Annotated in this window: 55 protein-coding genes and 3 tRNA genes (2 of these 58 cut by a window edge); 33 read left to right on the top strand and 25 right to left on the bottom strand. The window is 62.6% G+C overall.

Going from position 1 to position 55188, the window contains the following annotated elements:
* Positions 1 to 188, top strand: the 3' end of a protein-coding gene (gatB, locus tag ACYG9V_RS21285) for an Asp-tRNA(Asn)/Glu-tRNA(Gln) amidotransferase subunit GatB (RefSeq protein WP_352765805.1). Its footprint begins 1312 nt before the window's first position; 188 of the gene's 1500 nt are visible here — the last part of the coding sequence; the start codon falls outside the window, past its left edge; the stop codon is at positions 186 to 188.
* Between the two features lie 4 nt (positions 189 to 192).
* Positions 193 to 681: a GNAT family N-acetyltransferase gene (locus ACYG9V_RS21280; RefSeq protein WP_352462531.1), complete on the top strand. Its 489-nt coding sequence runs from the start codon at positions 193 to 195 to the stop codon at positions 679 to 681.
* Positions 682 to 697: 16 nt separating this feature from the next.
* Here ACYG9V_RS21280 and ACYG9V_RS21275 read toward each other — a convergent pair whose 3' ends face one another.
* The 4 genes from ACYG9V_RS21275 to panB all read right to left on the bottom strand — a co-directional run bounded on the left by ACYG9V_RS21275 (position 698) and on the right by panB (position 5368).
* The gene (locus ACYG9V_RS21275) at positions 698 to 2098 is read right to left on the bottom strand and encodes an ArnT family glycosyltransferase (protein ID WP_352765806.1); all 1401 of its coding nucleotides are present in this window, start codon (positions 2096 to 2098) and stop codon (positions 698 to 700) included.
* A 182-nt stretch (positions 2099 to 2280) separates the two neighbouring features.
* Positions 2281 to 3441 (bottom strand): helix-turn-helix transcriptional regulator, encoded by a 1161-nt coding sequence (locus ACYG9V_RS21270; protein ID WP_352765807.1) that lies wholly within the window; start codon positions 3439 to 3441, stop codon positions 2281 to 2283.
* Positions 3442 to 3668: 227 nt separating this feature from the next.
* Positions 3669 to 4526: a pantoate--beta-alanine ligase gene (panC, locus tag ACYG9V_RS21265; protein WP_352765817.1), complete on the bottom strand. Its 858-nt coding sequence runs from the start codon at positions 4524 to 4526 to the stop codon at positions 3669 to 3671.
* A gap of 11 nt (positions 4527 to 4537) precedes the next feature.
* Positions 4538 to 5368, bottom strand: coding sequence for a 3-methyl-2-oxobutanoate hydroxymethyltransferase (gene panB, locus ACYG9V_RS21260; protein ID WP_023681501.1), 831 nt, complete (start codon positions 5366 to 5368; stop codon positions 4538 to 4540).
* 324 nt (positions 5369 to 5692) lie between these two features.
* On the opposite strand from panB, the gene ACYG9V_RS21255 reads away from it, so the two are divergent.
* The 3 genes from ACYG9V_RS21255 (at position 5693) to ACYG9V_RS21245 (ending at position 7217) form a co-directional block, all read left to right on the top strand.
* On the top strand, positions 5693 to 6091 hold the full coding sequence (locus tag ACYG9V_RS21255; protein ID WP_023667491.1) for an NADH:ubiquinone oxidoreductase subunit NDUFA12: 399 nt from the start codon (positions 5693 to 5695) through the stop codon (positions 6089 to 6091).
* 115 nt (positions 6092 to 6206) lie between these two features.
* Positions 6207 to 6758: a DUF2155 domain-containing protein gene (locus tag ACYG9V_RS21250; RefSeq protein WP_352518626.1), complete on the top strand. Its 552-nt coding sequence runs from the start codon at positions 6207 to 6209 to the stop codon at positions 6756 to 6758.
* Positions 6759 to 6833: 75 nt separating this feature from the next.
* On the top strand, positions 6834 to 7217 hold the full coding sequence (locus ACYG9V_RS21245) for a hypothetical protein (protein WP_023667489.1): 384 nt from the start codon (positions 6834 to 6836) through the stop codon (positions 7215 to 7217).
* Positions 7218 to 7259: 42 nt separating this feature from the next.
* Here ACYG9V_RS21245 and aat read toward each other — a convergent pair whose 3' ends face one another.
* The 6 genes from aat to ACYG9V_RS21215 form a co-directional block, all read right to left on the bottom strand.
* The gene (gene aat, locus ACYG9V_RS21240; RefSeq protein WP_023681498.1) at positions 7260 to 7877 is read right to left on the bottom strand and encodes a leucyl/phenylalanyl-tRNA--protein transferase; all 618 of its coding nucleotides are present in this window, start codon (positions 7875 to 7877) and stop codon (positions 7260 to 7262) included.
* A gap of 27 nt (positions 7878 to 7904) precedes the next feature.
* Positions 7905 to 9248 carry an acetyl-CoA carboxylase biotin carboxylase subunit gene (accC, locus tag ACYG9V_RS21235; RefSeq protein WP_023681497.1) on the bottom strand — a complete coding sequence of 448 codons (1344 nt, stop codon included), beginning with the start codon at positions 9246 to 9248 and terminating at the stop codon, positions 7905 to 7907.
* A 10-nt stretch (positions 9249 to 9258) separates the two neighbouring features.
* Positions 9259 to 9723 (bottom strand): acetyl-CoA carboxylase biotin carboxyl carrier protein, encoded by a 465-nt coding sequence (accB, locus tag ACYG9V_RS21230; RefSeq protein ID WP_023681496.1) that lies wholly within the window; start codon positions 9721 to 9723, stop codon positions 9259 to 9261.
* 26 nt (positions 9724 to 9749) lie between these two features.
* Positions 9750 to 10184 (bottom strand): type II 3-dehydroquinate dehydratase, encoded by a 435-nt coding sequence (gene aroQ / locus ACYG9V_RS21225; protein ID WP_023667485.1) that lies wholly within the window; start codon positions 10182 to 10184, stop codon positions 9750 to 9752.
* Positions 10185 to 10334: 150 nt separating this feature from the next.
* A complete protein-coding gene (locus ACYG9V_RS21220) occupies positions 10335 to 11138 on the bottom strand; it encodes a DsbA family protein (RefSeq protein WP_023688382.1) in 804 nt (267 codons plus the stop codon).
* 57 nt (positions 11139 to 11195) lie between these two features.
* Complete coding sequence (locus ACYG9V_RS21215; protein WP_023688383.1) at positions 11196 to 12623, bottom strand: M48 family metalloprotease; 1428 nt, start codon at positions 12621 to 12623, stop codon at positions 11196 to 11198.
* A 144-nt stretch (positions 12624 to 12767) separates the two neighbouring features.
* Here ACYG9V_RS21215 and ACYG9V_RS21210 point away from each other — a divergent pair, with 144 nt between their 5' ends.
* Together ACYG9V_RS21210 and ACYG9V_RS21205 are read left to right on the top strand one after the other, a co-directional pair.
* Positions 12768 to 13916 carry a pyridoxal phosphate-dependent aminotransferase gene (locus ACYG9V_RS21210; protein ID WP_023688384.1) on the top strand — a complete coding sequence of 383 codons (1149 nt, stop codon included), beginning with the start codon at positions 12768 to 12770 and terminating at the stop codon, positions 13914 to 13916.
* 11 nt (positions 13917 to 13927) lie between these two features.
* Positions 13928 to 14857 (top strand): glutaminase, encoded by a 930-nt coding sequence (locus ACYG9V_RS21205; protein ID WP_023695367.1) that lies wholly within the window; start codon positions 13928 to 13930, stop codon positions 14855 to 14857.
* A 93-nt stretch (positions 14858 to 14950) separates the two neighbouring features.
* Here the strand turns inward: ACYG9V_RS21205 and ACYG9V_RS21200 are convergent, their stop codons facing one another.
* A complete protein-coding gene (locus tag ACYG9V_RS21200) occupies positions 14951 to 17869 on the bottom strand; it encodes a ribonuclease E/G (protein WP_023815346.1) in 2919 nt (972 codons plus the stop codon).
* A 649-nt stretch (positions 17870 to 18518) separates the two neighbouring features.
* Here ACYG9V_RS21200 and ACYG9V_RS21195 point away from each other — a divergent pair.
* The 5 genes from ACYG9V_RS21195 (at position 18519) to ACYG9V_RS21175 (ending at position 24925) form a co-directional block, all read left to right on the top strand.
* Positions 18519 to 19778, top strand: a complete 1260-nt coding sequence (locus ACYG9V_RS21195) for an N-acetylmuramoyl-L-alanine amidase (protein ID WP_023708476.1) — start codon at positions 18519 to 18521, stop codon at positions 19776 to 19778.
* 213 nt (positions 19779 to 19991) lie between these two features.
* Positions 19992 to 22448, top strand: coding sequence for a penicillin-binding protein 1A (locus ACYG9V_RS21190; RefSeq protein ID WP_023695364.1), 2457 nt, complete (start codon positions 19992 to 19994; stop codon positions 22446 to 22448).
* Between the two features lie 130 nt (positions 22449 to 22578).
* Positions 22579 to 23710, top strand: a protein-coding gene (prfB, locus tag ACYG9V_RS21185) for a peptide chain release factor 2 (RefSeq protein WP_155922402.1) whose coding sequence is annotated in 2 segments (ribosomal slippage) — positions 22579 to 22644 and positions 22646 to 23710 — 1131 coding nt in all. Because the reading frame shifts where the segments join, the coding sequence is not laid out codon by codon here.
* Between the two features lie 118 nt (positions 23711 to 23828).
* A complete protein-coding gene (locus ACYG9V_RS21180) occupies positions 23829 to 24248 on the top strand; it encodes a GFA family protein (RefSeq protein WP_023691227.1) in 420 nt (139 codons plus the stop codon).
* Positions 24249 to 24535: 287 nt separating this feature from the next.
* The gene (locus tag ACYG9V_RS21175; RefSeq protein ID WP_023691228.1) at positions 24536 to 24925 is read left to right on the top strand and encodes a hypothetical protein; all 390 of its coding nucleotides are present in this window, start codon (positions 24536 to 24538) and stop codon (positions 24923 to 24925) included.
* Between the two features lie 54 nt (positions 24926 to 24979).
* Here ACYG9V_RS21175 and ACYG9V_RS21170 read toward each other — a convergent pair whose 3' ends face one another.
* Complete coding sequence (locus ACYG9V_RS21170) at positions 24980 to 25849, bottom strand: NmrA/HSCARG family protein (RefSeq protein WP_023715785.1); 870 nt, start codon at positions 25847 to 25849, stop codon at positions 24980 to 24982.
* A 103-nt stretch (positions 25850 to 25952) separates the two neighbouring features.
* On the opposite strand from ACYG9V_RS21170, the gene ACYG9V_RS21165 reads away from it, so the two are divergent.
* The 4 genes from ACYG9V_RS21165 to ACYG9V_RS21150 all read left to right on the top strand — a co-directional run bounded on the left by ACYG9V_RS21165 (position 25953) and on the right by ACYG9V_RS21150 (position 29007).
* Entirely contained in the window at positions 25953 to 26843 is an 891-nt protein-coding gene (locus ACYG9V_RS21165) for a LysR family transcriptional regulator (protein WP_352535557.1), read from the top strand.
* Positions 26844 to 26990: 147 nt separating this feature from the next.
* Positions 26991 to 27359, top strand: a complete 369-nt coding sequence (locus ACYG9V_RS21160) for a GFA family protein (protein ID WP_023667471.1) — start codon at positions 26991 to 26993, stop codon at positions 27357 to 27359.
* Between the two features lie 151 nt (positions 27360 to 27510).
* Positions 27511 to 28161, top strand: coding sequence for an OmpA family lipoprotein (locus ACYG9V_RS21155; RefSeq protein WP_023667470.1), 651 nt, complete (start codon positions 27511 to 27513; stop codon positions 28159 to 28161).
* A 237-nt stretch (positions 28162 to 28398) separates the two neighbouring features.
* Positions 28399 to 29007: a hypothetical protein gene (locus tag ACYG9V_RS21150; protein WP_023691231.1), complete on the top strand. Its 609-nt coding sequence runs from the start codon at positions 28399 to 28401 to the stop codon at positions 29005 to 29007.
* 238 nt (positions 29008 to 29245) lie between these two features.
* Here the strand turns inward: ACYG9V_RS21150 and ACYG9V_RS21145 are convergent, their stop codons facing one another.
* Both ACYG9V_RS21145 and ACYG9V_RS21140 read right to left on the bottom strand, forming a co-directional pair.
* On the bottom strand, positions 29246 to 29515 hold the full coding sequence (locus tag ACYG9V_RS21145; protein ID WP_023667468.1) for a DUF2798 domain-containing protein: 270 nt from the start codon (positions 29513 to 29515) through the stop codon (positions 29246 to 29248).
* Between the two features lie 47 nt (positions 29516 to 29562).
* Positions 29563 to 30447 carry an NmrA/HSCARG family protein gene (locus tag ACYG9V_RS21140; RefSeq protein WP_023691232.1) on the bottom strand — a complete coding sequence of 295 codons (885 nt, stop codon included), beginning with the start codon at positions 30445 to 30447 and terminating at the stop codon, positions 29563 to 29565.
* 119 nt (positions 30448 to 30566) lie between these two features.
* Here ACYG9V_RS21140 and ACYG9V_RS21135 point away from each other — a divergent pair, with 119 nt between their 5' ends.
* Positions 30567 to 31460: a LysR family transcriptional regulator gene (locus ACYG9V_RS21135; protein WP_023691233.1), complete on the top strand. Its 894-nt coding sequence runs from the start codon at positions 30567 to 30569 to the stop codon at positions 31458 to 31460.
* A gap of 166 nt (positions 31461 to 31626) precedes the next feature.
* Here ACYG9V_RS21135 and ACYG9V_RS21130 read toward each other — a convergent pair whose 3' ends face one another.
* The 3 genes from ACYG9V_RS21130 to ACYG9V_RS21120 form a co-directional block, all read right to left on the bottom strand.
* Positions 31627 to 33240, bottom strand: coding sequence for a DEAD/DEAH box helicase (locus ACYG9V_RS21130; protein WP_352535559.1), 1614 nt, complete (start codon positions 33238 to 33240; stop codon positions 31627 to 31629).
* A gap of 192 nt (positions 33241 to 33432) precedes the next feature.
* Complete coding sequence (locus ACYG9V_RS21125; RefSeq protein ID WP_023715779.1) at positions 33433 to 34200, bottom strand: NAD kinase; 768 nt, start codon at positions 34198 to 34200, stop codon at positions 33433 to 33435.
* Between the two features lie 444 nt (positions 34201 to 34644).
* On the bottom strand, positions 34645 to 37620 hold the full coding sequence (locus ACYG9V_RS21120; RefSeq protein ID WP_352765809.1) for a caspase family protein: 2976 nt from the start codon (positions 37618 to 37620) through the stop codon (positions 34645 to 34647).
* A gap of 285 nt (positions 37621 to 37905) precedes the next feature.
* On the opposite strand from ACYG9V_RS21120, the gene ACYG9V_RS21115 reads away from it, so the two are divergent.
* The 4 genes from ACYG9V_RS21115 (at position 37906) to ACYG9V_RS21100 (ending at position 41918) form a co-directional block, all read left to right on the top strand.
* A complete protein-coding gene (locus tag ACYG9V_RS21115) occupies positions 37906 to 38940 on the top strand; it encodes an extracellular solute-binding protein (RefSeq protein ID WP_023667462.1) in 1035 nt (344 codons plus the stop codon).
* Positions 38941 to 39037: 97 nt separating this feature from the next.
* Entirely contained in the window at positions 39038 to 40465 is a 1428-nt protein-coding gene (locus ACYG9V_RS21110) for an amidase (protein WP_023667461.1), read from the top strand.
* A gap of 69 nt (positions 40466 to 40534) precedes the next feature.
* The gene (locus tag ACYG9V_RS21105; RefSeq protein WP_352765810.1) at positions 40535 to 41224 is read left to right on the top strand and encodes a TetR/AcrR family transcriptional regulator; all 690 of its coding nucleotides are present in this window, start codon (positions 40535 to 40537) and stop codon (positions 41222 to 41224) included.
* Between the two features lie 166 nt (positions 41225 to 41390).
* Positions 41391 to 41918, top strand: coding sequence for a DUF2569 family protein (locus ACYG9V_RS21100; RefSeq protein ID WP_352765811.1), 528 nt, complete (start codon positions 41391 to 41393; stop codon positions 41916 to 41918).
* 126 nt (positions 41919 to 42044) lie between these two features.
* Here the strand turns inward: ACYG9V_RS21100 and ACYG9V_RS21095 are convergent.
* Positions 42045 to 42120 (bottom strand) — tRNA-Thr (locus tag ACYG9V_RS21095).
* A gap of 158 nt (positions 42121 to 42278) precedes the next feature.
* On the opposite strand from ACYG9V_RS21095, the gene ACYG9V_RS21090 reads away from it, so the two are divergent.
* The gene (locus ACYG9V_RS21090; protein ID WP_023729792.1) at positions 42279 to 42446 is read left to right on the top strand and encodes a hypothetical protein; all 168 of its coding nucleotides are present in this window, start codon (positions 42279 to 42281) and stop codon (positions 42444 to 42446) included.
* A gap of 128 nt (positions 42447 to 42574) precedes the next feature.
* Positions 42575 to 42784, top strand: a complete 210-nt coding sequence (locus ACYG9V_RS21085; protein WP_023729791.1) for a hypothetical protein — start codon at positions 42575 to 42577, stop codon at positions 42782 to 42784.
* A gap of 67 nt (positions 42785 to 42851) precedes the next feature.
* On the opposite strand, the gene ACYG9V_RS21080 is transcribed toward ACYG9V_RS21085, so the two are convergent.
* Entirely contained in the window at positions 42852 to 42995 is a 144-nt protein-coding gene (locus ACYG9V_RS21080; protein WP_156941363.1) for a hypothetical protein, read from the bottom strand.
* Here ACYG9V_RS21080 and ACYG9V_RS21075 point away from each other — a divergent pair.
* Entirely contained in the window at positions 42988 to 43296 is a 309-nt protein-coding gene (locus ACYG9V_RS21075) for a BA14K family protein (protein ID WP_023667455.1), read from the top strand. The two genes, ACYG9V_RS21080 and ACYG9V_RS21075, sit on opposite strands and share 8 nt — an antisense overlap.
* A gap of 76 nt (positions 43297 to 43372) precedes the next feature.
* On the opposite strand, the gene ACYG9V_RS21070 is transcribed toward ACYG9V_RS21075, so the two are convergent.
* Both ACYG9V_RS21070 and bhcR read right to left on the bottom strand, forming a co-directional pair.
* Positions 43373 to 43735 (bottom strand): hypothetical protein, encoded by a 363-nt coding sequence (locus tag ACYG9V_RS21070; RefSeq protein ID WP_245259986.1) that lies wholly within the window; start codon positions 43733 to 43735, stop codon positions 43373 to 43375.
* A gap of 47 nt (positions 43736 to 43782) precedes the next feature.
* The gene (gene bhcR, locus ACYG9V_RS21065) at positions 43783 to 44601 is read right to left on the bottom strand and encodes an HTH-type transcriptional regulator BhcR (RefSeq protein WP_023681470.1); all 819 of its coding nucleotides are present in this window, start codon (positions 44599 to 44601) and stop codon (positions 43783 to 43785) included.
* A 204-nt stretch (positions 44602 to 44805) separates the two neighbouring features.
* Between bhcR and gcl the strand changes: the two genes are divergently transcribed.
* The 3 genes from gcl to ACYG9V_RS21050 all read left to right on the top strand — a co-directional run bounded on the left by gcl (position 44806) and on the right by ACYG9V_RS21050 (position 48652).
* Positions 44806 to 46587, top strand: coding sequence for a glyoxylate carboligase (gene gcl / locus ACYG9V_RS21060; protein ID WP_352765812.1), 1782 nt, complete (start codon positions 44806 to 44808; stop codon positions 46585 to 46587).
* 168 nt (positions 46588 to 46755) lie between these two features.
* Complete coding sequence (gene hyi / locus ACYG9V_RS21055) at positions 46756 to 47553, top strand: hydroxypyruvate isomerase (protein ID WP_023702459.1); 798 nt, start codon at positions 46756 to 46758, stop codon at positions 47551 to 47553.
* Positions 47554 to 47767: 214 nt separating this feature from the next.
* On the top strand, positions 47768 to 48652 hold the full coding sequence (locus tag ACYG9V_RS21050; protein ID WP_023725775.1) for a 2-hydroxy-3-oxopropionate reductase: 885 nt from the start codon (positions 47768 to 47770) through the stop codon (positions 48650 to 48652).
* A 55-nt stretch (positions 48653 to 48707) separates the two neighbouring features.
* Here the strand turns inward: ACYG9V_RS21050 and ACYG9V_RS21045 are convergent, their stop codons facing one another.
* Positions 48708 to 49559 carry a TrmH family RNA methyltransferase gene (locus ACYG9V_RS21045; protein ID WP_023725776.1) on the bottom strand — a complete coding sequence of 284 codons (852 nt, stop codon included), beginning with the start codon at positions 49557 to 49559 and terminating at the stop codon, positions 48708 to 48710.
* Positions 49560 to 49769: 210 nt separating this feature from the next.
* Here ACYG9V_RS21045 and ACYG9V_RS21040 point away from each other — a divergent pair.
* Positions 49770 to 49854 (top strand) — tRNA-Tyr (locus ACYG9V_RS21040).
* A gap of 28 nt (positions 49855 to 49882) precedes the next feature.
* Positions 49883 to 49956: transfer RNA gene (locus ACYG9V_RS21035), tRNA-Gly, on the top strand.
* 8 nt (positions 49957 to 49964) lie between these two features.
* Here ACYG9V_RS21035 and ACYG9V_RS21030 read toward each other — a convergent pair.
* The gene (locus tag ACYG9V_RS21030) at positions 49965 to 50354 is read right to left on the bottom strand and encodes a VOC family protein (RefSeq protein ID WP_023829540.1); all 390 of its coding nucleotides are present in this window, start codon (positions 50352 to 50354) and stop codon (positions 49965 to 49967) included.
* 194 nt (positions 50355 to 50548) lie between these two features.
* Between ACYG9V_RS21030 and ACYG9V_RS21025 the strand changes: the two genes are divergently transcribed.
* Positions 50549 to 51436 carry a helix-turn-helix transcriptional regulator gene (locus tag ACYG9V_RS21025; protein ID WP_352765813.1) on the top strand — a complete coding sequence of 296 codons (888 nt, stop codon included), beginning with the start codon at positions 50549 to 50551 and terminating at the stop codon, positions 51434 to 51436.
* Here ACYG9V_RS21025 and ACYG9V_RS21020 read toward each other — a convergent pair.
* Positions 51433 to 51909, bottom strand: a complete 477-nt coding sequence (locus ACYG9V_RS21020; protein ID WP_352765815.1) for a YidB family protein — start codon at positions 51907 to 51909, stop codon at positions 51433 to 51435. The two genes, ACYG9V_RS21025 and ACYG9V_RS21020, sit on opposite strands and share 4 nt — an antisense overlap.
* Before the next feature lie 130 nt (positions 51910 to 52039).
* Between ACYG9V_RS21020 and ACYG9V_RS21015 the strand changes: the two genes are divergently transcribed.
* A complete protein-coding gene (locus ACYG9V_RS21015; RefSeq protein ID WP_023667446.1) occupies positions 52040 to 52297 on the top strand; it encodes a GlsB/YeaQ/YmgE family stress response membrane protein in 258 nt (85 codons plus the stop codon).
* A gap of 65 nt (positions 52298 to 52362) precedes the next feature.
* On the opposite strand, the gene ACYG9V_RS21010 is transcribed toward ACYG9V_RS21015, so the two are convergent.
* Positions 52363 to 53250, bottom strand: coding sequence for a DMT family transporter (locus ACYG9V_RS21010; RefSeq protein WP_023681464.1), 888 nt, complete (start codon positions 53248 to 53250; stop codon positions 52363 to 52365).
* 312 nt (positions 53251 to 53562) lie between these two features.
* On the opposite strand from ACYG9V_RS21010, the gene tuf reads away from it, so the two are divergent.
* Positions 53563 to 54738, top strand: coding sequence for an elongation factor Tu (gene tuf / locus ACYG9V_RS21005; protein WP_023723394.1), 1176 nt, complete (start codon positions 53563 to 53565; stop codon positions 54736 to 54738).
* 282 nt (positions 54739 to 55020) lie between these two features.
* Positions 55021 to 55188, top strand: the 5' end (the start) of a protein-coding gene (locus ACYG9V_RS21000) for a COG3904 family protein (protein ID WP_245272012.1). 1332 nt of this gene lie beyond the right edge of the window; 168 of the gene's 1500 nt are visible here — the first part of the coding sequence; its start codon is at positions 55021 to 55023; its stop codon lies beyond the right edge, outside the window.

The raw sequence follows: 55188 nt of genomic DNA, 5'->3' as shown, positions 1-55188 counted from the left end.
CCGACACCGGCGCCATCGAGAAAGCGGTCGACGAGGTGATCGCCGCCAACCCCAACAAGGTCGAGCAGGCTCGCGCCAAGCCGACCATGGCCGGCTGGTTCGTCGGCCAGGTGATGAAAGCCACCGGCGGCAAGGCCAACCCGCAGGCGGTCAACGATCTGGTCAAGGCCAAGCTCGGTATCGAATAGAACAATGTTCGTCCGCACCGCCAGCGAACGTGACCTTGCCGCCGTCCGCGCGCTGCTGGTCGAAACCTGGCACGCAACCTACGACGCGATCTATGGCGCCCAGCGGGTGACCGAAATTACCGACGACTGGCATTCGATCGCCTCGCTCAAGGCGCGGCTGACAAGGCCGAACTCGGAATTCCTGGTCGCCGATGACGGCAAGCGTGTCGGCGGCATGGCTTTTGCCGCCGCAACGACGGATGCGAAGATCGTGCTGCTGAACCAGCTCTATGTACTGCCGGCCTGCCAGCGGCAAGGCATCGGCCAGGCCTTGCTGGACGAGGTCGAAGCCAGCTTTCCCGAGGCGAACAGGTTGCGCGTCGAGGTGGAAGAGGCCAACGTGCCGGCCATCGCCTTCTACCGTTCGAAGGGATTTTTGCCGGTCGGCAGCACAGCCGATTGCGGCGGCGGTTCGGGGTTGCCGGCGCTGATCTTCGAGAAGCCGCTGGGATAGGCGTCCGACGAAACGTTCAGTGCTGTCCCTTCAGGACGACCAGATAGCCGCGTTCCACCGGCTGCCGGAAGGCGATCTGTTCGGATGTGCCCGGATCTTTCGATTGCTTTTCGATGACGTAGCCGCCGGGATGAGACTTGAGCCATTCCTCAGGCTTGTCGGCGTTCTCGAATGGCTTCTCTATTCGCCCAAGGAAACCGACCTCGCCCTGATAGTCGTAAGCGACGGCCCAGTCCGCGTCCTTTCGTTCGTCGATGAAGCTCGCCAGCGGCGTGAGATCGTAGCGTTTGAACACGGTTGCCGAGGCGGCGGCGTGGCCGATGGCGAAAAGGGCAAGCATGACAAAGGCCGTAGCCCTCAGCCTGGCGACTGAAATCTCGGCCATGAAGTAGCCCAGCAGAATGGTCGCGAATGGTAGTGCCGGCACGACATAGTGCGGCTGCTTGCCGGATATGGCGCTGAAGAGCAGCAGCACCGCAATGAACGAGAACGACAGCAGGCGCAGGGCACGCAGATCCGGGGATTTCGTGCCGATCAGGCTGCGTATCCGGGCAGCCGGCTTCAGCCGCCACACCGGGGGGATAAAGGCCCAGGGCACGAACATGAGCGGCAATAGCATCAGGTAAAAGTAAAACGGCCGGCCATGCGAATTGTGCAGGCTTCCGGTAACCCGACCTGCCGACTGGTTCCAGACGAGGTCGTAGACGAAACTGCCCTTGGTCAGGATGGTCGCGGGCGCCAGCCATATGGCGACCGGGACAATGGCGGCGAGAATTGCCAGGCTGACTCCCGCAAAGAACTGTAAAGGGGCAAGGCCGGCTCGCCGGTCACGCCAGAGGGGATAGAGCAGGACGGGCGCGCCGATGTGAATGAGCACGACCGGGCCTTTGGCCAGCACGCCGAGCCCGATGAACAGACCCGCCAGCACCGCCTGCCAGCGGTTGCCGGTCCTGGCGAAGCCCAGCAACGACAGCAGTGCTGCGACCACACAGGCCGTCAAAAGCATGTCGAACAGGATCAGGGTCGAATAGATGACAAAGACGGTGCTGCCGGCCACCAGCCAGGGGATGCGGCTGGCAATGTCCTGGCGCTCGGGAAACAGGGTTTTGGCCAGAAGCGTCGTCAGCCAGATGACCAGCGACGAGGCGGCGAAGATGACGAGCATCGCCGCCGCGCGGCTCACACCGAAGATGTTCCAAGAGAGATCGATGAGCCAGAACAACAGCGGCGGCTTCTGCAGATAGGGCGCAAAGTTCATCGTCGGTACGAAGACATGTCCACCGAGATACATCTCCCAGGCGACGCTGAGATAGCGCGTCTCATCGACCGGCAGTAGCGGACGGAAAGCGAGCGCGATGCAAAGCAGGGCCAGCAGGAAGAGGTAAGGCAGCAGCCGTTCAATTCGTGTCGGTATCAAGTTCGGGGACCGCCCAGGAAATGGTTTCCACGTCCGGTCGTGCACGATGCACCGTCTCCGGACCGGAGCAGAACCGCACCATGATTTTGGCCGAATTGCAACGATGCCGGCTTGGTATTGTGGATTACGCCTGCGTACCGGCAAATAGTTGAAAAATTTGACGATTGGCTCCGAGTATGGCTTCAGGCCGAGCGCAGCGGCGGCGTCAATTCGCGCATCAGGAGTTCCAGCTCTCGCTGGTCGCCGGTGGCGGTCTTGTCGAAGATGGTTGCCAGCTGTGATTTGACGGTTCCGTCCGAGACGCCGCTGGCAGCCGCGATTTCACGCCGTGTCAGCCCGGCGGCGACATGGCCGGCGACACGCTTTTCCGCTGCGGTCAGTCCGAACAGCGCAGCGATCGCTTCCAGCGCCGGCACTGATGCGGCGCCGGCGGCCGCAATGAAGATGGCCGCGGCGGCGCGCGGCGACATGCGGGCCGAAATGTCGCGTCGCGCCAGAGGCATGACATGCGCCACCGCCGGAGACATGGCCTTCACCAGCGGAATGTTGATGCCGGACGGTCCGAGCGCGAATTCGTCGCGCGTGCCGAGCTGGACGGCGCGACCGATGGCGGTGTTGGCGTTGGCATAAGCGAAGGACAGCTGGCCGCGCACCGAGGACACTGAGGCGGTTTCGGTGAGCAGGGCTTCGGCTGCCCGATTGGCGAAAATGATCTGCATATCGTCGGCGACGATCAGCACTGGATGGTCGAGGCTCTCAAGGATCGAGCGAAAGACGTCGGCCTTGCGCCGCTCGGCCTCGAACAGGTCGCCGATGGTCACCGCACGCCGGACATGGGGGGCGAGCCTGGACATCAGGTCGATATCCCTGGCTGAAATCTGGGGCCTGTCCTTGTCGGTAACCACCATCAGCGTGCCGGTGCGCGCCGGCTGCTTCATCAGCGCCACCCAGAAGAAATCGTCGAGACGGTTGGGTTCCACCCACTCGCGCACGATGCGGCTTTCGAGCCAGTTCTGGCGGGCGTCAGGGCCTTGCAGGGCGTAGACGCTGTCGACGGTCAACGGTATGTCGACTTCCATCTTCGGCACCGCCTTGAAAAAGGGCACCTCGCAGGCGTAATCGCGCTGCAGCGGCTCAAGCAGAACCGGATCGCCGCAGGAAGTCGAAAACCGGGCCGAGTTTCTCGCCGTATCGACGACCGCCAGCATGGCAAGCCGGCCGAGCGCCAATTTGCAGATTGATTCAAGCGTCGATGGCCAACGGCCGACATCGACAATCGAATCGTAAATCGCTTCGACGATCTGCGGCAGGGCGCGACCGAATATGTTGGCCTGGACAGACACGTAGAGCCTCGTAAGGATTGCAGCGCAGTGGCAGGTCACACACTCTCTCCGCCTGAGGTCGCACACAACATAGCCGGCTTGGTTACGTCTGTGAAACGTCTCACAGCGGCGTTCGGTGTATTGTGAGCGCCTACGGGCTGGTCAGAACGTCGTGCCTGATGAGCCGTTGTCTAAGAGCACTCGGGCCGCTCTGCGATACAAATCAAAGTGAACGGAATTGGAATTTTTCAGGTAATAAATGAGGAAACTTCCACATTGTCGATCAACCTGGTTCTGCCAAGCCACGCCGCGGCAAGCAGGCGGCCATCGCCGTCACGCCGCCACGAGGTGAGCGTCAGGCTCTCGCGCGCGGCGACATAGTCGACGCTGTCGAAGCCTGCCTCGAGAAGCGCGGCAGTGGCTTTACCGGTCACACCGTTTTCATCGGCACCGGCCGCGAGCGCTGCCGCCGTCTGGCGCAAGATGACATTGAGCTGTCGCGCGACGTCGAGTTCGGCGGCGTCGAGATAGGCGTTGCGCGACGACATTGCCAGGCCATGCGCATCGCGCACGGTTGGCGCGCCGACGATTTCCACCGGAAGGTCAAGATCGCGGCAGAGCTTTCGGACGACGCAAAGCTGCTGGTAGTCTTTTTCGCCGAAGATGGCGTAGTCGGGCAGGGCTTGCAGAAAGAGCTTGGCCACGACCGTGGCGACGCCCTCGAAGAAGGTCGGCCTGAAATCCGATTCCAGGCCAGAAGACGGGCCGCCGACCGAAATCTTCGTCGCAAAGCCTGCCGGATACATTTCGGAAACCGTAGGCGTGAAGGCAAGCTGTGCGCCGGCCTCGGTCAGCCGGTCGAGATCGCGGGCCAGCTGCCGCGGATACTTGTCGAGATCTTCAGTGGGGGCGAACTGGGCCGGGTTGACGAAGATGGAGACGACGCAGCGATCGGCCGTTGCGAGCGCAGCCCCGACCAGCGAGATATGGCCGTCATGCAAAGCGCCCATGGTCGGCACCATGGCGACGCTCAGGCCTTCGCGCCGCCATTCGCGGATCTGCGCGCGAAGGCCGGGCACGGTGTCGACGACGAGCGGCTGGCGGATGGGGGGCCGGTTCATGCCTTGTCCTTGTCGCTCGCGGCTGAAAAGACGTGGCCCGGCCCGGGGAAGGTGCGGCTGCGCACCTCCGCCGCATAACGCGCCGCGGCATCGGCGACCGCGCTGCGCAAATCGGCGTATTCCTTGACGAATTTCGGCACCCGGTCGACCGTCAGGCCGACCATGTCGTCGATGACCAGGATCTGGCCGTCGCAATCGCGGCTGGCGCCGATGCCGATGGTAGGAATGGTAATGTGCCGGGTGAGGTCGGCGGCAACGGTCTCGACCGTGCCTTCGATGACCAGCGAAAACGCGCCGGCCTTTGCGACCGCGTCGGCGTCGCGCATGAGCGCGGCCACATTCTCCGGCGTGCGGCCCTTGATCTTGTAGCCACCGTCCTTTTCCACCGATTGCGGCTGCAAGCCGATATGGCCCATCACTGGAATGCCGGCCGTGACGATTGCGGCGATCTGGAGGGCGACTTCGACGCCGCCTTCCAGCTTCACCGCCTCGCAGCCGGTTTCCTCAGAGATGCGGCGCGCCGAGGCAAGGGCTTGCGCGGCCGAAGTCTCGTAGCTGCCGGCCGGCATGTCGACCACCACGCAGGCCTTTGACGAACCGCGCATCACGGCCTGGCCATGGGCGATCATCATCTCCAGCGAGGCGCCGAGCGTGGTCTTGTGGCCATGCAGCACCATGGCAACGCTGTCGCCGACCAGGAGAAGGTCGACATGATCGTCGAGCAGGCGGGCGACGGGATAGGTGTAAGCGGTAAGGCATACGACCGGCACGCCGCCCTTGCGGGCGCGTATTGTCTCCGCACTGATCCTGGCGACAGCTAAGGCCATTCCTCACCTCCCGCAGCCGGCGTTGACTACAGCGCCGCGCGTCCCGTGGACGCGCAAAGGACGCTGTAGCACTTTGGTTTGCGCATGATCCTTTCCGAAAATCGATTTCGATTTTCGGGGTCATGCGGCAGCGCCGGGCGATGAGAGCTTTAGGAAGACGCAGCCGGCTTGGCAAGCGTCGGTTCGCAGGTGCGAAATGGATCGGCCAATGACCGAGCGTTTCGGCATGCCGTCAGTGCCGCAGGCGCCGCAAAACCCTTGCCTTCGCCAAGGCCTGACGCCATAAGCAGGGACAGCCACCGCCGCGCGCCCGCGAGGATCTGAATGAAAACTTTCCTTCTGCAGTTTTTCACCTGGTGGAACCGCCAGACGCTGGGAACCCGTTTTCACACCTGGCGCCACGGCAACAAGGTCGGCCAGGATGGGGCCGGCAACGTCTACTACGAAGGCGGCGTCGATTCGGAAGGCCGCACCCGCCGCTGGGTCATCTACGCCAATTATTCGGAGGCGTCGGCGATCCCCCCGGGCTGGCACGGCTGGATGCATCACCGCGTCGATGTGGCGCCGCCAAGCGATGACTATCGGCCGCGCGAATGGGAAAAGGCGCATGAGCCGAACCTCACGGGAACACCGGCGGCTTATCGCCCAAAGGGTTCCGTGCTCACCAATCAGCACCGTCCGCAGGTGACGGGCGACTACGATGCGTGGACGCCTGGTTCTTGACCGCCGGCCGGTCCTTTGTCGCCACAATTGGCGTTTAGCTGCTTGCTGATATGACAACGGCGAATAGCCTTGGGCGTGACAGAATCACCCGGGCCCAAACCACCGGTATCTCCGCATGAACATTTTCAGCCTGACATCGATGGCCGGACTGGCGGCAATTGGCGCTATCGCCATGTTTTCGACAGCGTTTGCCGCGGCGCAGGCGCCTGCGGCAGCACCCGCAATCTCCGATCGCATCACCAATCCGGTCGCCGAATTTGCCGGCATCGACAAGATCACCGGCCGTATCATCACCTTCGATGTCTACATCGACGAAACCGTGCAGTTCGGCGCTTTGCAGGTGACGCCGCGCATCTGCTATTCGCGGCCGGAGAATGAAGAGCCGAAGACCGATTCCTTCGTCGAAGTCGACGAAATCACGCTCGACCGTAAGATCCGCCGCATCTTCACCGGCTGGATGTTCGCCGAGAGCCCCGGCCTAAACGCCGTCGAGCACGCCGTCTATGACGTCTGGCTAAAGGGCTGCAAGCAGAAGTCGGATGTGCCGCCGCCCGACGCGGCCAATGCCGAGACGCCCAAGGTCGACACGTCCAAGCCAAAGCCCGCCGCTGCTCCGGCCGCCGAACAGCCGGACCCCACGGAGCCTGACGCGACCAACACCAACTGATCCTCCGGAACCGTCATGGCCACCATGCGTTGGGCCATGGACGACCGCGCATTTGCGCGCTTGGAGGATATTCTGATGTCGGACAGCAAACGGATCACGGCCAGCAAAGACGACCTGCTCGAACTCGAAAAGGGGTTCTGGACGGGCGACGAAGCTTACTACGCCGCCAATGTCGACACAGAATGCCTGGTAGCATTTCCTGAGATGGCACAGGCAATGGACAATGCCGATCTGGCCAAGACCGCGACCAAGCCCAACCGCTGGCGCGACCTTCAGATCGACCTCAAGGGTATCATCGAGCCCGGCAGCGACATTATCATGCTGACCTATGAGGCTCATGCGACACGAGAAAACGGCGAGCCCTACGCCGCGTTGGTCAGCACCGGCTATGTTCATCGTGTCAACGGCTGGAAGATGATGTTCCATTCGCAGACGCCGATGGAAACCGCGAAGGGCTGACCCCTTTCACCGGTCGAGCCGGCTCGGCCGCTCGGTCTCCGGTCAGGGATAAAAAACGGCTTCGCCCTTCAGCGCGTCGGCCAACATCTTCTCGTATTTGACGCGCGGCACGTCGACCGCGCCGAAGCGTTTGAGATGCTCGGTGGTGAATTGCGTGTCGAGCAGGGCAAAGCCGCGCGCCTTCAGCCGCTCGACCAGATGATACAGGCAGGTCTTGGACGCGTCGGTTTCCCGGGCGAACATGCTTTCGCCGAAGAACACGCGACCGAGCGAGACGCCATAGAGGCCGCCGACCAGCCGTTCCTCGCGCCATGCCTCGACCGAATGGCAGTGCCCAAGACGGTGCAGCTCGATATAGGCTTCGCGGATCGGCGCGTTGATCCAGGTCGAGCGGCGCTCCTCGCGCTTTTCGGCGCAGCCGTCGATCGTCGCCTCGAAATCGAAATCGAAGCGGATGTCGAACGGGTGCTTGCGGATCGTCTTCCGCAGGCTCTTCGGCGTGTGGAAGCCGTCGAGCGGGATGATGCCGCGCGTCTCCGGCCGCACCCAGAACACTTCCGGGTCGGAAGCGCTCTCCGCCATCGGGAAGACGCCCGAGGCATAGGCCTTGAGCAAGAGGTCGGTCGGAATGCGATAGCCGGGTGCGTAAGGGCGGGTCATCGCGGCATCATAGCGGCAATTCGGGCGCTATTCCTCTTTGGCCAGATACTTTTCCAGCCAGTGGATGTCGTAGTCGCCATTGGCGATATCGGCATTGCCGACCAGGTCCCGAAACAGCGGCAGCGTCGTTTTGATGCCGTCAACGACGAATTCGTCGAGCGCCCGGCGCAGCCGCATCATGCATTCGACGCGGTTGCGGCCGTGCACGATCAGCTTGCCGATCAGGCTGTCATAATAGGGCGGGATCTTGTAGCCGGAATAGACACCGGAATCGACGCGGATGCCGAGACCGCCAGGCGTGTGGAAATGTGTAATCGTGCCGGGCGAAGGCGTGAAGGTGCGCGGGTCCTCGGCATTGATGCGGCATTCTATGGCGTGGCCGTTGAACTTGATGTCCTCCTGGCGCACCGAAAGCCCGCCGCCGGAGGCAACGCGGATCTGTTCGTGGACGAGATCGATGCCGGTGATCGCCTCCGTCACCGGATGCTCGACCTGCAGCCGCGTGTTCATCTCGATGAAGTAGAACTCGCCATTCTCGTACAGGAATTCGATGGTGCCTGCGCCGGAGTAGCCGAGGTCGGCGATGGCCTTGGCACAGATATTGCCGATGCGGGCGCGCTCCTCGGCGTTAAGGGCCGGCGAGGGCGCCTCTTCCCAGACTTTCTGGTGGCGGCGTTGCAGCGAACAGTCGCGCTCGCCGAAATGCACACCGCGGCCGGCGCCGTCGCCGAATACCTGCACCTCGATGTGGCGCGGCTTTTCCAAGTATTTCTCGATGTAGACGGCATCGTCGCCGAAGGCGGCTCCCGCTTCCGTGCTCGCTGTCTGCAAGGCGATCTCGAGATCGGCCTCGGTAAGGGCGACCTTCATACCGCGCCCGCCACCGCCTGCCGATGCCTTGATGATCACGGGATAGCCGATCTCGGCGGCAATGCGCCTGGCTTCCTTTTGATCGGTGACGGCGCCGTCGGAGCCCGGCACAACCGGAATGCCGAGCCGCTTTGCGGTGCGCTTGGCCTCGATCTTGTCGCCCATGATGCGGATGTGGTCGCCCGACGGGCCGATGAAGGTGATGTTGTGGGCGGCGAGAATGTCGGCGAACTTGGCGTTTTCCGACAGGAAGCCATAGCCCGGATGCACGGCATCGGCGCCTGTGATCTCGCAGGCTGCGACGATCTGGTGGATGTTGAGATAGCTGTCGCGCGACGGCGGCGGACCGATGCACACGCTTTCGTCGGCGAGCCTGACATGCATGGCGTCAGCGTCGGCGGTCGAATGCACGACCACGGTCTGGATGCCGAGTTCCTTGCAGGCGCGCAGCACCCGAAGCGCGATTTCGCCGCGGTTGGCGATGAGGATCTTCTGGAACATCCGGCCCGCTCTACTCGATCACGACGAGCGGCATGCCGTACTCGACCGGCTGGCCGTCCTCGAACAGGATCGCCGTCACCGTGCCGGCGCGCGGCGAAGGGATCTGGTTCATCGTCTTCATCGCTTCGATGATCAGCAGCGTCTGGCCTTCCTTGACCTTCTGGCCGACTTCGATGAAGGCCTTGGCGTCGGGCGAGGGCGCGAGATAGGCGGTGCCGACCATCGGCGAGGGGACCGCGTTCTTGGACGGGTCGGCCACTGCTGGTGCGGCAGCCGCGCCCGCCGCGGGCTGCTGCGCTGCCGGAGCATAACCGGCCTGCGGGGCGGCGATGGCGTGGACGGCCGGCGCCTGGCGCGACACGCGCACCTTCAGGTCGCCGAGCTCGACTTCGATCTCGGTGAGATTGGTGTCGTTCAGTATGCCCGCGAGATCGCGGATCAGTTGCTGGTCAACACCGGTCTTCTTTATCGACATTTTCGAGCCTTCTGTTTGTGGGCCGGTCATAGGCGAGCCGCCAGCGCCTGCAGCGCCAGCGAGTAGCCAAGCGGCCCGAACCCGCAGATCATGCCGACAGCGACCGGCGCGACCATGGAGACGTGGCGGAATGGTTCCCGCGCGTGGATGTTGGAGAGGTGAACTTCGGCGACGGGCAGCGGCGCGACAGCGCGGATGGCGTCGTGAATGGCAATCGAGGTGTGGCTGTAGGCACCCGGATTGATGACGATGCCGGCTGCCTTGTCGCCGGCTTCCTGGATCCAGTCGACGAGGTCGCCCTCATGGTTCGACTGGCGAAAATCAATCTCGAGGCCAAGGGCGGCGCCCGCCTGCTTGCAGTCGTCGGCGATCGCGGCAAGCGTCTTGCCGCCATAGATGCCCGGCTCGCGCTTGCCGAGCGCGTTCAGGTTGGGGCCGTTCAGGACGAAAATCGTTTTCAAAAATGCCGACCTTTTCCGACGCCGGCCTCAAGCCGGCGCGCAGGGCCTTCTATAATGGGCATAGCCGCCCGCGGAAAGAGCACAAGTGCGATCTTTCACTGTCCACAACAGGCGGAAATGTGCCCGTGAGAAATAGGCTCGCGTGCAAGATCAGAGCGCGGCTTTCGCCGCCTCGATCTTTTCAGCCAGCACTTCCTGGCCGAGCGCCCCGAACACCACCTCATTGCCGACCACGTAGGAAGGCGTTCCGGTGATGGCCAGCTTGTTGGCGAGGTCGAAGGTCTTGGAGAAAGCCTCGGTGATGGTCGGATCCTTCATCTTCTCGCGCAATTTCGCCTCATCGGCGCCTAGCGACAGCGCAACCTTGATGGCCGCCGCCTCGGTAGCGCGGCCCTGGCCGCCGAGCAGGGCGTTGTGGAACTCGCCGTATTTCTCCGGATGCATCAGGTGGAAAGCCATCGAGACGACGCTGGCCTTTTGCGAATCCGGCCCGAGGATCGGGAATTCCTTGAGCACGAAGCGCAGCTCCGGATCGGCCTTTGTCAGAGCCTGCATGTCGTCGATGGCGCGTTTGCAGAAGCCGCAATTGTAGTCGTAGAATTCGACGATGGTGACCTTGCCCTTCGGATTGCCGACGACGCCGTCGAAGGTCGAGTTGAAAATCTCGGACTTGGCCTTCTCGATGACTCCGAGGCTGGCGATGCGCTGCTCTTCCTTCTGCTTGGCCTCGAGCGCCTCCTGCACTTCGAGCAGCACTTCGGGGTTCTTCAGGAGATAGTCGCGGATAATGCCCTCGACCTCGGTGCGATCGATCTTGGTGTCGGAAGAGGCGGTCTGCACGGTCTGCGCCGTGCCGGCCTTGGCCACCTGCGGACTGCCGGCGACGAACCCGAAAGCCAGCATGGCAAGAGCAGCCGCCATTCCCGTCGTGCCGAGCAATATTGCCTTGTTCATCGTCTGATCCTCTTGCCGGTTCCGGTCTATCCTAGTCGCAGCGGGCGACCGGAAGGTTCATTTCTTGAGTTTGCCTGAAGGGTTGTAGTTTATGATGTCCTGCGCGCGAATCCAGCCGGGTTCGCCACGCTTCAAGTCCTTTTGCGCGCGCATGGCGAAAATTTTCGCATTCGTGTAATCGCCGGAATAGAAATGGCCCTCGGCGGTGGCGAGTTCCGCCGCCGGAATGTTGCCAAGCTCGCCATAGGCCTGGGCGAGATAGCGGTATCCGACCGTGTTTTCCTTGTCGCGCCCGAGGCCGTTGTTGATCTGCACCACCGCCTTCTTCAGCGAATCGGGCGTGCCGATGGCCATCAGCGCCTGGCCGAGAGAAACGGGCAACAGGCCCGACCTCACCGGATCGAGGCTGACCGCCTTGGCATAGGCGTCCGCGGCGTCCTTGGGCTTGTTGGCCTTCATCAGTATGTCGCCGCGCATTTCCTGGAAGTAGGGGTTCTTCGGCTGTTCCTTGATCAGTGCATTGGCCTTGGTCAGCGCCGCACCCAGATTGCCGTAGAGATAGGCCATCTGCGCTTCGCCATAGCGCGAGGCGAGGCTGCCCGGGGCCTTGCGGATCAGCCGCGTGGCCGCGGCCTGGCCGCCCATATAGGCGGCGATCTTGATGCGCATCATGTCGTGCCGCTGCTGCAGTGCCGGCGGATCGACCTTGTCGACGTTAGGGCTCTGCTTGACCAGCACTTCGAGATTGGCGATGCGCTCCTGCGGCATCGGGTGGCTGATGCGGTAGGGATCGACCTGCGTGCCGGAAAGCGACAGCGCGCTCTGGAACCGGGCGAAGGTCTTCAGCATGCCCATGCCGGACTGGCCGGTGGCATTGAGATAGGTGATGGCAGAGCGGTCGGCGGTCGACTCTTCGGTGCGCTGGTAGGCAAGAATGCTGCGCTGCGCCATCTCGCCGCCGCCCGCGGCGACGCCCATGCCGGCGCCGGCAAGGCCGCGGCTGTTGGTGGTGGCGCCGGCAACGATGGCGCCGGCGCCAAGCAGCGTGGCGATGATGGCCATGGTCTTGGCGCGCTCGAGCTGGTCGCGCAATTTCTGCTGATGGCCGCCGGCGATGTGGCCGGCCTCGTGGGCGATGACGCCGATGATCTCGTTGGGCGTTTCGGCCTGCATCAGCGCGCCGGTGTTGATGAACAGCCGGCGCCCGGTAACGAAGGCGTTGAAGCTCTGATCGTTGACCAAAACGATATCGACACCGTCATTGGCAAGACCGGCCGCCTTGAAGATCGGCCGCGCATAGTCGCGCACCAGCGCCTCGATCTCGGCATCGCGCACGACCGGCACCGCCTGGGCGAAGGCCGTCACCGAGCCGGTGACAGCGACGGCGGCCGCAAGCAAAAGCGTCGCGAAGCCGCGCGCTGTCTTCCCGATGGAAGATTTGCCGATGGAAGATTTGGAAGTCGTCGATTTGGGTCGGCTCAGCATGAGGTCCACTGGTAAACGAGCGGGCGAACGATGAAAAGTCACGGCACCGAAACTAGGCGAACTTGTGATCCTCACATCAATCGGGCATTTGTGCGGCGCTGCCGCCGGTTCATGGCTTCGAGCGGCGGGCCGGACGGAGGTCAAATGGTAGTTTCGCTGTCGCGCCGCGGTGAAGTCGAGCCGTTTCACGCCATGGACATTCTGGCCGAAGCCAACCGGCTGAAGGCGACGGGCGTGCCTGTCGTCTCCATGGCCGTCGGCCAGCCATCCGATCCGGCGCCCGTGGGCGTGAGGGAAGCAGCCGCAAATGCGCTGAGGATCGGACGCATCGGCTATACCGACACGCTCGGTCTGGCGGATCTGCGCAAGGCGATCGCCACGCATTATGGCGACCATTACGGGATCGATGTCGCGCCGAACCGGATCGCCGTGACCACGGGATCGTCGGCCGCCTTCAATCTGGCATTCCTGGCGATGTTCGATCCCGGCGACCGCGTCGCCATCGCAGCACCCGGCTATCCGGCCTACCGCAACATCATGGCCGCGCTCGGTATCCAGATCGTCGAGATCGAGCTCGGCAGCGACGCCTATCTTCATGCCGAACATTTGAAATCGGCGCACCGGGAAAAACCGCTGAAGGGTGTGTTGTTCGCCAGCCCGGCCAATCCGACAGGTGCGGTCATTCCCGTCGACGAGTTGTCGGCACTGGTGAGGACAGCCGAAGAACTCGGCATCGCGGTGATATCGGACGAAATTTATCACCGGCTGGCCTATGCCGCGCCCGACACCACGGCGCTGGCCCATGGCTCAGGCGTGACGGTGATCAATTCCTTCTCGAAATATTATTGCATGACCGGATGGCGCATCGGCTGGATGGTGCTGCCGGAAGCTCTGGTGAGGCCGATCGAGCGCATCGCCCAGAGCCTCTACATCTCGCCGCCGGAACTGTCGCAGATCGCCGCGATCGAGGCCTTCAAGGCGACCCAAGAGCTGGAAGCGGTGAAGGCGCGCTATGCCTGGAACCGCGAGCTGTTGATGCGGCGCCTGCCGGAACTCGGATTTCCCTTGGCGGCGCCGATGGACGGCGCCTTTTACGCTTTCTGCGATGTCACCCGGCATACCAATGACAGCATGGCCTTTGCGCGCAAAATGCTGGCCGAAGCGCATGTGGCGGCGACGCCCGGTCGCGATTTCGATCCGCTGGCAGGACACCGCACGATGCGCTTTTCCTATGCCGGCAGCCATGACGACATGGTCGAGGCGATGGCGCGCATCGAGCGCTGGCTGAAATAGCGGGGACGAGCATGCCGGATCTTGAACAAGCGCTGGCCGATGTCGCCGCCGAGATGGCCGAGCGCACCGATCGCGGTGACGTCGCCACCTACATTCCGCAGCTCGGCAAGGTCGATCCGAAGAAATTCGGCATTGCCGCCGTGACCAATGACGGCCGCGTGCTGGTCGCCGGCGACGCCGACCAGGCGTTTTCGATCCAGTCCATCTCCAAGGTGTTTACCCTTACGTTGGCGCTCGGCAATGTCGGCGACGCGCTGTGGCAGCGTGTCGGACGCGAGCCGTCGGGCAATCCGTTCAACTCGATCGTGCAACTCGAGCATGAGAACGGCATTCCGCGCAATCCGTTCATCAATGCCGGCGCCATCGTCGTGTCCGACATACTGCTTGCCGGCCACCAGCCGCGCGAGGCGATCGGCGAAATCCTGCGCTTCATCCAGTTCCTTGCCGATGACGAAGCGATCATCATCGACCGCGAGGTCGCGGCTTCCGAACGCGCCACCGGCTATCGCAACTTCGCGCTTGCCAACTACATGAAATCCTTCGGCAATCTCAACCATGCACCGGAGCTGGCGCTGGGCGTGTACTTCCACCATTGCGCCATCGCCATGAGCTGCCGGCAATTGGCGCTGGCCGGCCGCTTCCTCGCCAATGGCGGCAGGAACCCTGCAACCGGGCACTCCGTGGTGTCTGCCGAGCGGGCGCGGCGCATCGGCGCCATGATGCTGACCTGTGGCCACTATGACGGTTCCGGCGATTTCGCCTTCCGTGTCGGCATTCCCGGCAAAAGCGGCGTCGGCGGCGGCATATTGGGGATCGTGCCGGGTGTTGCTTCGCTCGCCGTATGGTCGCCGGGCTTGAACGCCAACGGCAATTCCAAGCTGGGGTCGATCGCCTTGGAAAAACTGGCCAGGATGATGAACTGGTCGATTTTCGCCCCCTGACGCCTTCCGTCATTCGCGCATGCAAAAATCCCGCGCCGTGGTTTGAACGGCGCGGGATTTTTGTCAGGAACCTATCTTAATCGGCTGAATAGCTTAGAAAAAGCCCTTCCGCTGCCACCAGCCGGCGCGCTTCGGCTTTTCCTCGGCCTTTGCCTCGTCGGCAACGCTGGAGGAAACCACCGGCACCGCGGAGGTATCCGCGGCCACGGCTTTGCGCCGTGACGGGCGAGCCTTGGCGGGCTCGTCGTCGACGGTCGTTTCCGTGGCGGCATCGGCCGCAGCGGGGGCGGCTGCTTCGACGGCAGCTTCCGGTGCAGCCTCGGCCGCCGTCTCATCGGCGACTTCCACCACAGCCTTCTTTGCCCTTGAAGCGCGCTTCTTCTTCGGCTTTTCGGCTGGAGCGTCGTCGTTCGCCGCGGCGGGAGCCGCTGCTTCTTCAACCGCTACGGCTGCTACGGGCTCGCTTGCGGCCGTTCCGACTTCAGCGGCCTCGGCCACCGAGGCGGTTTCGCCGGCTTCGGTCTCCGTGCCGTCTTCGCGACGATTGCGCTTGCCGCCGCGCTTGCCGCGACGGCGCTTCTTGCCCTGGGCGTCATCTGATGCTTCCACCGTTTCGACGGCGCCAACCTGGGCTTCGTCTTGCTGTGTTGCATCGTCACCGCCTGGTTCAGCGGCAAAGTCGTCGCTTGCCGCCGAAACCGAAGCACCTTCGGCGCCATGCTCGCGATCGCCATGTTCGCGTTCGCGATCCTTGCCGCCGCGCCGCCTGCGGCGCTTGCGACGCTTGCGATCGCGGCCTTCGCCGTCCTCAGCCGATCTCGGCTGCTGCTGCTGCGACTGCGGCTGCGCCTGGCGCGGCTGCTCGGCCTGTACCACAACCTCGTCGTCTTCCTCCTCGATGACGATCTCGTCCTCGGGCTCTTCCGGCTCGACATAGGCCGGGAAGGTTCGCGCTTCGACAAAGCCTTCCGGCTTTTCGGCAATGGCGCCGCGGAAGATCGCGTAGTGCTGCACACCCACCGTATCATCGGCCTCGACGGTGATGGTCAGGCCAAAGCGGCTTTCGAGTTCCACCAGCGTGCCGCGCTTGTGGTTGAGCACATAGAGAGCGGTCGCCGCCGGGGTCCGCACCGTGATGTGGCTGCGCGAATCCTTGAGCAGGAATTCCTCGATCGCCCTCACCACCATCAGCGCCACCGACGAATCGGAGCGCACATGGCCGGTGCCGCCGCAATGCGGGCAGGGCTTCATGGTCGATTCCAGCACGCTGGCGCGGATGCGCTGGCGCGACATCTCCATCAGGCCGAAATGCGAGATGCGGCCGACCTGGATGCGAGCTCGGTCGTTCTTGAGGTGATCCTTCAGCCTCTTCTCGACGGAGCGGTTGTTGCGGTTCTCCTCCATGTCGATGAAGTCGATGACGATCAGGCCGGCGAGATCGCGCAGCCTCAATTGCCTGGCGACTTCTTCCGCCGCTTCAAGGTTGGTGTGGAGAGCGGTGTCCTCGATCGAGTGCTCCTTGGTGGAGCGGCCCGAATTGACGTCGATGGCGACCAGCGCCTCGGTCTGGTTGATGATGATGTAGCCGCCGCTCTTCAGCGTCACCTGCGGCTGCAGCATGCGGTCGAGCTGCGCCTCGATGCCGTTGCGCACGAAGATCGGCGTCGTGTCGCGGAACGGCTGAACCACCTTGGCGTGGCTCGGCATCAGCATGCGCATGAAATCCTTGGCCTCGCGGTAGCCTTCCTCGCCGGAGACAAGAATCTCGTCAATATCCTTGTTGTAGAGGTCGCGCACCGAGCGCTTGATCAGGCTGCCTTCCTCATAGACGAGGGCAGGGGCGGTGGATTGCAGCGTCAGATTGCGGACGTTTTCCCAAAGCCGCATCAGATATTCGTAGTCGCGCTTGATTTCCGCCTTGGTGCGGCTTTCGCCGGCGGTGCGCAGGATGACGCCCATGCCCTGCGGCACTTCGAGATCGGCAACGACCTCCTTGAGGCGCTTGCGGTCGACCGCACTGGTGATCTTGCGCGAAATGCCGCCGCCGCGTGCGGTGTTGGGCATCAGCACGGAATAGCGGCCGGCAAGCGACAGATAGGTGGTGAGCGCCGCGCCCTTGTTGCCGCGCTCTTCCTTGACCACCTGCACCAGCAGGATCTGCCGGCGCTTGATGACTTCCTGAATCTTGTACTGGCGGCGCACCGGCTTGCGGCGGCTGCGCACCTCTTCCAGCGCATCCTCGGCGCCTACGGATTCGATCTCGTGGTCGTCCGGATGCGAGGACTGCACCTCTTCCAGCATGCCGCGGTCATTGTCCCCGGAGGTGGCTTCGCCGCTTGCCTCGCTGGACGACCTTTCGTCACCCGGCTCCGCCGCAGGGACAGCTTCGGAGATCACATCCGCTTCGACGCTTGCCGCAATCGATGTCGGGCCGCCTTCCGACGGTTCGCTCCCGGATGTCTCGGCGTCGGAAGCTTCGCTGTCGCCATGCCCGGCATGATCGTCATGCCCGGCGGTATCGGCCGCGGCATGCTCGGAAGCAGGCTCTTCGGAGACGGCATCGCTGCCGGCATCGCCATGTTCGCCGTTCTCATCATCGGCGCCGGCGTCGCGCTTGTGTTCGCCGCGCTCACGACCCTTGCCGCCGCGCCGGCGGCCGCGCCGGCCGCGATCGCGGCTCTGGCGGTCGTCGCCGTCATTGTCCTCGTTCTCCTCGTCCTCGGCTTCCTGCGCTTCAGCGCGCAGCAAAGCCTGACGATCGGCGACCGGGATCTGGTAATAGTCGGGGTGAATTTCACTGAAGGCGAGGAAACCGTGACGGTTGCCGCCATATTCGACAAAGGCTGCCTGAAGGGAAGGTTCGACGCGCGTTACGCGGGCGAGATAGATGTTTCCTTTGAGCTGCTTCTTGTCCTGGGATTCAAAGTCGAATTCTTCAATACGGTTACCGCGGATAACGACAACGCGTGTTTCCTCCGGGTGGGAGGCGTCTATCAGCATTTTGTTGGGCATTATTTCGTTTCCTCCCGGCAGCCGTCAGCCGCAGCTTGCGAGGCAAAGCCCGCTGCTGCGTGTCTGGGATGTGGGTGCCGGATGTCTGAATGTCCGCCGGACGCCGCTTGAGCGCCATGGCGGTGCCGCCCGCAGCCACAATGGCGCGGTTTGATGCGGACCTTTCCATGATTGCGCTTGAAGCCATCGTCACCAGCAGAACCTTTTGAACCAAAGCCCGGACGAACCGGACCAGCTTGTTTGCTCATACAGAGCCGGCACGGGAACAAACCCGGCCGTTTTCCTCACGCAGGCGATTCCCCCGCCACGGGCGCACACCTGCGAAATTCGTCGCGATCACCTGAAGCCTTTTCGCGGGAAGCGAAAGGAGCCGCCTTTCATCTGACCTGTAGCAGGAAGCTGCGGGAGAAGCGGTTCCAGGATTGCAGTGATCCACCATCGCTTTTATGATTTGACGGGGTGGAAGGCAACCCCGATTTCGGATGCCGGCAAAAAGCAGTGCCGTAACGGAAGCACAGGCCTTAATCCTCAATGAAAAGGCTTGGTTAACCTTCTCTGGATACCAATCGTTAATCGAGTCTGCGGCCTGACCGGCATTTCGACCAACCACGCGGGCGCAAGGCGCCAAACCGGGAGCGACTGCAAAGAAATGGGACTGGCGGGCACCACAGACAAGGGCCATGGCCGTGCAGGCCGTTTCCTGCGCGCTGCCGGTGTGCTGTTGCTGCTGGCGCTTTGCCTTGCTTTTGCGCCGGTTTCACGCGCCGCCGATGCGCCACTCGGCGCCACCGCCTACAAGATGGCCGGCGACGCAACCAAGATGCGCATCGTCATCGATTTCGACCGCGAGCCCGACATCAAATGGTTCCTGCTGCGCGGCCCCAACCGGCTGGTCGTGGACCTGCCGCGCACCCGATTCGCCATTGGCGCGAAGGACGCCAAGGCCCGCGGCCTGGTCAAAGCGGTGCGTTATGGCGATCAGGGCGAGGGATCGCGGCTGATCCTGACCGGCAAGGGGCCGTTCTCGGTCGACAAGCTCGAGGTGCTCAAGAACGAGGACGGCGCAGGCTATCGCATCGCCATCGACGTGTCGGCAGCCTCCGACCGCGAGTTCGACGAAGCCCTTGCCAACCAGGCGCTGACCACCGGCTCGACCGTCTCCACCGACAAGGGCTCCAGGGTCGGCACAGGGCCGATCTCCAATCCCGGGCATCGCTTCACCATCGTCATCGATCCCGGCCATGGCGGCATCGACGGTGGCGCCGAAGGCCTCAACGGCACCATCGAGAAGAACGTGACGCTGGCCTTCGCCACCGAACTGCGCGACAAGCTCGCCGCCGTCGGCAACTACGACGTGTTCATGACGCGCGATTCCGACGAGTTCCTGCGGCTCGATGACCGCGTGCGCATCGCCCGTCAGCACGAGGCCGACCTTTTGATCTCGATCCATGCCGACACGATCAGCGTCAAGGGTATCAGAGGCGCCACCGTCTATACCGTCTCCGACAAGGCGTCCGATCCGCAAGCGCAGGCGCTTGCCGACCGTGAAAACCTCTCCGACCAGTTCGCCGGCATGGTGATCAAGGACGACAACAAGGAAGTCACCGACATACTGATCGACCTGATCCGCCGCGAGACGCATAATTTCTCGATGAGCTTTGCCCACACTCTGGTCGGCCAGTTGTCCACCAGCGTCGGCCTGATCAACAATCCGCAGCGTTCGGCCGGCTTCAAAGTGCTGAAAGCGCCCGATGTGCCGTCGGTGCTGGTGGAACTCGGCTATCTCTCCAACGCCAAGGATGAGGCGCAACTGCTCGACGCCGACTGGCGCGGCAAGGCGGCGCAGAGCATCACCAACGCCGTCGCCCTGTTTGCCTCCGCCAAGATGGGAACGGGAACCGGAGGCTGAGATGGTCGCCGCCGCCCACGACCGGAGGCAGCGTTGCACGGGGACAACACCAGGCGCTTTTATTTCCGGTGGGGGATGCCGAAACCGGGCACTGCCGTATTTTGCCCACATGGTGGCGACATGGGTTTTCCATCACGGATCGGGACAGTTGCGAAGGCTTGCGCGAAAGGCGGCTTCGTCTAGGAAATTCCCGGACCTCGGACTGGAGCGGGCATGATTCGTCTTATCGGCTATTTCTTTGGTATCGGCACGACGCTGGCGCTTATCGTCGCCGCGGGCGTGGCGATATACATCAGCCATCTGTCGAAAGACCTACCCGACTACGAGGTTCTGGCCAAGTACGAGCCGCCGGTGACGACCCGCATCCATGCTTCCGACGGCTCGCTGATGGCCGAATATGCGCGCGAACGGCGGCTCTATCTGCCGATCCAGGCGGTTCCGGACCGGGTCAAGGCGGCGTTCCTGTCGGCCGAGGACAAGAATTTCTACAACCATCCCGGCATCGACATCACCGGGCTTGGCCGCGCCATCTACGTCAACCTGCAGAATCTGGGTTCGGGCAGGCGCCAGGTCGGCGCCTCGACCATCACCCAGCAGGTGGCGAAGAACTTCCTCTTGTCCTCGGACCAGACCTACGAGCGCAAGATCAAGGAGATGATCCTGGCCTTCCGCATCGAGCAGGCTTATTCGAAGGACCGCATCCTTGAGCTCTATCTCAACGAAATCTTCTTCGGTTTCGGCGCCTATGGCGTTGCGGGCGCGGCACTGACCTATTTCGACAAGTCGGTCAACGAACTCACCGTCGCGGAAGCCGCTTATCTGGCGTCGCTGCCGAAGGGGCCCAACAACTACCATCCCTTCAAGCATGCCGACCGCGCCATCGAGCGCCGCAACTGGGTCATCGACCAGATGGTCGAGAACGGCTACGTGACGCGCGAGGAAGGCGACAAGGCCAAGGCCGAGCCGCTTGGCGTGACGCCGCGCCGCAATGGCTCCTATCTGTTTGCGGGTGAATATTTCACCGAGGAAGTGCGCCGCCAGATCATCTCGCGCTATGGCGAGAACGCGCTCTATGAGGGCGGCCTTTCGGTGCGCACGACGCTCGATCCGAAGATCCAGCTCATCGCCCGCAAGTCGATGCAGAACGGCTTGCTCAAATACGACACGCTGCGCGGCTATCGCGGACCGGTGACGCATATCGATGCTTCCGGCGACTGGGGCGTGGCGCTGGGCAACGTCAAGGGGCTGGAAGACGTGCCGGAATGGTCGCTTGCCGTCGTGCTCGACAGCTCGGCGACCGGCCTTTCCATCGGCCTGCAGCCGACGCGGCAGATATCAGGCGACATCGTCAAGGAACGCGTCGAAGGCGCCGTCAGCAAGGAAGACATGAGCTTTGCCATGCGCCATGTGGTCGATGGCAAGACGGTCAAGGCCAAGTCTCCGGCCGATGTACTGCAGCCCGGCGACGTCATCTTCGTGCAGAAGAACGAAGGGTCGGAAGGCGCCTACACGTTGCGCCAGGTGCCGGAAGTGGAGGGCGGCCTGATCGCCATGGATCCACATACCGGCCGCGTGCTGGCCATGGTCGGCGGCTTCTCCTATGCGCAGTCGGAGTTCAACCGCGCCACGCAGGCGATGCGCCAGCCGGGATCGTCCTTCAAGCCGATCGTCTATTCGGCCGCGCTCGACAATGGCTATACGCCGGCCTCGGTTATCATGGACGGACCGATCACCATCCAGAGCGGCAACACGACCTGGACGCCGAAGAACTATGACGGCACGGTGGCCGGCCCCGCGACCTTGCGCTCCGGTATCGAAAAGTCGCGCAATTTGATGACGGTGCGGCTCGCCAACGACATGGGAATGAAGCTGGTGGTGGAATATGCCGAGCGTTTCGGCGTCTACGACCATCTGGCGCCGTATCTGCCGATGGCGCTGGGCTCCGGCGAGACGACGGTGATGCGCATGGTGTCGGCCTATTCGATCATGGCCAATGGCGGCAAGTCGATCAAACCCTCGCTCATCGACCGCATCCAGGACCGCTACGGCAAGACCGTGTTCAAGCAGGACGAGCGCGGCTGCGAAGGCTGCAACGCGCCCGAATGGAACAACCAGCCCGAACCGGAACTGGTCGACAATTCCGAGCAGGTGCTCGATCCGATGACTGCCTACCAGATCACCTCGATGATGGAAGGCGTGGTCCAGCGCGGCACCGGCGCCACCATCGCCGAGCTTGGCCGCCACATCGCCGGCAAGACCGGAACGACCAATGACGAGAAGGACGCCTGGTTCATCGGCTATACGCCGAACCTCGTCGTCGGCCTCTACATGGGTTACGACACGCCGCGCGGTCTCGGCCATGGCGCCACCGGCGGTGGTCTGGCGGCGCCTATCTTCAAGGACTTCATGCGCGTTGCGCTGGACGGCACGCCCAATGTCGACTTCAAGGTGCCGGAAGGCATGAACCTGGTCGCGATCAACCGCAAGACCGGCATGCGTGCCGCGTCGGGCGATCCCGGCACCATCATCGAAGCCTTCAAGCCCGGCACCGGCCCCGCCGACAGCTATTGGGTGATCGGCATGGGCGCCGACGGGTCCAACGGCGCCGGCGGACCGCTATCGCCGCAGGCTACGGAAGCTATCCAGGCACCCGGCGGCGGACTCTACTGACGACCTGATTTTTTACGTCGAATGGGCTGGCTTGTTGAGCCGGCCCATTTCGCTTTACAGGCAGCAATGCCGTGCCTATGTATCGCGCCGACCCAAGCGCCACTTCAAAAACAGGACAGAACAACCAGCCATGCGCGCGGAAACGCAGAATATTGTCGACGAGATCAGGCAGGCGATCACCCTGCTGAGGAGGCATCTTTGACTGGGATCAGGCTATAAAGCGGCTTGAATACCTGAACGTGCGCGCCGAGGATTCCAGCCTCTGGAATGATCCGCTGGAAGCGCAAAAGCTGATGCGCGAGCGCCAAGGCCTCGAAGACGGGATCGCCGGCGTCAAAAGCCTGACTCAGGCGCTGGAAGACAATATCGGCCTGATCGAACTGGGTGAGGAAGAGGGCGACCAGAGCGTGATCGCCGAGGCGGAAGCAGCCCTCCGCTCGATGCAGGGCGAGGCCAAGGCCCGCCAGGTCGAGACGCTGCTGTCGGGCGAGGCCGACGCCAACGACACCTATCTCGAAGTCCATGCCGGCGCCGGCGGCACCGAGAGCCAGGACTGGGCCTCGATGCTTCTGCGCATGTACACGCGCTGGGCCGAGCGTCGCCGTTTCAAGGTCGAAGTGCTGGAAGTCCATGACGGCGAAGAGGCCGGCATCAAGTCCGCCACGCTCCTGATCAAGGGCCACAATGCCTATGGCTGGCTGAAGACCGAGTCGGGCGTTCATCGCCTGGTCCGCATTTCACCCTATGACAGCAATGCGCGCCGCCACACGTCCTTCTCCAGCGTCTGGGTCTACCCGGTCGTCGATGACAGGATCGAGATCGACGTCTCGGAATCCGATGTACGCATCGACACCTACCGCTCATCCGGTTCGGGCGGCCAGCACGTCAACACCACGGACTCGGCGGTTCGCATCACCCATATCGCCACCGGCATCGCGGTTGCCTGCCAGGCCGAACGCTCGCAGCACAAGAACAAGGCGAAGGCCTGGGAAATGCTGCGCTCGCGCCTTTACGAGGAAGAGCTGAAGAAGCGCGAAGCGGTGGCCAATGCCACAGAAGCGTCGAAGAGCGACATCGGCTGGGGTCACCAGATCCGTTCCTATGTGCTGCAGCCCTACCAGTTGGTGAAGGACCTGCGCACCGGCGTCGAGAGCACCAGCCCGTCGAGCGTGCTCGACGGCGACCTCGACGACTTCATGGAAGCTTCGTTGTCGCAGCGCATCGAGGGCGGTGCCGGTGAAGCCGTGGCCGACCTCGACTAGGATATGTCCATATTCAGCTGAGGCCGGCCTGCGAATGGCAAATTCCTGCGCTTCCGCCACTTTCGACTCGGCTGACTTGAATAAGAACATCCCTTGGCGGGGGAGCGAAGGAGGAACCATGACTCGCAGGCTCACCGGCAAATGCTTTTGCGGCGCGGTCCAGTATGAAGTGGCGGACGAGTTCGTCTATGCCGCCAACTGCCATTGTTCGAACTGCCGGCGCACCACAGGTTCCGCCTTCAAGCCCTTCGCCGGCATCGAGCGCGAGAAACTTGCCCTTGCCGAAGGGCATCACGGGCTCATCCATTTCGGCGATGACAGCGGCCACGATGCGCATTGCAGCCGCTGCGGCTCGTTGCTGTATTCGCTGGTCCGCGACGGCGCCTATGTCCACGTCGCCATGGGCACGCTGGTCGACGATCCAACGATCCGGCCGACCGCGCACATCTTCGTCGGCTCCAAGGCGCCATGGTTCACCATCGCCGACGACTTGCCGCAATATGAAGGGCATGTGATCGCCGGTCCAGGCGACGTATAGGCTGGAACCACATACGGCCAATCCCGTTGTTTCGTTGCCCGTCTGCCGGGAGTTGAGCCTGGCCTTGGATCTCGTCAGCGGTTGCAGATGGCGGCGTAGATGTGCGGCCTCGCGCAGCAACTTCTTGCGCCGGCCAAGGAATCAGCCCAGCATCCGAGGGCTGGAAGAGAAAAAGCATTTATGGCCGGACGCGGCATATCTGCGACCTGACGATCCGGCCACTGGGAAGACACGTTCCGGGAACGGGCAAGCGAAACGCTTGATGCTCGTGTGAAAGGAACGCTTCCATGTCTGCTGCCACTCTCCGATCGGCCAGAGCCGTTCAACCGGCTGGCCGACTCCTGTTTTCCTTGTTCGTCACCCCGATCGTTGCAATCGCGATGGCGGTGCTGACCGCACCCGCCTTCGCCCATGACGCCAAGCCCACGGCGGCGAAGCCGCAAGGCTGGAGTTATCCCTTCGCCTGCTGTGCAAACTACGACTGCCGCACCACCCATACCGGCGAGGTGCTGGAAAAGCCGGAGGGTTATGTCATCGCCGGAACGGGGGAGGTCGTGCCGATGAGCGACAAGCGGGTCAAGGACTCACCCGACGGCGATTTCCACTGGTGCGCGCACCAGGCCGGCCTCGACGCAGGCAAGACGATCTGCCTGTTCGTGCCACCGCGTTCCTACTGAGTTCTGTTGGCAGTTCTCATCGGAAGGCCGGCCTTGGTGCTGAAGGCGCTTGCGTCAGACGGAAGCAGCGAGTGCTGAGGCGAAGTCGCGATACGGGCGCAGTGGGCGACCCAGAAGTGCCGTCAGGCGCTCGACGTCGCCGGCCTCGGGCAACATCCCGTCGGTGAAGAAACGCTCGCCCATCAGGCGCATGTCGTAGGCCATCCAGGCGGGCAGGAACTGCTTGAGATTTTGCTCAAAACCCTCCGTATTGTCGCCGCTGTAGCTGATCGGGCGGGCGAGTACGTCTGACCAGATTGCGGCAATGTCCGTCCCGGTCAGTGTCTGCGGACCGACGAGGTTGATCCTCTCGAACGCAAGCGGCTCCTTGGACCGTTCGCGACGCAGCAGCTCAAGAGCGGCGATCTCGGCGATATCGCGGGCGTCGATCATGGCGAGACCCTTGGGGCCGATCGGCATTGGGTAGGTGCCGTAGCCGGTGATGACGTCTTCGACCGTCAGATCGTTCTGGATGAAGTAGGCCGGGCGCAAGATCGTAGCTTTGAAGTCCATCTGTTCGATCATTCGCTCGACGCCGAACTTGCCCGCGAAATGCGGCACGTTCACATAGACGTCAGCGTGGATCACCGAGAGATAGACGATCCGCTCGATGCCGGCCGATCGGGCGACATTCAAGGCGATCAAAGCCTGGGTGAATTCGTCCGGCACCACGGCGTTCAAGAGGAACAGCGTGGAAACGCCAGACATGGCTTTGCGCAGCGAATCGACATCGAGAAAGTCGCCTTGCACGACGGATACGCCTGCCGGAAAACTGGCTTTCGACGGATCGCGCACGAGAGCACGCACATCGGCGCCGCGCTTGGCGAGCTGTTCGACGACTTGGCGGCCGATATTGCCGGTGGCGCCGGTAACGAGAATGGTCATGGAATTTCTCCTGTTGGGTTGCTTGACAGCCCCAATATGTGTGGCTCACAAAGAGCCCAGTAGACGGCAATTTTAGACACGTCGTCTCGCTGGTGGGACAGTCATGGATCTTTTAGCCCTTGCCGATTTTAACCTCGTGGCTCGCCATGGCGGCTTCGGCAAAGCGGCAAGGTCCACCGGCCGGCCCAAGGCAACGTTGTCCCGGCGCGTTGGCGAATTGGAAAGCAGTCTCGATCTGCGTCTGTTCGAACGGGGTGCGCGTAACCTGAAGCTGACCGAAGAAGGACGGGCGCTCTTCGAGCGGACGGGGGCGTTGCTTGCCGAGCTGGACGAGACGGCATCGGCGATTGCCTCGGGCGGTCAGAGACCCAAGGGCAGATTGCGGATCAGCGCGCCTTTGCATTTTTCGCAGACTGCAATGGGGAGGATCGCTGCGGGATTTGCCCTGAGGTATCCTGAGGTGAGGCTTGAAGTGACCACCGAAGACCGGCATGTCGACATGATCGAGGAAGGCTACGATCTGGTAATCCGGGTCAATCCGGATCCCGATGAAAGCCTGGTCGGACGGGCGTTTCTCCGCGACCGCCTGGTCGTTGTGGCGAGCCCGGACCTTCCTCGCCCGACCGATGGGCTCGCCGCTCCTGGCGTTGCGCGCGGGACAGGCGAGCGGCAAACATGGCAGGTGAAGACACCAGGTGGCCGGGCAACACTTAGAATCGAGCCGGTCCTCGCCTTGTCGACGCTGATCATGGTCCGGGATGCGGTGCGAGCCGGCATCGGCGCAGGACGGCTTCCCATTTCGTTGGTGGCCCACGACCTGGCTGACGGCACACTGGTGAATTGGGGGGATATTGACGGCCCCGAAATTTCTCTATGGACGCTCTACCCCTCCCGGCGGCTGCTCAGCGCGCGCGTGTCGGCGTTCCTGGATTTTCTGAAACAGGCTTTCCCAAACGGGACGCCGGACGAACTGGCCGCCTATATCGGCAGGTGACGACGATTGGGAGGTGACGACGGGCCTGCTTCAGCCAGAGCGCCGCTCGGCTCGATCGACCGGAGCCTGCTGACAGACAGTTGTCAGGAGCCTTCCTTTATGGTGCCTTGCCGCATGGGTGGCGGGCAACGGAGAGGAAAGCTTTTCATGACCATCAAGGCCAGCTGTCATTGCAAGGCGACGACGTTCGAGGTTTCGCAGGCGCCCGAGACGGTAACACAATGCACCTGCTCGTTCTGCTCCAAGCGCGGTTCGCTGTGGGCTTACTACGTTCCGTCGCAATTCAAGCTCACCAGCTCGCCGGAAAACGTTTCCTTCTATCAATGGGGATCGAAGACCGTCAAACACGGGTTTTGCGCCATTTGCGGCTGCGGCACCTTCACCGAAACGCCGGACTGGTCGACCGGAAAACCGGACTTCGACAATCCCAAGATCTCAGTCAATTCGCGGCTGTTCGACGATTTCGACCTCGACAAGGTCGAGGTGGTCGTCATTGACGGCAAGAACCTCTGGTAGGCCAGCACCAGCCACCGAAGCGGAAGTGTGGCGCGAGCGGGGAGAAGCCGCTTTCGCCGCTCGGTTTTTCGCCGCATTTCATGTTACAAGACCGGAGAAGGGCTTATATGCGCGAGCCGCAAAGGCCGCGCTTTGGAGAGGGACGATCCTTATGAAAAAGACTGTGCTCGTCGCCGTTGCGACGGCTGTGCTGGTGAGTGCCTGCACCACGACCGATCCGTACACCGGGGAGCAGAAGGTTTCGAACACCGCAGCCGGCGCCGGCCTTGGCGCCCTGGCGGGCGCGGGCCTCGGCCTGCTTGCCGGCGGCAATGACCGCCGCAACGCGCTGATCGGCGCCGGTATCGGCGCGCTGGCCGGCGGCGCCATCGGCGCGACCATGGACCAGAACGAGGCTGAACTGCGCCGCCAGCTCGAAGGCACCGGCGTCAGCGTCACCCGCACCGGCGACCAGATCATCCTCAACATGCCGTCCGACATTACTTTCAACGTCGACCAGGATGCGGTGAAGCCCGGCTTCTACCAGGTGCTGAACTCGGTTGCGCTGGTGCTGAAGAAGTTCAAGCAGACCACGGTCGACGTGTTCGGCCATACCGATTCGACCGGTGGCGACGAACACAATTTCGATCTGTCGCAGCGCCGCGCATTGGCGGTCGCCAACTATCTCTCAGGCCAAGGTGTCGATTCGCGCCGCTTCGCCGTCACCGGATTCGGCAAGACCCGTCCGATCGCGTCCAACGGAACGGCGGCCGGCCGTGCGCAGAACCGGCGCGTCGAGATCCAGCTTTCGCCGCTGACCTGAATTGTTCGGCATCGAAATGCGAAGGCGGCCCCCGCAAGGGGCCGCTTTCTTTTTGGGCTCCTGTGGTCCGCCAAAAGGTCTAACGCATTAGAGATTTCTAATAATCCCTTTCCGGAGGCCTTGGAAGGGATTAGCATTGGTGCGGTTCCAGAGGGGATGGGGCGATACAAACGGCCATGCAGTCACTTAGTCGGCCCCGGTCCTGCACGGCCAGATAAGGAAATCTGGGAGGAATGCATGACAAGAACAGCTCGTCTTGGGCGTTGCGGCGTCCTCATTTTGACAGGTCTGGTCTCTGCTTGGTGCGCGGCGGCCACGGCTCGAGCCGAGGACGCCAACAAAGCCGACATCGAAGCGTTGAAGAAATCGCTCGCCAAATATGAAGACTACACGGTCGCCGTCCGCGACCTTTATCTGTCGACTGTCGGGTGCGTCTATTACAGCGGGGACAGGATCGAGGGCGCAATGGACTATCCGAAGGGCGCTATGGGCATCCATTTCGTCAACGTCCCGAGTGTCGGTCAGAAACTCGATCCGATGCGCCCCAATGTGCTGATCTACGAGCCGACCAAGAAAGGCTTGAAATTGGTTGGCGTGGAATGGCTGGTGCCCCTGACGCCAGACACCAAGGAACCTCCAAAACTATTTGGCCAGACCTTCATGGGACCGATGGAAGGGCACTATCCGCTCATTCCGAGGGAGTTCGTCCACTACGACCTTCATGCCTGGCTGTTCAGAGACAATCCGAACGGCATGTTCAGTCCGACCAACCCGAACGTGAAATGCAGCAAGGCAGAGTTTCCGATGCTGGAAAACCCGACCAAGATGATGCCCGGCCCGATGTGACGGACGGGCCAGGATAGGAGCGTGCCAAGAGTGCAAGCTGGCCGGCTGCATTTGAGAGCGCTCGGGAGTCAGGCTCGGACGACGATCGGCATGAGGGCCGGCGCGCATGAAGGCTGCCCGCATGAAGACAGGTATCTGGTCGCGGAAGTCGACAATGGCGCTGCGAGCCGTCAGTCGAAGGTAAAAGCGGCCCGCAAGGGCCGTTCTTGTTTGGCATGTCGGACTCCGTAATCAAGGCCTACGAGGTCGGCTGATCGACAATTGCCGCAACGATACGGCGCACGATCGGCAAGACCAGCAGCAGACTTGGAAAGCCCACTAGCCATGATGCTCCCCATGCATACGGCCAGGTCGCCACGAAACCGGTTGTCCAGCCCGCATTGATCAGCGTCGCTACCGCGGAAACAATGCACGACATCAGGATGGAAAGTACGAATGGCATTACCAGCGCATTGTAGGAGGCCGGTAGCTTCCTCGATTTCAAAACCTTGTGGGATGACGGTCGCATCACCTATCTCCTTCTCGAAAAGTGGAAGTATGCGCGGCTGGGCGCAGTCAGGCGGCCTGCGCCATTTGCTGGGCAAGGTTTCGAATAAAGCCGCGCAACGAACGCGGTTCGCGGCCCAGGGCGGCGCGCAATGTCAGACTGTTTCCGCCAAGGCCATAGTGGGCATAGTGGGCGTATATTTTGGCCAGCACCTGCATTTGGCGGTCATTGTAGGGAAGGCGTGCCTCGGCCGCCCACTCGCCAAATGTCGGCTCACCAGAAGAGATGGGTCTGCCAAGTTCCTCACTCATCATCGCAACGATGTCTTCCCGGCTGTGCATGCCGTCAGCGCACAGATCGAGGGTCGCGTAGGACAATCGCGCTTCGGTTAGGGCGATCGCCGCCACCTCAGCGACATCGCGGTAGTCGACGCGGGCCAGCTTCGCCGTCTTTGGAAACGGTTCCGAGAAAACACCATGTTCAACGACGGACGGCCAGGCCGCTGCGAGGTTCTGCATGAAATTGGCAGGGTGCAGAATCGTATATTCCATCGTCGTCGAGTAGAGAGCAGCCTCGACAGGCACCTTGCTGGCATGGTTCTTCAGTCGCGTATTGGTAGGCTGGATCACCGACGAGAAGACGAACTTTCGAACTCCTGCTCGCGTGGCGGCCTCAACCATGGCAACGCCCATGGCTGCTTCATCGGGAGCAAAAGCCGGCCCAATGTGAAAGACGCCGTCGACGCCCGCGACCGCCCTTTCGAGGCTCTGACGATTTCGCAAATCTCCTGTCGCAACCTCGGATGCCCCCACCTTCCGGGCCTTTTCGGCATTCGCAGGGTCGCGAACGAGCGCTCGAACATTGGCATTGCGGCGGACAAGTTCAGGCACGACAAGTCCCGCAACTCGGCCTGTGGCACCAACAACCAGAACAGTTGGATTGGCTACTTGCATGACGATTTCCTTCCATCAAGCCTGTCCTCGCGGGACAACTTGCAGAGAGGTACGACGTCGCAATTGTCGTTACAATTACCCGTTTTTGCGATATATTATGTCGAATGTCGGGAGAATGCATGAGCCGGATGGACGATTTCGAGGCTTTCATCGCGATCGTCGAGCATGGAAGTCTGACGACTGCCGCACATCGGCTGAACCGCTCGCTGCAGTCGGTCAGCCGGTCCCTGGCGGCACTGGAGCAATCAGTCGGCGTCGAGCTGATCCACAGGACAACGCGTCGCTCGACACCAAGTGAAGTCGGAGCAGCCTTTTTCAACCGGATCAAACCCGCGGTCGACGAAATAAACGACGCAAGACTTCAGGCGATCAATCAACGATCGGAGCCGGCAGGCGTCCTGCGCATCGGGGCGCCGGTTCTGTTTGGCCCGAACGTCCTGATGCCTGTCATCGCGGAATACATGCGGACATTTCCCCGGGTCGAGGTCGATCTTCAACTTTCCGATGGATTTGCCGATCTTGGCGCCGAAGGTCTCGACCTGGCAATACGCATCGGCGATTTGCCGGATTCCAACTTGAAAGCCAAACGCCTGGGAGCGTTGCGGCGCGTTGTGTTCGGCGCGCCTTCCTATTTCGCGCGGTGCGACCGGCCGGCCCATCCCTTCCAGCTGAGTGAGCACAGTTGCATCATCAGAACCGCTAACGAGCGTCCAGGTGAATGGACGTTTCAGATCGACGGGAAACCCCGGACCGTGAAGGTCGCAGGCGCTTTTCGCTCCAATCTGATGACCTCGGTCTATGCCGCCGCAATCCACGGACTGGGTTTGGGCTTCTCGCCTCTGTGGCAGATAAGACATTTGGTCGACGACGGTCTCGTCGAACTGGTTTTGACGGAATTCGAGCCGGCACCGGTGCCGATCCATGCCTTGTGGCAGGAAGGCCGGTCATCTTCGGCCAAGGTTCGGGCATTTCTGGATTTATTGGCATCCCGCCTGGAACTCAAAAGCCTGTAGCATCGACGGGTATTTGAAGCGCTCCAGGCCGGAAGAGATCGGGCAGATCGAGCCTGTCTTGCGATTACCGCGCATGGCGCTGATTGATCCTGAGCGGGCTCCAGATCTCGCATCCCAATCGCGTCCAGGAAAGCCGCGCGTCCTCGGGACGCCGCGGCTCATGGAATCAGACCTTGGCGACGATCTTCATGAAGGCCGGCATGTCGTCGCCGAAGCCGACGGTGCCGTCATTGTCTTCACCGCGGTTGTTGCCGCGGGCAGGGCGGCTGTTGCTGGCGCGCTGCGGCCTTGTGTCGCCGCGTTCCGGGGCGCGGTTCTCGTTGTTGCGATCGGAGACCTTGCGGTCGCTGTTTTCGGAGCGGATCGCTTCCTTGCGCTGATGCCGTTCGCCGATGTCGGCGACCGCGGCCTCGGCTACCACCGGCTGTTCCTCGCGCGCGGCATCTGCCGCTGGCGCGTCGTCGCTGCGCTTGGCATGGCGTTCGCGCGGCTTGCGCTCGCCACTCTCCTTGCGATCATGGGCCTTGCGGTCCTCGTCCTTGCGGCCGGCGCGGCGCGGAGCGCCACGGCCACGGCGGGGCGCTTCGTCCTCGCCGCCTTCGCTGGCGACCACGGTCGACAGGTCGCCGTCATGCCACTCGATCTTGTTGCCGATCAGCCGCTCGATGGCGTCGATGTATTTGGTGTCGGACTTGGTGGCGATGGTGAAGGATTTGCCCGAGCGTCCGGCGCGGCCGGTGCGGCCGATGCGGTGGACATAGTCTTCGGCGTGGATCGGCACGTCGTAGTTGAAGACGTGGCTGACGTCGGGAATGTCGAGGCCGCGCGCGGCGACGTCGGACGCCACGAGATAGCGCAATTTGCCATCGCGGAAATTGGCCAGCATCTGCATGCGGGCGCGCTGGTCCATGTCGCCATGCAGGGCGCCGGCGTCGAAATCATACTTCAGCAGCGAGCGGAACAGCTCCGCGACCTCGACCTTGCGGTTGCAGAAAATGATAGCGTTCTTCAGCTCGGCGTCTTCGGCCTTTATCAGATTGCGAAGCGTCTCGCGCTTGTCCCACGGCTTGGAGCCGGACTTGACCAGGCGCTGGATGATGTTGGTGGCAGCGGATGCCGCCTTGGAAACCTCGACGCGCACCGGCGCATGCAGGAACTTCTCGGTGAGCTTGGTGATCTCCGGCGGCATGGTCGCTGAGAAGAACAGCGTCTGCCTGGTGAACGGGATCATCTCGCAGATGCGCTCGATGTCGGGGATGAAGCCCATGTCCAGCATGCGGTCGGCCTCGTCGATGACGAGGATCTCGACGCCGTTGAGCAACAGCTTGCCGCGCTCGCGGTGATCGAGCAGACGGCCGGGCGTGGCGATCAGCACGTCGGCGCCGCGCTCCAGCTTCTTGTCCTGCTCGTCGAAGGAGACGCCGCCGATCAGCAGCGCGATGTTGAGCTTGTGGTTCTTGCCGTATCTGATGAAATTCTCTTCGACCTGCGCGGCGAGCTCGCGCGTCGGCTCGAGGATCAGCGTGCGCGGCATGCGGGCACGGGCCCTGCCTTTTTCGAGGCGGGTCAGCATCGGCAGCACGAAGGAAGCCGTCTTGCCGGTGCCGGTCTGTGCTATGCCCAGAATATCCTTGCCGAGCAAGGCATGCGGGATGGCGCCAGCCTGGATCGGCGTCGGCACGGTGTAGCCCGCATCGGTGACTGCGGAAAGGACCTTGGGCGACAGGCCGAGGTCTGAAAAGGTCAACGCTTCTAGAGCGGTCGTGGTGTCTGAGGACAAGAGTTGCTGTCTTTGGCTGGTTCGGGGAAGCGCAACGGCATCCGTCGCGGCAAGCACAGCGTGCCTGCAAGATTGGTATTGCGATTAGGCGCAAGCCCGCGATTTGTCAACAGAAACGGGCGGGATTGGCACGATTGTGAAAACGTAAGCTTAATCGCGATGCTTAATTAGGTAGTCACTCTTTGCGCCGGCTCAATAGCGAAACTGCTCGGCGAGAATGCGTTCGTTCCACGAATGGTTGGGATCAAACAGCAGCGTTGCCGTCGCAGTCGGCGATTCGCGGACCGTTACGGAAGCCACCGCCTTGACCTCGGTGTGGTCGGCGGCGGTGTTCACCGGGCGCTTTTCCGACTCCAGAATATCGAAGCGTACGGTCGCCTTGTTTGACAACAAGGCACCCCGCCAACGGCGCGGCCGGAACGGGCTGACCGGGGTCAGCGCGAGCAACGGCGCATCCAGCGGCAGGATCGGCCCGTGCGCCGAAAGATTGTACGCGGTGGAGCCGGCCGGCGTCGCGATCATCACGCCGTCGCAGTTCAGTTCCTCGATGCGGACCTGCTCGTCGACGGTGATGCGGATCTTTGCCGTCTGGTAGGACTGACGCCACAGCGCCACCTCGTTGATGGCGAGTGCCGAAACCGTCTCGCCCTCATGCGTCAACGCCAGCATTTCCAGCGGGCGGATCGTTTCGGCGACGGCGGCCGCGATGCGCTCGGTGAGGCCCCCGACGCGGTACTCGTTCATCAGGAAGCCGATGGTGCCACGGTTCATGCCGTAGACCTTCTTTCCCGTGCTCATCGTGTCGCGCAAGGTCTGCAGCAGGAAGCCGTCGCCACCCAGCGCCACCACCACCTGGGCGTCGTCGAAGGATGCCTGGCCATAGCGGGCCGACAGGCTCTCCATCGCCGCCTTGGCATCGGCAGTGTCGGAGGAGACGAAGGCGAAATTGGCTTTGCTCATGACATTCCGATGGCGGTCGGCCGATGGCGGTCGGCGGCGGTTGCGTGGGGTAGCATGGGCAAGCGCATCTGCAAAGGGAGGCATCGTCGGCGCAGTTGCGGCCGCGGCGAAACGAAATCGGCGGCTCGCGCTTCATGTCGCCGGAACGGCGAATGTGATGGTTAAGTGCGAGCTTAAGCACTCGTAAAGCCTGATCGATCATGTTAGCCGACAGAGGATGGGTGGCTGGGGGGCTAGCCAGTCGAGACCTGTATATTGCCGGTGACACGCCTGATTATCGTCTTCCTGATGCTGGGAAGCTTCGCCCTTCTCTTTGCTGAGCTTGTACGGCATTCCGAAGACATTAGCTCCAGGCCGACGGCCTCACGCTGCGGCGACGCCGGCGTGCCATGCCCGCAAAACGCGTTGTAGGCTGAAGCCAATCTGCCAACGACGATCCATCGCTCACTGCGCGACGATCTGAAGATTGGCGTTGCCGTAGAATGTGTAGGCGAGATAGGTCGGATCGCCGGTCTGGTAGAATTCTCTGCGGACATCCTGCAGGATCTCGGCCAGATAGACCGGCCTGTCCTTGATCCGCGTGCTGATGCCACCATAGAAATCGGTCGAGAAGGCCGCTGCCGCGCGGTCGGTCAGTGGCCACATGCCGCCGATGAAGCCGGAAGCGCCGCCCGCCAGAACCGCCGGACCCCAGCCCTGCACGAAGCCGCCGAGCATCTGGGAACGGCCTGTGTCGCAGGCGTTGAAGAAGTAGAACGGATTGCCCTTGCCATGCGCGGTGGCGACCAACGCAGCCCATGTATCCGGGTCGAGCGACTGATCGACGAGATCGATGGCAAAGACCGGCCGGCCGCTGCCCGGTTGGTTGACCGCGCCATGACCGGAGAAATGAATGAAACCGGTCGAGACTTCACCGACCAGTTTCTCGAAAGAGGTGAAATCGCCATCGAAGCGGCGGTAGCCGTAAAGCTTGCTCAGCGCCGCGATCTCGTCCTGTTGGAAGCGCAGCGAGCGCTTGTCGACATAGGAGGGCGCGACAGCCGCGACGCCGGTGAAGGTCATGCGGTCGAGCGGGTTGTCGACCTGTGAGGCACTGCTGCGCGGAGCCCAGCGCGCCAGCCGATAGCCCATGCCGAGAAAACCGTCGGCGGTGGCGCCGTCGACGCTGCGCGGGCGGATCAATTCCCAGGGCAGTGTCGGGCTGTTCGAGGTGATCTGGATCGAATGCAGCTCGCCTTTGCCGCGCAGCGACCAGAACACGTCCTTGAACGCTTTCGGCACATAGTCGCGGTAGAGCGCATCGCCAAAACCTTCGGCGGCGAGCGTGACAAAGCGCTTTTGCGTCCCCGGATCGCTGCTTGCGGCAGGCTGCTGCAGCGATACCGCGCCGCGCAGGCTCAGGCCGAGCTGCAGCAGGCGGCGATATTCGGAGTCCAGCCATGCCGCCATCTCAGGTGGCGTCGAGAACGTATCGGTCACCGGACCGGCCAGATGCGGCGAATGGATGATGATCTGCCCCGAACCCAGCCCACTCGGATCGTCATAGAGTATGGTCACGTCGAGATCGGGGACGTCATCGCCGGCTGCGCCGCCGAGCGTCACATTGCCAGTTACCGCCGGCTGCGGCGCCGCTGCGGCCAGCATCAGCATGGCAGGTGCTGCGGAGCGTTCGGCTGTGGCGCTCGGAGCGGCTGCCTCGACAGGCGCTGTGCGACGGATGACAACGGACCGCGACGCCGATCCGAGGAACCTCCCGGCGCTGTAGATGCGTGCGATGAACTGGGACGGCTTGCTGTCCTTGGCGATCGGCCGCGCCTTGACGTCGAAGCGGACGAAGTCGCTGTCGCCCTGGCGGTAGAGCGTCGTCCGTCGGCTCCATTTGCCGCCGTCGGTGAGATCGAAGCCGGAGGCGAACAGATCGATGTCGATCGGCCATTGCTCGGCTCCTGCCGGCATCGCCATGGCCAGGGCGCCATCTTCCGTCACCGACGAGCCCGGCGCTGCCTTCACCTTCACTTCGGGCGTGAATTGCTCTTCGGTAAGGGCGATCGAAACGGTCACCGTCTCGCCGGCGACAATCTCATCCGGCGCATCGATGGTTGGATGGCGCACCACTTCGACAGCGCCCGTCTCGGGTTGTGGAAGGGCGCCGCCGGAAGGAGGGCTTTGCGCCTGGTCGATGGGCGGCGGCGCTGGTTTCGGTGGCGCCTGCGCCTCCGGCGGACTTTCGGCGCCGGTCGCGGGTGGCGGGGCCGATGTCATGCCGTCCTCAGGGGGGATCCCTGCCTTATCGGGGGGCGGTTCGGCGCCGGTGGCTCCGCCATCCTGCGGATAGGTCCCGCCGAGATTGTTCTGGGCAGCGGCCGCAGCTGCGTCTTCAAGACGTTGCTTTTCCTCTTCGTATCGTTGCCGAGCCTGCTCTTCCTGCAATTGGCGCTGCTGTTCCTGGCGTTTGTATTCCTCGTAGAGCGCCGCCTCCTTGGCGCTGTCGCCCATCGCGGCATCGGGACTGCCGGAGCCCGGGGCAACGTCCATGGGGTAGGGCTCCTGACCGCTGCCATCGGCGTAGTCGCTGCCATCAGGCTCCCAACCGCCACTCCCGGAGATGTAGCCGCCGCTCGCCATCGCCGGCGGTGCCGGTTCCGGCACAAGCGGCAGCGCCGGTGCCGCGCCGGCCACCTGGTCCGGCGTCAGCACAAAGGCAGCGTCTGCCGAGCGGCCATATGCCATCCATGGCCACTGGGCGCCTGACGTTTTGTCGATAGTGGTTTGCCTGACCGAGGCGAGGATGATGGCTATGTCCGCGCCGCGCTTGACCAGCGCAGCGGTGAGCGCATCGGCAAATACGGTGACGGGGCGGGCTTCGTCCAGTGCAACGGTTCCGGGTTTGGCCGACAGAGCGACGATGGCGTGGGTGAGGGGATCGACCGCAGCCAGACCCTGCATCACGCCGGAAGTAGGGTTGTGGCCATCGCCGGGATTGTCGAGCAGAACCACCTTCAATGTCGGGGTTGCCTCGAGCGCCTGCATGAACAGATCGAGGGGCAATGCCGTCTGGTCGACCGTTTCCTTTGAATCGATCCGGGTGCCGCGCGTCAGTAAATAGTTCCTGCCGTTGGCCTGCGCGGTGTGGCCGACATAGTAGAAGATGCCGACGGAGTCCGGATTGGCCAGGGATTGGGCGAAATCATGCATGGCGCGCGCGACATCGGCGCGGTCGCCATCCGACACCTGCCGGACGGTGAAGCTAAGCGATCGTAGTGTCGCTGCAACGAGTTCGGCACTGAGGTCGGCGTTGGCGATTGCCGGTGAGCCCTCAGAGGCCGGATTGGCGACAACCAGCGCTATCCGCTCTTCGCCGCGCGCAGCGGAGAAGAGCGCCATGGTCATCAGCAGCACGACCGCCAGAAAAAGGCGCATGACCGTGATCCAAGCCCTGCAGGCTGCGGCGCTCACGCCACGGCTTGCCCCAATTCATCAATGGCCCAACCTTGACCATATCATGTCGGCTTCGCCGGCGCACTGCCGGTGCCGATGATGCAGTTGTGTCGCTAAAAGATATTGACTGTATGTTTAGTAATTAATACCGTTGCCCGAGATACCGAGTTGGTCAGCCGGCATTCGCCGGTGAATGATCACCAGGACGAAGGGAACTTAGGGACTCGAGGCGCAATCCCGCCGGTCCCAACAATGGGAGACACAAGCATGCAGTTGAAATCGACCGCCACGGCGCTCGGCCTGTCGCTGCTGGCGATGACCGGCATAGCCCGCGCCGAGGGCGAACTCCAAATCTACAATTGGGGCAACTACACCAGCCCGGACCTGATCAAGAAGTTCGAGGAAAGCTACAAGGTCAAGGTTACCGTCACCGACTACGACTCCAACGATACGGCTCTGGCCAAGGTCCGCCAGGGCGCTTCCGGCTATGACATCGTCGTTCCATCGGCCAGCGTGATGCCGATCTGGATCAGCGAAGGCCTGCTCTTGGAAACCGATCCCAACACGATGGAGAACTTTAGAAACGTCGATCCGAGATGGGTCGACGTGCCGTTCGACCCCGGCCGCAAATATTCGGTGCCGTGGCAATGGGGCACGACCGGCATCTCGGTCAACAAATCGGTCTATGCGGGCGATCCGAACACCTCGGCGATTTTCCTCGATCCGCCGCCGGAACTCGTGGGCAAGATCAATGTCGTGCCCGAAATGGGAGACATCATGTTCCTCGCCATTGCCTATGAGGGCGGTAAGTACTGCACCGACGACAAGGTGCTTTTGAAGAAGGTGCATGACAAGCTCATCGAGGCGAAAGCGAAATGGCTGTCGCTCGACTATGCGGCCGTCGACGGTCTCGGCAGGGGCGACATTGCCGCCGGCGTCAACTGGAACGGCATATCGCTGCGCGAGCGGCTGGAGAACGACAAGATCGTCTACGGCTATCCCAAGGAGGGCTTTCCAATCTGGATGGACAATGTCGCGGTGCTCAAGGATGCCAAGAACGTCGAGAACGCCAAGCTCTTCCAGAATTTCATCATGGACCCCAGGAATGCAGCGATGATCTCGGCCTTCGCGCACTACGCCAATGGCATCAAGGGCTCCGAGCCCTTCCTGCCGGCCGATATGAAGGGCGCGCCCGAAGTGGATGTTCCGGCCGAATTTGCCGACAAGGGCCAATTCATGTCGGCCTGTCCCGCAGACGTCCAGGCGCTCTACACCAGGATCTGGACCGATCTGCAGAAATAGCAGCGCCGCCGGCCGAAGCTGACCAACATCGGGCCGCGCATCGCGGCTCGGCCATCCCCAATGCCAGATGCCGTAAAGCCGCCGCGGGAGATTTTTTATGTCCGATCTCGACCTTTGCTACATGCCGGCCAGCGAGGCGTTGCGGCTGTTCAAGGCGAAGAAACTGTCGCCTCTGGAACTGATGCAGGCCACCATCCGCCGCGCCGAGGCAACCAAGGCGACGATCAACTGCCTCACCTTCACGCATTTCGACGAGGCGATGGATCTCGCCGGAAAAGCCGAGGCGAAATACGCCAGAGGCGCCAGGACCGGCGCGCTCGAGGGCCTGCCGATCGGCATCAAGGATGAGAGCTACATCAAGGGCAAGCCGACCTCGCATGGCTCGCTGCTGTCGAAGGATGCCATTGGCGGCCATACCTCGACGATGAACGAGCGTGTCATGAAGGCGGGTGGTATCGTGCACGCCCGCACCGCGACGCCCGAATTCAGCTGCGCCGGCTATACCTGGTCGAAGCGCTGGGGCGTCACGCGCAACCCCTGGAATCCGGATTTTACGCCGGGCGGCTCGTCGGGTGGTTCGGCGGCAACGCTGGCGTCGGGCACATCGTCGATCGCCACCGGCTCGGACATTGCAGGCTCAATCCGTATCCCTGCCTCGGCCTGCGGCCTCGTCGGCTTCAAGCCGCCTTACGGCCGCAATCCCGATGAGCCGCCGTTCAATCTCGATTTCTACTGCCACACCGGGCCGCTGGCCCGAAACGTCGGGGATGCGATCCTGCTGCAGAATGTCATGGCCGGACCGAGCCCGCTCGACATCGCCACGCTGCGCCCGAAACTGCGCCTGCCGCTCGACTACAAGCCGATCAAAGGCTGGAAGATCGCTTTCTCCATGGATCTCGGGTCCTTCGAGGTCGATGCGGACGTGCGCAAAAACACGCTCTCCGCCTGCGATGTGTTCCGCTCGCTCGGCGCCACTGTCGAGGAGGTGGACCTCGGCTGGGGCGACGAGGTGCTCAAGGCCGGCATGGCCTATCTCGAACATCTCTTCGGCGCCTCGCTGTCGCCGCTGCTCGCCAAGCACGGCAAGGACATGACCAGCTATGCCAGGCAGTTTGCGCAGGACGGCCAGAAGTCGAAGGCCACGGACTTTGTCGCAACTTTGGACGTGGCGGCCAGGATGTACCAGACGCTGGGGCCGTTGCTGGAAAAATACGATGTGCTGATCTGCCCGACCAATGCGCTTCCCGCAGTGCCGGCGGAATTCGATCAGACCAAAGGCAAGGTCGAGATCAATGGACGAGAGGTGAACCCGTCGCTGGGCTGGGTGATGACGACGCCGTTCAACATGCTGAGCCGATGCCCGGTTCTGTCCGTGCCGTCGGGCCGCGCCGCCAATGGCGTGCCCACCGGCATCCAGATTGTCGGCCGCACCTATAGCGACGCCGACGTGTTCCGGGCGGGTATGGCCTATGAGACGGCTCGGGGTCAGTGGTACACGAACGCCGGGACACGCCCAGCGCTGTGAGTCCACAGGGCTCCGGCATGCCAAAGCAGCGGCGGGACGTTTCGGCCGCCGGGGAAAGGCCTGACGACAATGGCGCAACGCAAAGCCACCGCGGATGCGGGAAGAAGCAAGACGGCCAAGGGTGCGGCAAACGACGCTGCGCCCAAGGACCGCCGGCGCGAGCGCGGCGAAGCGAGCGTCCAGCGCATCATCGACGCCACCATCGAGCTCATCGCGGAGGAGGGGCTGGCCAGCGTCACCATGCAGCGCATTGCCGGGCATGTCGGCTCGTCCAACGCACTGGTGGTGTTTCATTTTCGCAGCAAGGAGAACCTGTTCCGGGCCGTCCTGCAATATCTCAGCGACCAATATGACGCGCTGTGGCTGACGCTGGTGCGGGCGCCCGGCCTGTCGCCGGTCGAGCGGGTGTTGGGCGCGGTCGATTGCGCGCAGCGCTTTGCCCGGCAGCATCCGAAATGGGTCTCGGTCTTCGTCGTGTTTTCCAGCGACCGCAAGAGCATGCAGATCTACAATGAAATCGGCCTGCCGAGCGATCTCGCCTACACGGCCGAAGCGCGCGAGCTGCTGATCGAGATTTCACGCAGCGCCGGTTACACCGGCGTCGACATAGACACGCTGTCGGAGAGCCTGAACTATCTGGTGCATGGCGCCTGGTATTGGGACCATCTCAACCCGTCCAGCCGCGACACCGACGTGCTGCGCAAGACCATGCTGCTCCTGCTGCACCAGGCCTTTCCGCGGCATTTTGACTTGGGGTGAGATGCGCCCATTGCGAGCGACGAAAGCGTCCTCTGCAAACCTAAACCCGAAAATCTCTACGATGCCTTGATCTCTGTAAAAACGCTTGCACAATCCAGAGGTGCGAGCTAAACAACCCAGGGATGCATTCGAGGGTGGGTAAATGTGGCATTGGGCGATACTTCTGTTGCTGATTGGCGTGCCGGTTTTCTTCGCCGTCCGGTCGTCGCGCAAATCCTCACAGAGCCCAGATGACCTCGTGGGGTTCGGCGGCTGGCTGATCCTGCTGGCGATCAGCCTGTCCCTTTCGCCGTTGCGCACACTTGTCGATATGGCCAGTCTGGTCAAAACCTACCAACAGCTTGTTACAGTGCCCAACGGGGCCTTGGCCATCTATGGCGAGGCAGCCCTCAATCTGGCATTTCTGGTGCTTCAGCTGGTCGTGCTTGTTTCGATGCTGCGGCGAAGCCACCGCTTCCCGCAGCTGTTCATATGTCTGTGGTTTGCGATCCCTCTCTTGTTCATACTGGACGCAGTTTGGATATCGATTGTGCTTGGTGTCCCGGTAAACCGTTTTCTTGCCGGAGGGGCTCTGGTTACACCTTTGGCATCCTTCATAGTCACAGGGATCTGGGCCGCCTATGTATACAGGTCGGTCAGGGTGAGAAACACGTTCGGCGATACGGCGGCCATACAGGCCGCGACATTTTCCTAGAAGGTCCGACGGCTGCGAGTTGGCCTGATGTCGTGCTGCCAGCTCCGCCGAATAGAACCGTCGGCAGTCCTCCTTCGTCTACGAGCTTTGGGTGGCCTGCCACCCGAAGCTCGAAGAGCGAAGGGGTGGTGCCCCCGGACGGAATCGAACCGCCGACCTTCGGTTTACAAAACCGCTGCTCTACCAGCTGAGCTACAAGGGCACGGCGCTCCGGTTAGCATATTTGGTGCGCCAGTAAAGACAAAACTCCGTTTTCGATCGCTGATGGACGCCGCCGAGGTGGGCGGGCCGCCATGCCGAAAACCGCCAATGCGATCCCTACATATCTCTCAGGTGCAAACGCATCGAACGGGGTGTCGCATGATCAGACTTGTCATCATCCTGCCGCTTGTCGTCATTGCCTGGCTGCTTGCGGTGAAGCTCATCAGGGACGTGAAGGCCGCCAATGTCGACTGGACCGGCATCGCCGCCATCGTCGGTTTTATCGCGATGGCGTTTTGGCTGCGGCATGTGACTGGGATGGGATGAATGGTGAATGGGCAAACGCCTTTCGGACCATTGACTATTCACAATTCACCCAAAGCCTTCGAACCTTTCACCACGTCACCGCAACTGATCTCCAGAGGCGAATGATCGCCTCGATCAAGGAGATCATCATGTTGAAGCGCACTCTTACTTCGGGCCTGGTCGCCATCTTCCTCGCCAACGGCGCGCTCGCCGGTACCGTCCAGTCGTCCTCCGCTCACGGCCATCATCACCACCATCACAAGCACCACGACAAGCCCTGGTGGTGGTGGAACCATCACCACAAGCATCATCACCACAAGCATCATCATCACCACGGGAAGGTGATCATCTTCCTTTGAGCGAGACGACCTGCCTCGCGGAAAGGGCGGCTTCAGCCGCCCTTTTTTGCGTTGAGCTCTCGATCGATCAGATCATGGTTTCCATCGGCTGATTCCAGCCTTCAAGAAAATCCCAAATTTCTTTCGAACCTTTTTCCGCGCCGAAACGACAGATGATCAAGAGGCGGATGGATCGCCTCTCGCAACGAAACAAGGAGATCGTCATGTTCACGCGCAAAATCGCTTCTGCCCTCATCGCCAGCACCGTCGCCGCCACCTCGCTGGTCGGCACCGTCCAGCCGTCGGCCGCCCACAGCCATCACCACAACCGCGAAATCGGCATCGGCATCGCCGCCGGCGTCGGCGGGTTCGTGCTCGGCAGCCTGCTCAACCAGCAGCCCCGCACCGTCTATGTCGACGACGAGGGTGGCTCCTGGCACGTCCGCCGCTGCGCCAACCGCTACGCCAGTTACGATCCGTACTCCGACACCTATGTCGGCTATGACGGCTACCGCCACTATTGCCGCCTTTAGGAGGAGGCACCCCCACGCGGAAAGGAGGGGCTGTACGCAGCCCCTCCTTCCTGATTTGAGCGCGCCGCGGTGCGGGCTACGGTTCGGAGATCGGCAATCCCGCTGCACGGCAGATGCGGGCAACACTCGCATTCTGCGATTGATCGCCCATGGCGATGAGTTCGAAGCTGCTTCCTTCATCCGGATAGATCTTGGCGGCGAACGGTTGGTCTGTTGTATGACCACCGGACGACGTCTTTGCAGCGACATGGCCGCAGACCAGGATTTCGCGGCGGCCGTCGAGCGTTCGCTCGCCGGCACGCATCGTCCCGAATTTGGCGGATACAGGATCCTGCAAATGCTGGCGAATGCCGATCGTGATTGTCTCCTCCAAAGCGAGCGAGATCGGAATCTCGCTGACTTGCTGGGAGACAGGGGCGGGTTCGGGCGCCGTCGCCACGCATCCGCACAGTGAAGCGGCGAGCAAAAGCTGAAGCGTTCTCCGCATTATAATCGGAACCCGCCGATCATCCTCGTCACCTCAGCGGCGGCGTCGCGCACCAGCGGCCCGATCTCGTCCAGCCGCTCCATCGTCACCCGCACCGTCGGTCCGGAGACCGAGACACCGCCGATCGGCTCGCCGAACTCGTTGAAAATGGCGGCGGCCACGCAGCGCATGCCGGGATGCCGCTCCTCGTCGTCGACCGACCAGCCGCGGTGCTTGATGACAGCCAGGTCATGGGCCAGCGCCGAAATGTCGGACAGCGTCTTGTCGGTGAAGCGCTGCAGGCCCGACTTGCGCAGGATGGCGGCGACGCGTTCCGGCTCGAGCTGCGCCAGCACCGCCTTGCCGATGCCCGAGGCATGGAAGGAGCTGCGCGTGCCCGGGCGGAAGAAGGCGCGGATCGCCTGATGGGTCTCGACCTGGCTGACGAAAACGACGCAATCGTCCTCGGCGACGCCGAGATTGGCGGTTTCACCGGTCTTCTCCATCAATTCCTGCATGACCACGCGGGCCCGGTCGACAAGCTTGCGGCGGCGCAGGAAGGCGGCACCCATGCGGTAGGTCTCGACGCCGATCGACCACAGCTGGTCCGATGTATCGAACTCGACCATGCCGTGGTTCTGCAGCGTCGTCAGCATGCGGTAGGCGGTGGACGCCGCGAGCTCGCTACGCGCCGAAATCTCGCTCAGCGACAGGCCACTGCCTTCAGCGACGATGGCCAGGATGCGCAAGGCCCGGTCCAGCGACTGTACAGAACCGGCCTCGGACGGACCGTTGAAAGCGCGCGGCCGGCCGCGCTGGCGTTTTTCGCTGGTTTCCATGGCGGCATTGTCGCCGGTTTCGCCGAAATCGCAATGAAAAACTTTTTCATCGATTTTGATGGCCGGATTCATGGAAAACGAAAAACCCAGGGGAATCAGTGTTTAGAAGCGGTTTTCTCGAAATGAAAAATTATTCTGAAAAAATTGAAAAATGAAAACGACACTGGCATTGTCAACCAACCAACAATCTTGAGGAGGCTGGACATGGCCAGGATGCGCGCTGTCGATGCAGCGGTTCTCGTTCTCGAAAAGGAAGGCGTTTCCTGCGGCTTCGGTGTGCCGGGCGCGGCGATCAATCCGTTCTATTCGGCGCTGAAGGCGAGGGGCTCGATCCGCCACATCCTGGCTCGTCACGTCGAAGCGGCCTCGCATATGGCCGAAGGCTACACGAGAGCCAAATCCGGCAATATCGGGCTGTGCATCGGCACCTCGGGCCCGGCCGGCACCGATATGATCACCGGGCTTTATTCGGCGGCGGCGGACTCGATCCCGATCCTGTGCATCACCGGTCAGGCGCCGCGGGCACGGCTCAACAAGGAGGATTTCCAGGCGGTCGATATCGCCGCCATAGCCGCACCCGTCGCCAAATGGGCGGTCACGGTCATGGAGCCCTATATCGTGCCGATGGCGCTGCAGAAGGCATTTCACCTGATGCGCTCGTCGCGACCGGGCCCGGTGCTCATCGACCTGCCGGTCGACGTGCAATTGGCCGAGATCGAATTCGATATCGATGCCTATGAACCGCTGGTCCCGTTCAAGCCGGCAATGTCGCGCGCCCAGGCCGAAAAGGCCTTGGCGATGCTCAATGCCGCGGAAAAGCCGCTGATCGTCGCCGGCGGCGGCATCATCAACGCCGATGCGTCGGATCTGTTGATCGAATTCGCCGAGATAACGGGCGTGCCGGTCATCCCGACGCTAATGGGCTGGGGCGCGATCCCCGACGACCACCGGCTGATGGCCGGCATGTGCGGGCTGCAGACCTCGCATCGCTACGGCAATGCGACGATGTTGGAAGCCGATTTCGTCTTTGGCATCGGCAATCGCTGGGCCAACCGCCACACCGGTTCGGTCGATGTCTACACCAAGGGCAAGAAATTCATCCATGTCGACATCGAACCGACCCAGATCGGCCGGGTGTTCGCGCCGGATCTCGGCGTCGTCTCGGACGCCGGTGCGGCACTGAAGATGCTGCTCGACGTCGCCACCGAATGGAAGACGGCAGGAAAGCTGCGCGACTGGTCGGGCTGGGCGAAGGAATGCCAGACCCGCAAGAAGACGATGAAGCGCAAGACGCATTTCGAGCAGGTGCCGCTGAAGCCGCAGCGCGTCTATGAGGAGATGAACAAGGCGTTCGGCCGTGACACCACCTACGTCACCACGATCGGCCTCTCGCAGATCGCCGGGGCGCAGTTCCTGCATGTCTACAAGCCGCGCAACTGGATCAATTGCGGCCAGGCCGGCCCGCTCGGCTGGACGCTGCCGGCAGCGCTTGGCGTGCGCGCCGCCGATCCGGATCGCACCATCGTGGCGCTGTCGGGCGACTACGACTTCCAGTTCATGATCGAGGAACTGGCGGCCGGCGCACAGCACAAACTGCCGTATATCCATGTCGTCGTGAACAATGCCTATCTCGGCCTGATCCGCCAGGCGCAGCGCGGTTTTGCGATGGATTTCGAGGTGAGCCTGGCCTTCGAGAACGTCAACCGCGCCAACGATCCGGAGGCCGGCTACGGCGTCGACCATGTCGCGGTCGCAGAAGCGATGGGCTGCAAGGCGGTCCGGGTGCGCAAACCGGAAGAGTTCGCCGGCGCGTTCAAGGAAGCGCAGCGGCTGATGAAGGAATACCAGGTGCCGGTGGTGCTTGAATTCATCCTCGAACGCGTCACCAACATTTCCATGGGCACGGAAATCGACAAGATCACCGAATTCGAGGACCTTGCCGAAAGCCATGAGGATGCGCCGACGGCGATTGTGTTGCTCGATTAGGCGCGCCGATATTCAGGTGAGACAGGCCTGCAAACGGCGCCTTCCTGCGCTTCCGGTGCTCACGTACAGAAAGTACGTTCCGCTCCGGTTCTCGAAAGTCACCGTTTTCGACTCTGCCTGACCTGAATCTCAACACGCCTAGGGCCAAGCAGAAGAAGGAGAAAAAGAATGCCGCGTTTTTCAGCCAATCTGTCGATGCTCTTTGGCGAGCATGAGTTCCTCGATCGCTTCGATGCCGCAGCCCGCGCCGGCTTCAAGGGCGTCGAATATATCGGCCCCTATGATCATACGCCTGACGTGGTCGCGGCCCGGCTGAAGAAGAACGGCCTGACACAGGTGCTGTTCAACCTCCCGGCCGGCGACTGGGGCAAGGGCGAGCGCGGCATCGCGGTTTTGCCCGACCGCGCGCCGGAATTCCGGCAAGGCATCGCCAAGGCGATCAGCTATGCCCATGCGCTCGGCTGCGAGCAGGTCAATTGCCTCGCCGGCATCGCGCCGCAGGGCGTGGATCGTTCGGTGCTGGAAAATACTTTAGCCGAGAACCTCGCGTTTGCAGCCGAGAAACTGGAGCAGGCCGGCATCCGGCTTTTGATCGAGCCGATCAACACGCGCGACATACCGGGTTTTTTCCTGAACTATTCGGAGCAGGCGCTGGCGCTGATCGAGCGCGTCGGTTCGAAGAACCTGTTCCTGCAATACGACATCTATCACATGCAGATCATGGAGGGGGATCTCGCCCGTACCATCGAGGCCAACCTCGGCCGCATCGCGCATATCCAGCTTGCGGACAATCCCGGCCGTCACGAGCCGGGGACGGGCGAGATCAATTATCCCTTCCTCTACGAGCATATCGACAGGACCGGCTATTCCGGCTGGGTCGGAGCGGAATACAAACCGAAGGCGGGGACGGAGGCTGGGCTGGGGTGGTTTCGGGAGCTTAACGGGCAGGGGAGTGCCGCGGCTTAGCTGTTACGATTGAAGTCGCGTTCCTTCGCGCCCCCCTCTGGCCTGCCGGCCATCTCCCCCACAGGTGGGGAGATCGGACGTCATCCCGGCTTTCGCTCCCCAACATTGCAGGGTGAGCGAGGCGCCGAAACTGCCAATCTCCCCACAAGTGGGGGAGATGGCCGGCAGGCCAGAGGGGGCGCGAAGGAACTCAGCCTCAACAAAGGAGAAAACAATGGAAACCATCGGCTTCATCGGCCTTGGCATCATGGGCGCGCCGATGGCGGGGCATCTCCTGGATGCCGGCTACGCCGTCATTGCCAGCGACCACCGCTCGAAGCCGCCGGCCGATCTCGTCGCCAAGGGCTTGAGAAGCATCACCGGCCACGCGGCAGTGGCGAAGGCCGCGGATATCATCATCACCATGGTTCCCGACACCCCGCAGGTAGCCGAGGTGCTGTTCGGCGAGAACGGTGTCGCTTCCGGCCTGAGCAAGGGCAAGCTGGTCATCGACATGAGCTCGATCTCGCCGATCGAGACCAAGGTTTTCGCCAAGAAAATCAACGATCTCGGCTGCGACTATCTTGACGCGCCGGTGTCGGGCGGCGAGGTCGGCGCAAAGGCGGCGTCGCTGACCATCATGGTCGGCGGCGAGGACAAGGCGTTCGAGCGCGCCAAGCCCGTGTTCGAAAAGATGGGCAAGAACATCACGCTTGTCGGCCCGAACGGCGTCGGCCAGACCACCAAGGTTGCCAACCAGATCGTCGTGGCCCTGACCATCGAGGCGGTCGCCGAGGCGCTGGTCTTCGCCGCAAAAGCCGGCGCCGATCCGGCCAGGGTCCGGCAGGCGCTGATGGGCGGGCTGGCGGCATCGCGCATCCTCGAAGTGCATGGCGAGCGCATGATAAAGCGCACCTTCGCGCCGGGCTTCCGCATCGAACTGCACCAGAAGGATCTCAACCTGGCGCTGGAAGGCGCCAAGGCACTCGGTGTCTCGCTGCCCAATACCTCGACGACGCAGCAGCTGTTCAACTCATGCTCGGCGAATGGCGGTGCAAAAGAGGATCACTCAGCGCTGGTTCGTGCGCTGGAGCGGATGGCGGGACATGAAGTGCGGTGAATGGTGAATGGTAAGAACGCTTCCATTCACCATTCACCATTCACTATTTCACCATTCACTTTCCAAGGAATTTCCGTGCCGCATAAAGGCTCACCGCCGCGGCGTTCGACACGTTGAGCGAGCGGATGGCGCCGGGCATGTCGAGGCGGGCGAGTGTCGTCACCGTCTCGCGCGTCTTCTGGCGCAGGCCCTTGCCTTCGGCGCCAAGCACCAGCGCGATCTTCTCGCCTGAAAAACCCGTTTCGAGTTCGGCCGGCCCGTCCGAATCGAGGCCGATGGTCTGGAAGCCGGCATCGTGCAGCTGTCCCAGCGCGTCGGCCAGGTTCTTCACCTCGATCTGGTCGATATGCTCCAGTGCGCCGGAGGCGGATTTGGCCAGCACGCCGGATTCCTGCGGGCTGTGGCGGGCCGTGGTGATCAGTGCGCCGGCGCCGAAGGCGACCGCCGAGCGCAATATGGCGCCGACATTGTGCGGGTCGGTGACCTGGTCGAGTACCAGCACCAGTTTCGTGTCGCCGAGCGTGTCGAGGCGTTTCGGCTTCAACGGTTCGGCTTCGATCAGCACGCCCTGATGCACGGCATCCGAACCGGTGATCTTGTCGATCTCCTTGGGCTCGACGAGTTCGGCCTTGAACGGCAAAGCGGCGAGGTCGGCGATCGCCAGCCGCTCGGCGGCATTGCGCGTCACCAGCATTTTACGGATCTTCCGCCGCGGATTGTCGAGCGCCGCGCGCACCGTATGCAGGCCATAGAGCCTGACCAGCCCGTCGGCGGCGTTTTCGCCCGGTGGCACCGGCTGGCGCGGCCGGAAGGCAGGCGCGCCGCCGGCCTTCTCGTCGCGATGGGCGCGACGCAGCTTGGCGTAGTGGGTGTCTTTGGCGGTCTTGGGCGTGTTGTCATTGCTCATGGCCGGCTTCTATAGCCGCGTCGCCGGGCCATGGATACAGGCAGAAAGCCGGCTTGCCGGGCAGGCTGTCAAATTCAGCGCATTTTGCCTTGCGGTGCGGTTGACACCCACTGGCCTTGCCGCCATAAGGCGCTTCGCTGATTTCGGACAAAACCCTGGTTTCGACCTGATCGGCGATAATGCCTCGTTGCAAGGCTTCGACGGCAGGCTGGAGAGGTGCCCGAGTGGTTAAAGGGGACGGACTGTAAATCCGTTAGCTTAGCTTACGTTGGTTCGAATCCAACCCTCTCCACCACTGCCAGCCCGCGAACCTTGAGGACGATGCGGGTATAGCTCAGTGGTAGAGCAGCAGCCTTCCAAGCTGAATATGCGGGTTCGATTCCCGCTACCCGCTCCAAACACTCATCAGATCTCTGCGAATATCTCGACAACGTTGCCATCCGGATCGCGGAAGAACACTGTCCTGTGGCCCCATTCCTGGTCGGTGAGCGGCAGGACCGGCTGCACGCCCTTGGCCTGAAGCGCCTCGGCGCAGGCAGCGACCATCTCCGGCGCCACCCGGAATGCCAGCTGCAGCGACAGCGCATCCCGCTGCTGCGGCGTGTCGTTGAACATCATGCCGAGGCTGGTCAAGGCCAGCGTGTTCAGGCCGACTCGGTATTCGATCCAGCGTTCGCTAAGCTCGCGCTTCAGCTCAAATTCCATCACATCCCCGTAGAAGTGCCGCATGGCGGACATGTCGCGGGCGAAGATGACGGTGTAGTCGATCTGACGGATTTCATTGAGCGCGTTCATTGGTGGTGTCCTTTGGGTTGCGTTGTGGGCCTCGATGGCCCACGCCTTTCCGGACACGACGCAAGTGACGGCGAGCGGAAACAGCCAGCGTCGGGTGAGGTGCATGGGCGATCCTTTCAGGCGATCGCCCGCAATCTAGCTTGCCTTTAAAGGGGTACAAGACTACCGCTTATACTGGTATTGACGGTGACAGAATGACGTATGACGGCCCACGGCGCGACGAGCTTGCCCGCTTCCTGCGCGAGCGGCGGGACCGCTTGCCGCGGATCGATGGCGCCAATGGCCGCCGCCGGGCACCGGGCCTCAGGCGCGAAGAGGTCGCCGCCGAGGCGGGGATCAGCACCACCTGGTACACTTGGCTCGAGCAGGGACGGGAGGTGAACGCGTCGCCGCAGGTGCTTCGCTCGCTGGCGCGGGTGCTGAAGCTGAGCCGGTCCGAGCAGGCCTATCTGTTCCAATTGGCGCGACCCGATCTCGACTGGCGAAACCGGCTCGGCGAGCAAGGCCTGCCCAGCGCGCCGCTGCTAAGCCTGCTCGACGGGCTGGCGCCGCACCCGGCATATGTCGTCAACCGCTACTGGCAGGTCGTCGCCTGGAACCACCCGGCGGCGGTGCTGCTCGGGGATTTCGAGACGGATGATGCGTGGTCCGGCAGCCTGCTCGCCCGGCTGTTTCTCGACCTGGAATGGCGGCAGCGCTTTGTCGACTGGCCGGAGGTTTCGCGCTCGGCGGCGGCGCAGTTCCGGCTTGCCACTGTTGCCATGACTCGCGATCCGGTGCTGGCCACACTGGTTTCGTCACTGGAAGCGGCAAGCGAAGCGTTCGCCACGTGCTGGAACAGCCGCGACATCGCCGAGCCACCGATCTGGCGGAAATCCATCCGGCACCCTGTCGCCGGCGCGATGTCGTTCGATTTCGCCACGCTGCAGCCGGGCGGCCGCGACAGTGATTTCTCGGTTTCCGTCTACACGCCGGTCGATGCGTCGACTGCCAGGCGGTTCGCCGCGCTGGTCGGAGCAACGCCCGACAGCCGCAAGGCGGTGCCGGGCGTGTTTGCGCGTGATGCAGGCGCAGAAGTCTAGCTGTTGAAAGCGGACGCGACCTGGTGTTGCTGCGGCACCTGTCCGTTCGGCGTCAGTCTGTCGACAATGCCGGGCAGGGCTGTGGACAATTGCTTGAGCAACTCCTGCTCGTCCAGTCCGGTCCTTTGCGCGATCTCTCGAATGACCTGCGGGCCGATCGCCTTGCCGAGATCATTGGCGTTGATCGGCTGGTTCTGTCCGGTGCCGACCCAGGAGTCAGCGACATTGCCTTGGCCGGCAGTCTTGAGCTTGTCGAGCAGTCCGCCCAGTCCGCCAAGCAGGCCGCCATCCCCTGAGGCCGTGGTTCCGGTGGGGGCTGGCGTTTGAGGCTGGGCGGGCTCGCCCGTCTCTCCGTCACTCGTCTGTTCGGCGCTTCTGCCGCTCAGGATCTTTCCCACCAGCAGCGCGCCGAGCGCGATCATCAGCGGTTTGGTGATGTTGCCGCCGGGTACGGCGTTGTCAAAGAGTCCCATAGGTCAATCCTCCATAACGACCAAGCCCGTCCCGCCGGCTACAATGGACCATGCGGGCGGAATTTCAAGTTGGCTTGAGCTTTTGACAATCATGTGACCATGATTGGCGGGCGGGGAATGGAGAGGAAAAATGGGCATTATCAGTTGGATCATCCTCGGCGTCATCGCCGGCTTTATCGGCAGCAAGATCGTCAACAAGACCGGCCAGGGCTTGATCATGGATATCGTGCTCGGCATTGTCGGCGCCATCGTCGGAGGGCTGATCTTCAGCGCCTTTGGCGCCACGGGTGTGACCGGCCTCAACATCTGGAGCCTGATCGTCGCCGTTATCGGCGCGGTGGTCGTGCTGTGGGCCTATCACCAGTTCTCCGGCAAGCGAACGCTTTAGGCGCCAGTCTGCCGACTGGCTGACCGCAGGACGGCCAAACCTGCTTCGACGCGTTGACTTAAAGGTCAGGCGACGACGGTCAGCCTGCGTTTGCGTTCATCAAGCGAGACGATGGTCAGCCCGCTCGCGACCACCAGCAGGATGCCGCAGACCGCCAGGGCATTCGGGAACTGCCCGAATACCAGCACGCCTGAGATGACCGCCCAGACGGTGAAGCAGTAGTAGAACGGCGCCACGACGCCGGTCGGACCGACGCGATAGGCCATGAAGATGAAGAAATGGCCGAAGATCAGGAAGAATCCGGCGCCGGCCATGAGCAGCAGGTGCCGGGCTTCCGGCATCACCCAGCGCTCGGAAACGAGATGCGCGGCGCCCGCGCCGATCAGCACCACCACGACGGCGGAAATGGCGACGATCATGCCCGGCACCTCGGCCGCGACCCGCCTGCCGGCAAGATCGCGCGCCGCCGCCAATGCCGCGTTGCCGAGCGCCAGCAACGCATAGACCGAGATGCCCTGCATGGTCGGCTGGGCAACCATGAGCGCACCGATGAAGCCGAGCCCGATCAGCGCCATGCGCACGCCGCCGATCCGTTCGCCGAACAGGATGGAGGAGCCGACCAGCATCAAAAGCGGGGTGATCTGCCCGAGCGCGGTCGAATCGGCGATCTGCATGTTGGCCAGCGCCACGACGTAGCAAAGGATGGCCGCCAGCTCGAGCAGGTTGCGGCGCAGCACGCGTTTGTCGAAGATCAATGGAATCTGCCTGCCATAGCCCAGCAGGAACAGCAGCGGCATGCCCCATAGCGTGGCCGCGACCCCGCGCAGGAACAGCACTTCATAGGACGGCAAGCCCGCGGTCGCGAGTTTCATCATCGTGTCGTTGACGAGGTACGACCCCGTCGAAACGATCATGAACAGCGGGCCGCGTATGGAGGTCGGTATGAATTGCATGGGGCAACCAAATCAGACCGCCGCCGTAGCGGCAATGGGCCAGGCGCCGGCTGCACATCCGGCAGGCAAAGGCCAGGACATGGGCGGGACAGGACATGGGCGGGAATAGCAAACAGGTGCTGGAGCCCGCAGCCCCCATTTCATTTCCGCTCGCGCGTTCCTATATCAGCGCCACATCCCGCAATCGGATCATCGGTTGAGACCGAGTGGACAGCGCACCCGGCCACAAGGCACTTGTGTTTTTCGGCCGTAGTCGCTAATCGCCCCGCATTCGACTGAACTGAAGGTCAAGGCCGTCCAAGGAAAGAGACTATGGCAAAAGGTAAATTCGAGCGTAACAAGCCTCATGTGAACATTGGCACGATTGGCCATGTCGATCATGGCAAGACGTCGCTGACGGCGGCGATCACGAAGTATTTTGGCGAGTACAAGCGCTACGACCAGATCGATGCGGCGCCCGAAGAGAAGGCCCGCGGCATCACGATTTCGACGGCGCACGTCGAATACGAGACGGCAGCGCGCCACTACGCCCATGTCGACTGCCCCGGCCACGCCGACTATGTGAAGAACATGATCACGGGCGCTGCGCAGATGGACGGCGCGATCCTGGTGGTGTCGGCCGCCGACGGCCCGATGCCGCAGACCCGCGAGCACATCCTGCTTGCCCGTCAGGTCGGCGTGCCGTCGATCGTGGTGTTCCTGAACAAGGTCGACCAGGTCGACGATGCCGAGCTGCTCGAACTGGTCGAGCTCGAGGTTCGCGAGCTTCTGTCGAAGAACGAGTTCCCCGGCGACGACATTCCGATCGTCAAGGGTTCGGCGCTGGCTGCTCTGGAAGATTCCAACAAGACCATCGGCGAAGATGCGATCCGCGAGTTGATGGCTGCGGTCGATGCCTATATCCCGACGCCGGTTCGTCCGCTGGACAAGCCGTTCCTGATGCCGATCGAAGACGTGTTCTCGATCTCGGGCCGTGGCACGGTCGTGACCGGCCGCGTCGAGCGCGGCATCGTCAAGGTCGGCGAGGAACTGGAAATCATCGGCATCCGCCCGACGACCAAGACGACCTGCACGGGCGTCGAGATGTTCCGCAAGCTGCTCGATCAGGGCCAGGCCGGCGACAACATCGGCGCGCTGCTGCGCGGCGTTGATCGTGAAGGCGTCGAGCGCGGCCAGGTTCTGGCCAAGCCCGGTACGGTGAAGCCGCACAAGAAGTTCGTGGCCGAAGCCTACATCCTGACCAAGGACGAAGGTGGCCGTCACACGCCGTTCTTCACCAACTACCGTCCGCAGTTCTACTTCCGCACGACCGACGTGACCGGCATCGTGTCGCTGCCGGAAGGCACGGAAATGGTTATGCCCGGCGACAACATCACGGTCGATGTCGAGCTGATCGTGCCGATCGCCATGGAAGAGAAGCTGCGCTTCGCCATCCGTGAAGGCGGCCGCACCGTCGGTGCCGGCATCGTCGTCACCATCAAAGAGTAATCGAGCCCGGCATCGCCGGATCGAAACGGATAGGGGCGGCCCTCGGGCCGCCCTTTTTCGTTGGCCAGATGTGCCTGTTTGGGGTCCCAATCTCTGTTGCAAGTCTGTGAGCCTCTACAGTATAGATTGGGTTGAGGGCTTGGTCGGATGGTTTCACAGCACCGTTTGCATAGTCGGCCATGGTTGGCACTGGGGCTGATCTGCCTGGTGTCGATGCTTGCCGTGGGCAGCGCCGCCTTCGCGGCCGAGACAAAAAATTCAGAGCCGGATCCGGATCCGCCGATGCGGTTCGTCGTCGTGCGTAGCGACGCGGCGGGCTGTGAGCCGACCTGTCCGGAATGGATATCGGCCGAGGGTGCGATATCGGCCAAGTCGCCGGCGCTGCTCAAGGCTGCCCTGAAAACGCTCGGCGGCCGCAAATTGCCGATCGTCATCAACTCTCCGGGCGGC

This window comes from Mesorhizobium sp. W016 (assembly GCF_054719485.1).
The sequence above is the reverse complement of the archived record's forward strand: the minus strand, read 5'-3'. Positions and strand labels throughout refer to the sequence as shown.

What these genes read in the sequence shown, in the direction of transcription:
- ACYG9V_RS21105 (WP_352765810.1), top strand. Translation starts at nt 40,535, where the DNA reads ATGGCGCAACGCAAAGCCACCGCGGATGCGGGAAGAAGCAAGACGGCC.
- panB (WP_023681501.1), bottom strand. Translation starts at nt 5,368, where the DNA reads ATGGCCTTAGCTGTCGCCAGGATCAGTGCGGAGACAATACGCGCCCGC.
- bhcR (WP_023681470.1), bottom strand. Translation starts at nt 44,601, where the DNA reads ATGGAAACCAGCGAAAAACGCCAGCGCGGCCGGCCGCGCGCTTTCAAC.
- ACYG9V_RS21215 (WP_023688383.1), bottom strand. Translation starts at nt 12,623, where the DNA reads ATGCTGAGCCGACCCAAATCGACGACTTCCAAATCTTCCATCGGCAAA.
- accC (WP_023681497.1), bottom strand. Translation starts at nt 9,248, where the DNA reads ATGTTCCAGAAGATCCTCATCGCCAACCGCGGCGAAATCGCGCTTCGG.
- ACYG9V_RS21090 (WP_023729792.1), top strand. Translation starts at nt 42,279, where the DNA reads ATGATCAGACTTGTCATCATCCTGCCGCTTGTCGTCATTGCCTGGCTG.
- ACYG9V_RS21110 (WP_023667461.1), top strand. Translation starts at nt 39,038, where the DNA reads ATGTCCGATCTCGACCTTTGCTACATGCCGGCCAGCGAGGCGTTGCGG.
- ACYG9V_RS21115 (WP_023667462.1), top strand. Translation starts at nt 37,906, where the DNA reads ATGCAGTTGAAATCGACCGCCACGGCGCTCGGCCTGTCGCTGCTGGCG.
- ACYG9V_RS21210 (WP_023688384.1), top strand. Translation starts at nt 12,768, where the DNA reads ATGGTAGTTTCGCTGTCGCGCCGCGGTGAAGTCGAGCCGTTTCACGCC.
- ACYG9V_RS21020 (WP_352765815.1), bottom strand. Translation starts at nt 51,909, where the DNA reads ATGGGACTCTTTGACAACGCCGTACCCGGCGGCAACATCACCAAACCG.
- ACYG9V_RS21050 (WP_023725775.1), top strand. Translation starts at nt 47,768, where the DNA reads ATGGAAACCATCGGCTTCATCGGCCTTGGCATCATGGGCGCGCCGATG.
- ACYG9V_RS21165 (WP_352535557.1), top strand. Translation starts at nt 25,953, where the DNA reads ATGGATCTTTTAGCCCTTGCCGATTTTAACCTCGTGGCTCGCCATGGC.
- ACYG9V_RS21200 (WP_023815346.1), bottom strand. Translation starts at nt 17,869, where the DNA reads ATGCCCAACAAAATGCTGATAGACGCCTCCCACCCGGAGGAAACACGC.
- ACYG9V_RS21075 (WP_023667455.1), top strand. Translation starts at nt 42,988, where the DNA reads ATGTTCACGCGCAAAATCGCTTCTGCCCTCATCGCCAGCACCGTCGCC.
- ACYG9V_RS21155 (WP_023667470.1), top strand. Translation starts at nt 27,511, where the DNA reads ATGAAAAAGACTGTGCTCGTCGCCGTTGCGACGGCTGTGCTGGTGAGT.
- ACYG9V_RS21025 (WP_352765813.1), top strand. Translation starts at nt 50,549, where the DNA reads ATGACGTATGACGGCCCACGGCGCGACGAGCTTGCCCGCTTCCTGCGC.
- ACYG9V_RS21245 (WP_023667489.1), top strand. Translation starts at nt 6,834, where the DNA reads ATGTCGGACAGCAAACGGATCACGGCCAGCAAAGACGACCTGCTCGAA.
- aat (WP_023681498.1), bottom strand. Translation starts at nt 7,877, where the DNA reads ATGACCCGCCCTTACGCACCCGGCTATCGCATTCCGACCGACCTCTTG.
- gcl (WP_352765812.1), top strand. Translation starts at nt 44,806, where the DNA reads ATGGCCAGGATGCGCGCTGTCGATGCAGCGGTTCTCGTTCTCGAAAAG.
- ACYG9V_RS21250 (WP_352518626.1), top strand. Translation starts at nt 6,207, where the DNA reads ATGAACATTTTCAGCCTGACATCGATGGCCGGACTGGCGGCAATTGGC.
- ACYG9V_RS21140 (WP_023691232.1), bottom strand. Translation starts at nt 30,447, where the DNA reads ATGCAAGTAGCCAATCCAACTGTTCTGGTTGTTGGTGCCACAGGCCGA.
- ACYG9V_RS21175 (WP_023691228.1), top strand. Translation starts at nt 24,536, where the DNA reads ATGTCTGCTGCCACTCTCCGATCGGCCAGAGCCGTTCAACCGGCTGGC.
- ACYG9V_RS21125 (WP_023715779.1), bottom strand. Translation starts at nt 34,200, where the DNA reads ATGAGCAAAGCCAATTTCGCCTTCGTCTCCTCCGACACTGCCGATGCC.
- ACYG9V_RS21145 (WP_023667468.1), bottom strand. Translation starts at nt 29,515, where the DNA reads ATGCGACCGTCATCCCACAAGGTTTTGAAATCGAGGAAGCTACCGGCC.
- hyi (WP_023702459.1), top strand. Translation starts at nt 46,756, where the DNA reads ATGCCGCGTTTTTCAGCCAATCTGTCGATGCTCTTTGGCGAGCATGAG.
- ACYG9V_RS21280 (WP_352462531.1), top strand. Translation starts at nt 193, where the DNA reads ATGTTCGTCCGCACCGCCAGCGAACGTGACCTTGCCGCCGTCCGCGCG.
- accB (WP_023681496.1), bottom strand. Translation starts at nt 9,723, where the DNA reads ATGTCGATAAAGAAGACCGGTGTTGACCAGCAACTGATCCGCGATCTC.
- ACYG9V_RS21085 (WP_023729791.1), top strand. Translation starts at nt 42,575, where the DNA reads ATGTTGAAGCGCACTCTTACTTCGGGCCTGGTCGCCATCTTCCTCGCC.
- ACYG9V_RS21205 (WP_023695367.1), top strand. Translation starts at nt 13,928, where the DNA reads ATGCCGGATCTTGAACAAGCGCTGGCCGATGTCGCCGCCGAGATGGCC.
- ACYG9V_RS21120 (WP_352765809.1), bottom strand. Translation starts at nt 37,620, where the DNA reads ATGCGCCTTTTTCTGGCGGTCGTGCTGCTGATGACCATGGCGCTCTTC.
- ACYG9V_RS21170 (WP_023715785.1), bottom strand. Translation starts at nt 25,849, where the DNA reads ATGACCATTCTCGTTACCGGCGCCACCGGCAATATCGGCCGCCAAGTC.
- ACYG9V_RS21190 (WP_023695364.1), top strand. Translation starts at nt 19,992, where the DNA reads ATGATTCGTCTTATCGGCTATTTCTTTGGTATCGGCACGACGCTGGCG.
- ACYG9V_RS21195 (WP_023708476.1), top strand. Translation starts at nt 18,519, where the DNA reads ATGGGACTGGCGGGCACCACAGACAAGGGCCATGGCCGTGCAGGCCGT.
- ACYG9V_RS21030 (WP_023829540.1), bottom strand. Translation starts at nt 50,354, where the DNA reads ATGAACGCGCTCAATGAAATCCGTCAGATCGACTACACCGTCATCTTC.
- tuf (WP_023723394.1), top strand. Translation starts at nt 53,563, where the DNA reads ATGGCAAAAGGTAAATTCGAGCGTAACAAGCCTCATGTGAACATTGGC.
- ACYG9V_RS21015 (WP_023667446.1), top strand. Translation starts at nt 52,040, where the DNA reads ATGGGCATTATCAGTTGGATCATCCTCGGCGTCATCGCCGGCTTTATC.
- ACYG9V_RS21220 (WP_023688382.1), bottom strand. Translation starts at nt 11,138, where the DNA reads ATGAACAAGGCAATATTGCTCGGCACGACGGGAATGGCGGCTGCTCTT.
- ACYG9V_RS21135 (WP_023691233.1), top strand. Translation starts at nt 30,567, where the DNA reads ATGAGCCGGATGGACGATTTCGAGGCTTTCATCGCGATCGTCGAGCAT.
- ACYG9V_RS21255 (WP_023667491.1), top strand. Translation starts at nt 5,693, where the DNA reads ATGAAAACTTTCCTTCTGCAGTTTTTCACCTGGTGGAACCGCCAGACG.
- ACYG9V_RS21180 (WP_023691227.1), top strand. Translation starts at nt 23,829, where the DNA reads ATGACTCGCAGGCTCACCGGCAAATGCTTTTGCGGCGCGGTCCAGTAT.
- ACYG9V_RS21150 (WP_023691231.1), top strand. Translation starts at nt 28,399, where the DNA reads ATGACAAGAACAGCTCGTCTTGGGCGTTGCGGCGTCCTCATTTTGACA.
- ACYG9V_RS21010 (WP_023681464.1), bottom strand. Translation starts at nt 53,250, where the DNA reads ATGCAATTCATACCGACCTCCATACGCGGCCCGCTGTTCATGATCGTT.
- ACYG9V_RS21160 (WP_023667471.1), top strand. Translation starts at nt 26,991, where the DNA reads ATGACCATCAAGGCCAGCTGTCATTGCAAGGCGACGACGTTCGAGGTT.
- ACYG9V_RS21045 (WP_023725776.1), bottom strand. Translation starts at nt 49,559, where the DNA reads ATGAGCAATGACAACACGCCCAAGACCGCCAAAGACACCCACTACGCC.